The 54868-nt window shown below is 37.3% G+C and carries 75 protein-coding genes (1 of these 75 cut by a window edge); 56 read left to right on the forward strand and 19 right to left on the reverse strand.

Features of this window, described 5'->3' with window-relative positions; translation table 11 throughout:
• The first annotated feature begins 294 nt into the window (after window positions 1-294).
• Window positions 295-1278, forward strand: a complete 984-nt coding sequence (locus J7W16_RS03945) for an NAD(P)/FAD-dependent oxidoreductase (protein WP_210595925.1) — start codon at window positions 295-297, stop codon at window positions 1276-1278.
• A gap of 134 nt (window positions 1279-1412) precedes the next feature.
• Window positions 1413-1589 carry an SE1832 family protein gene (locus J7W16_RS03950; RefSeq protein ID WP_210595926.1) on the forward strand — a complete coding sequence of 59 codons (177 nt, stop codon included), beginning with the start codon at window positions 1413-1415 and terminating at the stop codon, window positions 1587-1589.
• Between the two features lie 94 nt (window positions 1590-1683).
• Here the strand turns inward: J7W16_RS03950 and J7W16_RS03955 are convergent, their stop codons facing one another.
• On the reverse strand, window positions 1684-2400 hold the full coding sequence (locus tag J7W16_RS03955; protein WP_210595927.1) for an MgtC/SapB family protein: 717 nt from the start codon (window positions 2398-2400) through the stop codon (window positions 1684-1686).
• Between the two features lie 25 nt (window positions 2401-2425).
• The gene (locus tag J7W16_RS03960; RefSeq protein ID WP_210595928.1) at window positions 2426-2689 is read right to left on the reverse strand and encodes a YrhK family protein; all 264 of its coding nucleotides are present in this window, start codon (window positions 2687-2689) and stop codon (window positions 2426-2428) included.
• A gap of 200 nt (window positions 2690-2889) precedes the next feature.
• Between J7W16_RS03960 and J7W16_RS03965 the strand changes: the two genes are divergently transcribed.
• Complete coding sequence (locus J7W16_RS03965; RefSeq protein ID WP_210595929.1) at window positions 2890-3762, forward strand: manganese catalase; 873 nt, start codon at window positions 2890-2892, stop codon at window positions 3760-3762.
• A gap of 382 nt (window positions 3763-4144) precedes the next feature.
• Here J7W16_RS03965 and J7W16_RS03970 read toward each other — a convergent pair whose 3' ends face one another.
• From J7W16_RS03970 to J7W16_RS03985, 4 genes are all read right to left on the reverse strand, one after another.
• Window positions 4145-4666, reverse strand: coding sequence for a hypothetical protein (locus tag J7W16_RS03970; RefSeq protein WP_210595930.1), 522 nt, complete (start codon window positions 4664-4666; stop codon window positions 4145-4147).
• A gap of 181 nt (window positions 4667-4847) precedes the next feature.
• Complete coding sequence (locus J7W16_RS03975) at window positions 4848-5093, reverse strand: stage VI sporulation protein F (RefSeq protein ID WP_246879849.1); 246 nt, start codon at window positions 5091-5093, stop codon at window positions 4848-4850.
• A gap of 481 nt (window positions 5094-5574) precedes the next feature.
• Window positions 5575-6519 (reverse strand): glycerophosphodiester phosphodiesterase, encoded by a 945-nt coding sequence (locus J7W16_RS03980; RefSeq protein WP_210595932.1) that lies wholly within the window; start codon window positions 6517-6519, stop codon window positions 5575-5577.
• Between the two features lie 118 nt (window positions 6520-6637).
• The gene (locus tag J7W16_RS03985; RefSeq protein ID WP_210595933.1) at window positions 6638-7408 is read right to left on the reverse strand and encodes an AraC family transcriptional regulator; all 771 of its coding nucleotides are present in this window, start codon (window positions 7406-7408) and stop codon (window positions 6638-6640) included.
• A 162-nt stretch (window positions 7409-7570) separates the two neighbouring features.
• Here J7W16_RS03985 and J7W16_RS03990 point away from each other — a divergent pair, with 162 nt between their 5' ends.
• Window positions 7571-8329 (forward strand): sugar phosphate isomerase/epimerase family protein, encoded by a 759-nt coding sequence (locus J7W16_RS03990; protein ID WP_210595934.1) that lies wholly within the window; start codon window positions 7571-7573, stop codon window positions 8327-8329.
• A gap of 80 nt (window positions 8330-8409) precedes the next feature.
• On the opposite strand, the gene J7W16_RS03995 is transcribed toward J7W16_RS03990, so the two are convergent.
• From J7W16_RS03995 to J7W16_RS04005, 3 genes are all read right to left on the reverse strand, one after another.
• Window positions 8410-8898: a GNAT family protein gene (locus J7W16_RS03995; protein ID WP_419095812.1), complete on the reverse strand. Its 489-nt coding sequence runs from the start codon at window positions 8896-8898 to the stop codon at window positions 8410-8412.
• A 156-nt stretch (window positions 8899-9054) separates the two neighbouring features.
• On the reverse strand, window positions 9055-9720 hold the full coding sequence (gene bshB2, locus J7W16_RS04000) for a bacillithiol biosynthesis deacetylase BshB2 (RefSeq protein ID WP_210595936.1): 666 nt from the start codon (window positions 9718-9720) through the stop codon (window positions 9055-9057).
• 16 nt (window positions 9721-9736) lie between these two features.
• Window positions 9737-10084 (reverse strand): YojF family protein, encoded by a 348-nt coding sequence (locus J7W16_RS04005; RefSeq protein ID WP_210595937.1) that lies wholly within the window; start codon window positions 10082-10084, stop codon window positions 9737-9739.
• 151 nt (window positions 10085-10235) lie between these two features.
• Between J7W16_RS04005 and J7W16_RS04010 the strand changes: the two genes are divergently transcribed.
• A complete protein-coding gene (locus J7W16_RS04010) occupies window positions 10236-11018 on the forward strand; it encodes a S1C family serine protease (protein ID WP_210595938.1) in 783 nt (260 codons plus the stop codon).
• A 159-nt stretch (window positions 11019-11177) separates the two neighbouring features.
• Here the strand turns inward: J7W16_RS04010 and J7W16_RS04015 are convergent, their stop codons facing one another.
• Entirely contained in the window at window positions 11178-11774 is a 597-nt protein-coding gene (locus J7W16_RS04015) for a hypothetical protein (protein WP_210595939.1), read from the reverse strand.
• A 233-nt stretch (window positions 11775-12007) separates the two neighbouring features.
• Between J7W16_RS04015 and J7W16_RS04020 the strand changes: the two genes are divergently transcribed.
• The 7 genes from J7W16_RS04020 to J7W16_RS04050 all read left to right on the forward strand — a co-directional run bounded on the left by J7W16_RS04020 (window position 12008) and on the right by J7W16_RS04050 (window position 17202).
• Window positions 12008-12313 carry a metal-sensing transcriptional repressor gene (locus J7W16_RS04020; RefSeq protein ID WP_210595940.1) on the forward strand — a complete coding sequence of 102 codons (306 nt, stop codon included), beginning with the start codon at window positions 12008-12010 and terminating at the stop codon, window positions 12311-12313.
• Between the two features lie 73 nt (window positions 12314-12386).
• On the forward strand, window positions 12387-12596 hold the full coding sequence (gene copZ, locus J7W16_RS04025) for a copper chaperone CopZ (RefSeq protein ID WP_210596629.1): 210 nt from the start codon (window positions 12387-12389) through the stop codon (window positions 12594-12596).
• Between the two features lie 72 nt (window positions 12597-12668).
• Window positions 12669-15074, forward strand: coding sequence for a heavy metal translocating P-type ATPase (locus J7W16_RS04030; protein ID WP_283246017.1), 2406 nt, complete (start codon window positions 12669-12671; stop codon window positions 15072-15074).
• Window positions 15075-15087: 13 nt separating this feature from the next.
• On the forward strand, window positions 15088-15921 hold the full coding sequence (locus tag J7W16_RS04035; protein WP_210595942.1) for a hypothetical protein: 834 nt from the start codon (window positions 15088-15090) through the stop codon (window positions 15919-15921).
• A 1-nt stretch (window position 15922) separates the two neighbouring features.
• Entirely contained in the window at window positions 15923-16117 is a 195-nt protein-coding gene (locus tag J7W16_RS04040; protein WP_210595943.1) for a YwbE family protein, read from the forward strand.
• A 103-nt stretch (window positions 16118-16220) separates the two neighbouring features.
• On the forward strand, window positions 16221-16721 hold the full coding sequence (locus J7W16_RS04045; RefSeq protein ID WP_210595944.1) for a CBO0543 family protein: 501 nt from the start codon (window positions 16221-16223) through the stop codon (window positions 16719-16721).
• Window positions 16708-17202, forward strand: a complete 495-nt coding sequence (locus J7W16_RS04050) for a CBO0543 family protein (RefSeq protein WP_210595945.1) — start codon at window positions 16708-16710, stop codon at window positions 17200-17202. Before J7W16_RS04045 ends, J7W16_RS04050 begins: the two co-directional genes overlap by 14 nt.
• A gap of 33 nt (window positions 17203-17235) precedes the next feature.
• Here the strand turns inward: J7W16_RS04050 and J7W16_RS04055 are convergent, their stop codons facing one another.
• From J7W16_RS04055 to J7W16_RS04090, 9 genes are all read right to left on the reverse strand, one after another.
• Window positions 17236-18192 (reverse strand): hypothetical protein, encoded by a 957-nt coding sequence (locus tag J7W16_RS04055; RefSeq protein ID WP_210595946.1) that lies wholly within the window; start codon window positions 18190-18192, stop codon window positions 17236-17238.
• Window positions 18193-18347: 155 nt separating this feature from the next.
• Window positions 18348-19796 (reverse strand): recombinase family protein, encoded by a 1449-nt coding sequence (locus tag J7W16_RS04060; protein WP_210595947.1) that lies wholly within the window; start codon window positions 19794-19796, stop codon window positions 18348-18350.
• Window positions 19797-19928: 132 nt separating this feature from the next.
• A complete protein-coding gene (locus J7W16_RS04065; protein WP_210595948.1) occupies window positions 19929-20132 on the reverse strand; it encodes a hypothetical protein in 204 nt (67 codons plus the stop codon).
• A gap of 130 nt (window positions 20133-20262) precedes the next feature.
• Window positions 20263-20877, reverse strand: a complete 615-nt coding sequence (locus J7W16_RS04070; RefSeq protein WP_210595949.1) for an ImmA/IrrE family metallo-endopeptidase — start codon at window positions 20875-20877, stop codon at window positions 20263-20265.
• A 132-nt stretch (window positions 20878-21009) separates the two neighbouring features.
• Window positions 21010-22662, reverse strand: a complete 1653-nt coding sequence (locus J7W16_RS04075; protein ID WP_210595950.1) for a hypothetical protein — start codon at window positions 22660-22662, stop codon at window positions 21010-21012.
• Window positions 22652-22939: an ABC-three component system middle component 6 gene (locus tag J7W16_RS22360; RefSeq protein ID WP_419095810.1), complete on the reverse strand. Its 288-nt coding sequence runs from the start codon at window positions 22937-22939 to the stop codon at window positions 22652-22654. The genes J7W16_RS04075 and J7W16_RS22360 overlap by 11 nt, the downstream gene beginning before the upstream one ends.
• Window positions 22902-23426 (reverse strand): ABC-three component system protein, encoded by a 525-nt coding sequence (locus tag J7W16_RS04080; RefSeq protein ID WP_210595951.1) that lies wholly within the window; start codon window positions 23424-23426, stop codon window positions 22902-22904. The genes J7W16_RS22360 and J7W16_RS04080 overlap by 38 nt, the downstream gene beginning before the upstream one ends.
• Window positions 23427-23447: 21 nt before the next feature.
• Complete coding sequence (locus J7W16_RS04085) at window positions 23448-23624, reverse strand: hypothetical protein (RefSeq protein ID WP_210595952.1); 177 nt, start codon at window positions 23622-23624, stop codon at window positions 23448-23450.
• Window positions 23625-23676: 52 nt separating this feature from the next.
• Complete coding sequence (locus J7W16_RS04090) at window positions 23677-24024, reverse strand: helix-turn-helix domain-containing protein (RefSeq protein ID WP_210595953.1); 348 nt, start codon at window positions 24022-24024, stop codon at window positions 23677-23679.
• Window positions 24025-24183: 159 nt separating this feature from the next.
• Between J7W16_RS04090 and J7W16_RS04095 the strand changes: the two genes are divergently transcribed.
• The 44 genes from J7W16_RS04095 to J7W16_RS04305 form a co-directional block, all read left to right on the forward strand.
• Window positions 24184-24408 (forward strand): helix-turn-helix transcriptional regulator, encoded by a 225-nt coding sequence (locus J7W16_RS04095; RefSeq protein WP_246879850.1) that lies wholly within the window; start codon window positions 24184-24186, stop codon window positions 24406-24408.
• 35 nt (window positions 24409-24443) lie between these two features.
• A complete protein-coding gene (locus tag J7W16_RS04100) occupies window positions 24444-24587 on the forward strand; it encodes a hypothetical protein (RefSeq protein ID WP_210595955.1) in 144 nt (47 codons plus the stop codon).
• A gap of 48 nt (window positions 24588-24635) precedes the next feature.
• Complete coding sequence (locus J7W16_RS22105; protein ID WP_283246018.1) at window positions 24636-24758, forward strand: hypothetical protein; 123 nt, start codon at window positions 24636-24638, stop codon at window positions 24756-24758.
• A gap of 67 nt (window positions 24759-24825) precedes the next feature.
• Window positions 24826-25350 carry a helix-turn-helix domain-containing protein gene (locus J7W16_RS04105; RefSeq protein ID WP_210595956.1) on the forward strand — a complete coding sequence of 175 codons (525 nt, stop codon included), beginning with the start codon at window positions 24826-24828 and terminating at the stop codon, window positions 25348-25350.
• Between the two features lie 151 nt (window positions 25351-25501).
• On the forward strand, window positions 25502-25837 hold the full coding sequence (locus J7W16_RS04110) for a hypothetical protein (RefSeq protein WP_210595957.1): 336 nt from the start codon (window positions 25502-25504) through the stop codon (window positions 25835-25837).
• On the forward strand, window positions 25827-26192 hold the full coding sequence (locus J7W16_RS04115; protein WP_210595958.1) for a hypothetical protein: 366 nt from the start codon (window positions 25827-25829) through the stop codon (window positions 26190-26192). Before J7W16_RS04110 ends, J7W16_RS04115 begins: the two co-directional genes overlap by 11 nt.
• A 172-nt stretch (window positions 26193-26364) precedes the next feature.
• Window positions 26365-26682, forward strand: coding sequence for a hypothetical protein (locus J7W16_RS04120; protein WP_210595959.1), 318 nt, complete (start codon window positions 26365-26367; stop codon window positions 26680-26682).
• Window positions 26683-26685: 3 nt separating this feature from the next.
• Window positions 26686-26862, forward strand: a complete 177-nt coding sequence (locus J7W16_RS04125; RefSeq protein ID WP_210595960.1) for a hypothetical protein — start codon at window positions 26686-26688, stop codon at window positions 26860-26862.
• Between the two features lie 89 nt (window positions 26863-26951).
• Window positions 26952-27821, forward strand: coding sequence for a hypothetical protein (locus tag J7W16_RS04130; protein WP_210595961.1), 870 nt, complete (start codon window positions 26952-26954; stop codon window positions 27819-27821).
• 175 nt (window positions 27822-27996) lie between these two features.
• A complete protein-coding gene (locus J7W16_RS04135) occupies window positions 27997-28149 on the forward strand; it encodes a DUF6906 family protein (protein ID WP_210595962.1) in 153 nt (50 codons plus the stop codon).
• Between the two features lie 32 nt (window positions 28150-28181).
• Window positions 28182-29510 carry a hypothetical protein gene (locus J7W16_RS04140; protein WP_210595963.1) on the forward strand — a complete coding sequence of 443 codons (1329 nt, stop codon included), beginning with the start codon at window positions 28182-28184 and terminating at the stop codon, window positions 29508-29510.
• A 17-nt stretch (window positions 29511-29527) separates the two neighbouring features.
• Entirely contained in the window at window positions 29528-29686 is a 159-nt protein-coding gene (locus J7W16_RS04145; protein ID WP_210595964.1) for a hypothetical protein, read from the forward strand.
• Entirely contained in the window at window positions 29686-30291 is a 606-nt protein-coding gene (locus tag J7W16_RS04150) for a DUF6011 domain-containing protein (RefSeq protein ID WP_210595965.1), read from the forward strand. Before J7W16_RS04145 ends, J7W16_RS04150 begins: the two co-directional genes overlap by 1 nt.
• The gene (locus tag J7W16_RS04155) at window positions 30288-30821 is read left to right on the forward strand and encodes a Holliday junction resolvase RecU (RefSeq protein WP_210595966.1); all 534 of its coding nucleotides are present in this window, start codon (window positions 30288-30290) and stop codon (window positions 30819-30821) included. Before J7W16_RS04150 ends, J7W16_RS04155 begins: the two co-directional genes overlap by 4 nt.
• A 447-nt stretch (window positions 30822-31268) precedes the next feature.
• The gene (locus tag J7W16_RS04160) at window positions 31269-31469 is read left to right on the forward strand and encodes an XtrA/YqaO family protein (RefSeq protein WP_210595967.1); all 201 of its coding nucleotides are present in this window, start codon (window positions 31269-31271) and stop codon (window positions 31467-31469) included.
• Window positions 31466-32674, forward strand: a complete 1209-nt coding sequence (locus tag J7W16_RS04165; protein ID WP_210595968.1) for a putative phage abortive infection protein — start codon at window positions 31466-31468, stop codon at window positions 32672-32674. The genes J7W16_RS04160 and J7W16_RS04165 overlap by 4 nt, the downstream gene beginning before the upstream one ends.
• 382 nt (window positions 32675-33056) lie before the next feature.
• Window positions 33057-33986 carry a S8 family serine peptidase gene (locus tag J7W16_RS04170; protein WP_210595969.1) on the forward strand — a complete coding sequence of 310 codons (930 nt, stop codon included), beginning with the start codon at window positions 33057-33059 and terminating at the stop codon, window positions 33984-33986.
• Between the two features lie 8 nt (window positions 33987-33994).
• Complete coding sequence (locus J7W16_RS04175) at window positions 33995-34816, forward strand: SAR2788 family putative toxin (protein WP_210595970.1); 822 nt, start codon at window positions 33995-33997, stop codon at window positions 34814-34816.
• A gap of 11 nt (window positions 34817-34827) precedes the next feature.
• Entirely contained in the window at window positions 34828-35070 is a 243-nt protein-coding gene (locus tag J7W16_RS04180) for a hypothetical protein (protein ID WP_210595971.1), read from the forward strand.
• 257 nt (window positions 35071-35327) lie between these two features.
• Window positions 35328-36182 (forward strand): hypothetical protein, encoded by an 855-nt coding sequence (locus J7W16_RS04185; RefSeq protein ID WP_210595972.1) that lies wholly within the window; start codon window positions 35328-35330, stop codon window positions 36180-36182.
• A gap of 93 nt (window positions 36183-36275) precedes the next feature.
• Complete coding sequence (locus tag J7W16_RS04190) at window positions 36276-36401, forward strand: XtrA/YqaO family protein (RefSeq protein WP_210596630.1); 126 nt, start codon at window positions 36276-36278, stop codon at window positions 36399-36401.
• Window positions 36402-36403: 2 nt separating this feature from the next.
• On the forward strand, window positions 36404-37156 hold the full coding sequence (locus J7W16_RS04195; protein ID WP_210595973.1) for a hypothetical protein: 753 nt from the start codon (window positions 36404-36406) through the stop codon (window positions 37154-37156).
• 180 nt (window positions 37157-37336) lie between these two features.
• Window positions 37337-38032: a hypothetical protein gene (locus J7W16_RS04200; RefSeq protein ID WP_210595974.1), complete on the forward strand. Its 696-nt coding sequence runs from the start codon at window positions 37337-37339 to the stop codon at window positions 38030-38032.
• Between the two features lie 109 nt (window positions 38033-38141).
• Window positions 38142-38642, forward strand: a complete 501-nt coding sequence (locus J7W16_RS04205; RefSeq protein WP_210595975.1) for a sigma-70 family RNA polymerase sigma factor — start codon at window positions 38142-38144, stop codon at window positions 38640-38642.
• Between the two features lie 59 nt (window positions 38643-38701).
• Window positions 38702-38980: a hypothetical protein gene (locus J7W16_RS04210; protein WP_210595976.1), complete on the forward strand. Its 279-nt coding sequence runs from the start codon at window positions 38702-38704 to the stop codon at window positions 38978-38980.
• Window positions 38981-39087: 107 nt separating this feature from the next.
• Window positions 39088-39372 carry a hypothetical protein gene (locus J7W16_RS04215; RefSeq protein ID WP_210595977.1) on the forward strand — a complete coding sequence of 95 codons (285 nt, stop codon included), beginning with the start codon at window positions 39088-39090 and terminating at the stop codon, window positions 39370-39372.
• Between the two features lie 98 nt (window positions 39373-39470).
• The gene (gene terS / locus J7W16_RS04220; RefSeq protein WP_210595978.1) at window positions 39471-40295 is read left to right on the forward strand and encodes a phage terminase small subunit; all 825 of its coding nucleotides are present in this window, start codon (window positions 39471-39473) and stop codon (window positions 40293-40295) included.
• Window positions 40276-41559, forward strand: a complete 1284-nt coding sequence (locus tag J7W16_RS04225) for a PBSX family phage terminase large subunit (protein WP_210595979.1) — start codon at window positions 40276-40278, stop codon at window positions 41557-41559. The genes terS and J7W16_RS04225 overlap by 20 nt, the downstream gene beginning before the upstream one ends.
• 16 nt (window positions 41560-41575) lie before the next feature.
• Window positions 41576-42061 (forward strand): hypothetical protein, encoded by a 486-nt coding sequence (locus J7W16_RS04230; protein WP_210595980.1) that lies wholly within the window; start codon window positions 41576-41578, stop codon window positions 42059-42061.
• On the forward strand, window positions 42021-43628 hold the full coding sequence (locus J7W16_RS04235; protein WP_210595981.1) for a hypothetical protein: 1608 nt from the start codon (window positions 42021-42023) through the stop codon (window positions 43626-43628). Before J7W16_RS04230 ends, J7W16_RS04235 begins: the two co-directional genes overlap by 41 nt.
• The gene (locus J7W16_RS04240) at window positions 43621-44727 is read left to right on the forward strand and encodes a phage minor capsid protein (RefSeq protein WP_210595982.1); all 1107 of its coding nucleotides are present in this window, start codon (window positions 43621-43623) and stop codon (window positions 44725-44727) included. Before J7W16_RS04235 ends, J7W16_RS04240 begins: the two co-directional genes overlap by 8 nt.
• A gap of 89 nt (window positions 44728-44816) precedes the next feature.
• Window positions 44817-45587 (forward strand): hypothetical protein, encoded by a 771-nt coding sequence (locus J7W16_RS04245; protein WP_210595983.1) that lies wholly within the window; start codon window positions 44817-44819, stop codon window positions 45585-45587.
• Window positions 45587-45964 carry a hypothetical protein gene (locus tag J7W16_RS04250; protein ID WP_210595984.1) on the forward strand — a complete coding sequence of 126 codons (378 nt, stop codon included), beginning with the start codon at window positions 45587-45589 and terminating at the stop codon, window positions 45962-45964. The genes J7W16_RS04245 and J7W16_RS04250 overlap by 1 nt, the downstream gene beginning before the upstream one ends.
• A gap of 27 nt (window positions 45965-45991) precedes the next feature.
• Window positions 45992-46981 (forward strand): major capsid protein, encoded by a 990-nt coding sequence (locus J7W16_RS04255; protein WP_210595985.1) that lies wholly within the window; start codon window positions 45992-45994, stop codon window positions 46979-46981.
• Between the two features lie 59 nt (window positions 46982-47040).
• Entirely contained in the window at window positions 47041-47340 is a 300-nt protein-coding gene (locus tag J7W16_RS04260; RefSeq protein WP_210595986.1) for a DUF7210 family protein, read from the forward strand.
• A 16-nt stretch (window positions 47341-47356) separates the two neighbouring features.
• On the forward strand, window positions 47357-47692 hold the full coding sequence (locus J7W16_RS04265) for a hypothetical protein (protein WP_210595987.1): 336 nt from the start codon (window positions 47357-47359) through the stop codon (window positions 47690-47692).
• Complete coding sequence (locus tag J7W16_RS04270; protein ID WP_210595988.1) at window positions 47689-48024, forward strand: hypothetical protein; 336 nt, start codon at window positions 47689-47691, stop codon at window positions 48022-48024. Before J7W16_RS04265 ends, J7W16_RS04270 begins: the two co-directional genes overlap by 4 nt.
• Window positions 48017-48505, forward strand: a complete 489-nt coding sequence (locus tag J7W16_RS04275) for an HK97 gp10 family phage protein (RefSeq protein ID WP_210595989.1) — start codon at window positions 48017-48019, stop codon at window positions 48503-48505. Before J7W16_RS04270 ends, J7W16_RS04275 begins: the two co-directional genes overlap by 8 nt.
• Window positions 48502-48915, forward strand: coding sequence for a hypothetical protein (locus tag J7W16_RS04280; RefSeq protein ID WP_210595990.1), 414 nt, complete (start codon window positions 48502-48504; stop codon window positions 48913-48915). The genes J7W16_RS04275 and J7W16_RS04280 overlap by 4 nt, the downstream gene beginning before the upstream one ends.
• 3 nt (window positions 48916-48918) lie before the next feature.
• Window positions 48919-49470, forward strand: coding sequence for a hypothetical protein (locus J7W16_RS04285; protein WP_210595991.1), 552 nt, complete (start codon window positions 48919-48921; stop codon window positions 49468-49470).
• A gap of 58 nt (window positions 49471-49528) precedes the next feature.
• Window positions 49529-50068: a hypothetical protein gene (locus J7W16_RS04290; RefSeq protein ID WP_210595992.1), complete on the forward strand. Its 540-nt coding sequence runs from the start codon at window positions 49529-49531 to the stop codon at window positions 50066-50068.
• Window positions 50069-50145: 77 nt separating this feature from the next.
• A complete protein-coding gene (locus J7W16_RS04295) occupies window positions 50146-50400 on the forward strand; it encodes a hypothetical protein (RefSeq protein WP_210595993.1) in 255 nt (84 codons plus the stop codon).
• Between the two features lie 3 nt (window positions 50401-50403).
• A complete protein-coding gene (locus J7W16_RS04300) occupies window positions 50404-53811 on the forward strand; it encodes a phage tail tape measure protein (protein WP_210595994.1) in 3408 nt (1135 codons plus the stop codon).
• 2 nt (window positions 53812-53813) lie between these two features.
• Window positions 53814-54868 carry the 5' portion of a distal tail protein Dit gene (locus J7W16_RS04305; RefSeq protein ID WP_210595995.1) on the forward strand. 367 nt of this gene lie beyond the right edge of the window, so only the first 1055 of its 1422 coding nucleotides appear in the window; it begins with the start codon at window positions 53814-53816; its stop codon lies off the right edge, out of view.

Below are 54868 nucleotides of genomic sequence, written 5' to 3' on the forward strand. Positions count from 1 at the left end.
TGCAAATAAGCTTGAATGGAAGTGTTTTACACACTGCCAACGCAACGCGTCAAAGCTTTATCCATATTCTGTTTTAAATTACAGTATGTGTATATTAATCTTGGAGGACTGTACTAAAAGTTTTTTTTAAGAGGACAAAAAAAGACGAAGACCCCCGTCAGATCAACTTTCTCTGAGGGAGTCTACGTATATTTCATTTGCTATGTGATTGCATTATTCGGTATTTAAGTTAACCACTTTAGTTATGTCCCAGCCTCTTTCAAATGAAAAAATAGGATTAAAGGAGTATAAGGAATGAACGAACTCGAAGTTTTCGATATTACTATTATTGGTGGAGGTCCAGCAGGTTTATTTGCTACTTTTTATGCAGGTATGCGTGACATGAAGGTGAAGATCATTGATAGTTTAGGGCAATTAGGTGGGCAAGTCGGTGAATTGTATCCTGATAAGTATATTTATGATATTGGTGGTTTCCCAAAAGTTAAGGGAAAGGATTTTGTTCGCCAATTGGTCGAGCAAGCTCAGTTTGCATCACCAGAAATTTGTCTTAATGAAACGGTTCTACATGTGGAAAAGAAAGAAGGGGTGTTCACTCTCGAAACAAATCGTCAAACTCACCTCACAAAAGCTATTCTTATCACAGGAGGAATTGGTGCTTTTGAACCTCGAAAGTTAAACGTTGAACGTGCGGATTTCTATGAAGGGAAAAATCTTCACTACTCAGTAAAAGATATTAATGATTTTAAAGATTCTAAAGTTCTTATTTGCGGTGGGGGAGATTCTGCTATTGATTGGTCGTTGATGCTTAATGATGTTGCTGAAGTGACCCTTTGTCACCGTCGAGCAGAATTTAAAGCACATGAAAGTAGCGTAAATCAATTAGCTGAAACAAGTGTAGAAATGAAAATTCCTTATGTTGTGAAATCATTAATCGGTGATGAGGACGGAATTCAGCAAGTTGTTATTGTCAGCAAAGACGGAGATGAAGAAGTATTAGATGTTGATCATGTCATTGTCAATTATGGGAATATTTCTTCTTTAGGGCCTATTAAGAGCTGGGGACTTGAGATGGATAGGAATTCTATCTTTGTTAACACAAAAATGGAAACAAATATCGAAGGAATCTATGCTGCAGGAGATATTGTTAATTATGAGGGCAAAGTAAAGCTAATAGCCGTTGGCCTTGGAGAAGCACCTATTGCAATCAACAATGCAAAACAGTATATTGATCCTGCTTCAAGGGTACAGCCACTGCACAGCACAAGTGTTTTTAAATAGCAGAAATAGGTACAAATTCACATGTTTTTTGCAATGTTATTTTTTGGGTGAGAAAGTGTAAGCAACAAGTGTCTTAATCATTTATAATAAGGTTGAAAGAACCTACACCTGTCTTATTAGGAGTGAATTAGAAAATGACTAGAAAAGAAATAGAGGACCAAATAGCAGAGCTGAAGGACGAGTACTTACAACTACAACATAATCTAGAAAAATTAGAGTACGTTAAAGGAGACCTCTCGCCACTTGAAAAACGCCTGAATGTTATTGAAGAGGAATTAAAAGTCCTTAATGTTGCATTGAGCCAGGCATAGACTAAGTGCTCCGTCTGAATATTACTTTAGTATAATGAAGATGGCCCATTTACTTTATGAAGATTGATCTAACCGAAAATGAAAAAATCCCACATTACTGTGGGGTTTCTTCGTTTAATTGAGTGGTAACCTTTTTAATATTGTCCAATTGTAAAAGCGAATCCACAATCGCTTTTTTCTTTTGATCATTTGTATGTTGGATGAAAAATTGAAAGGTCATGTTGGAGTTTTCACCAGCTTCTGACGTCGTTTTTACAATAGACCCTCCATTGTTTTCAATCGTATTCGATAGTGTAGTAAAGGAAAATGGCTGTTTCACGTTTAAAGTTAGAATAAAATTACTCTTATTTTTATGGAAAAATGTAGCCTCCAGCTTGTTTAAAAAAAATAACACAAATAGAACGAGAAGTGTTGTAACAATTGCCTCAAAATACATTCCGTTCCCAACAACTAAACCAATTCCTGCGACAATCCAAATAGAGGCTGCAGTTGTCAGACCGCGAATTTGGGTTCCGCCACCTTGTACAATTATTGTCCCCGCACCTAGAAATCCAATACCAGTAATGACATAAGAAGGTATCCGAGAAGGGTCAATTGTTGTTACGTTCGGATATGTAGTAATGAAGTTGGAAAAACCATCTAGAGATAAAAGCATTAAGAGGCATGCACCTAAACCAACCAGTATATGCGTACGTAGACCAGCAGCTTGTTTTTTTATCTCACGCTCAAGTCCAATCATTCCACATAGAATAATCACAAGAAAGATCCGTAAAAGTGGTGTCACTATTTCTGTATTATTGAATAAGTCCATCGAAAATCCTCCCGAAAATCAAATTTTACTTTGATTGTGAGTTCCTTCTTTTTAGGTGAAACATTTTTAAAAATTGAATAAATGGTCTTATTACAAATAGTGCACTACCGATAATAAATAGCCAGATGCCTTGCTCTTTTGTCTCTGATGATAAGAAAAAAATACTTCCTACTAAAAATAAAAGTGCGATGATAACATCGTTTAAATGATAGAAAAATTCGTAACGTTTCTTAATAACAATTGTTTCGTTCTTACCGAGTGGTATGTCTATTTCATTATTATATCTCATGTAATCACCTCAATTGTCGAATTCCCTTGCTACAAAAATTTTAAACAGAATAGCTGAAAATATATCTTAGAACGATTTAACCAAAGCGAAAATTTAGTTACGGAACATATTGAAAACGGCAGAAAAATGTTTCCAGATATAATTCGCTTTTATTGATCCACACTATAAATGAACAAATACTTAGTAAAGGACGTGTTTGTATGTTTTACCATGTGAAAGAGCTTCAATACAATGCAAAGCCGACACAGCCAGACCCGGTTTATGCAAAAAAATTACAGGAAATCCTAGGTGGACAATACGGTGAAATGTCGGTTATGATGCAATATCTATTTCAAGGTTGGAATTGCCGTGGAGATGAAAAATATCGTGATATGATTTTAGATATAGGGACAGAAGAGATTGCACACGTTGAGATGATTGCAACAATGATTGCACAGCTTTTGGACGGAGCTCCTGCTGGTGATCAAGACCACGCGGCAGCTGATCCTGCAGTTCAAGCTGTTTTAGGTGGGATGAATCCCCAACATGCAATCGTTAGTGGGTTAGGAGCTAAGCCAGAGGATAGTGTAGGGTACCCGTGGACTTCTCGCTACACAATCGCTAGTGGGAATTTACTAGCAGATTTTAGAGCGAATTTAAATGCTGAGTCTCAAGGTCGTCTTCAAGTAGTTAGACTTTATGAAATGACGACAGACCCTGGTGTACGTGATATGCTTCAGTTCTTAATTGCTCGTGACACAATGCACCAAAATCAGTGGATGGCAGCAATTGAGGAATTAGAGCGTACTCAAGGTGCAGTTGTACCTAGTACATTTAATCAGGAATTTGAAAAACAGGAAGTTTCTTATACGTTTATGAACTTTTCACAGGGTGAAGAGAGTAAAGAAGGAAGCTGGGCACATGGTCCTTCTTATGACGGACAAGCCAACTTTGAGTATAATGCAGACCCGAAACCAATGGGACAAATCCCGCATCTACAACCTGCACCACCTTATATCCATGGAACATTACCAACAGACATGCAAATCATGGCAGGGGCTGGCAAGATGGAGCCCAATCAGTTACAACAATAAGTTATTTCAGATAAGAGGCTGGGATAAAAGTGATTTAACTAAGAAAATCCGAGCAATATAGTTGGCGGAAGGAAACCGCTCCTGAAATATACTTCGCTTTCCGCGGGAAGCCGGTGAGCCTCCTCGTCTACGACTGTGGGGTCTCACCTTTGGCTTTTTGATCCCGCAGGAGTCTACGTATATTTCATCCGCTACGTGCTTGCTTTGTTCGGTATTTCAGTCAGACACTTTAGTTATGTCCCGGACTCTTGTTAGTAAAAGTATGATAAGGGTAGTCTGTAACATAAAGTTAGTGTGCTTTTACATAGAAAAAACAGACACTAAATCTGATTAAGTGTCTTTTATTATACAAGATTTTATGTTTACAGTCATAATAGCTAGATCATTTAGAAGCTAAATACAGTTTTGGTCGACTAGTTTTATTATTAACTTTTTGAGGAGAGGGCCTTGTTGAATTCATTTTATCTATTTCATTTTGGTTTTTCGTTTGTTCCTTGCTGCTGTTGTCTTTCTTTAGTTCCTTAATTAGTTGGGGCAAGACTAGACTATATTTTTCAATCATTGGTAATGACTCTTCTACCACTTTAACAATGCTCTGAACATTTCCGAGTGTTCCAAGTATTTTTGAGGAAGTAGTTGTAGACGGTAAGGGGAGAGCTGATCTTGTTTGTTGTAGTTGGTTTGAATTCTGCATTCTATTGACTTGTTTTCCTTTTGTGAATGGGGTTGACCTACCTATTTGGCCACTTAGATTTGGCATCATTCTTTGACTTGTATTCCTAGATTGACTATTCGCTATATATCTTTGATGATCTGGATTGAGTGAACCTCTCATATTCGATTGATTTCCAGGTGGATTATTTGGTAGCTTTTTTTTAAGTAATGATTGTAATAGTTGAAGCATAACTGTACCTCCTGCTGATTATTCAATTGCTCTTATATACTATTCATGTTGCGATGTTGTGTATAGACGAAGAAAGACTAAGTAGAACTGAGGTGAACGAAACGTTAACAAGTGCCAACTTTAATGAAAAAAACTGAAAAGGCAGTTATTCCCTTTCAGTTTGAGAGTTTAGTGATTTTGATTATTTCTTATTGTTTAACAATTGGGAAATCGTCTTCTCATCAATCTTTTGTTTTTTGTTAACTAACATGTCAACAATTGAGTTCGACATTTCAGGTGAAACTGGCTTGTTAGCTAATTTAGCAACTTTATCTATTAATTGTCTTACAGATTGTTCGTCCTGGAAATTTACACCCTTAACTGAATCTGTTAGTTTTAAAATATCTTCAAATTTGACACCAGTCTTTTTTTCAATTCCATTAAACATATCCATCCCTCCTTTTTGTTATCCTATGAAAAAGTCGTAGATGGGACAGAGATATTAGCACAATTATATGAAAATTAGTCTAATGAACTAGGTTTTCAATTTTGATGTGTGCTCCCTGAAAGCCTTTCAGTTTCAAACTACATTTATGAGTTTTTAATCCTTTTGGAGAATATTAAACTCTGTATGCCAGCCCCTTTTTTGATTGATAGACTAGTGTCTGATTCGTTTCAATTTTTGCTTGCATAAGGTACTAGTAGGTAGTATATAGCATAAACACTGAAGTAGAGACAACGTAGGATGGTTATTTCTCTTTTTAGTAGAACGGCAAGAGAGTCTCAGCTTTACTACTGAGACTCTCTTTTTCTTTTGTATAGTGAAAAACGTTGTGATTATGAATGGGGTGTAGACTCTTTTATTCTAAAGGGAATAAAGTCTAAGGGAGTATAACCTACATCACATATCAAGATCGATATGCCATTGACTAAATAGAATCTTCATTACTTAGTGTCTCGGTTACCACTTTCAAAATCCCAAGTGTCTTTTCGAAGTCAATTTGACTGAGTAAGGATAATGTCGCCTTGAATTTTGACTTAACTTCTTCGGTTTCAATTAGGCTTGGATCTGAAGATATTGTCGCTAATAGATTAGGTTTATTTGTAATAATTCCATCAATTTGATAGTCATTTAAATATAGAGCTATCTCTTTATTATTTACTACCCATGGCATTATTTTGAGTTTTGCATTGTGAATGAGGTTAACGATGTCTTGGTTAACCGTTAGATAGTGTGGATTAATATAATTCACTACGGTTGACCACTCGCTTAGTCGCTTTTTTGTTAGCTGGGTCTGTAAGTTGACTAACAGCCCAGTGGTAAGTGATGGAATGGCTTTTTTTAGTTGTTGTAAAATAGTGTAATCAAAGGATTGTACGATAAAAGAATCGATGGAATAACCATTGCTTAATAATGTGTTAAAAAAATGAATTAATCTTTTTTCAATCCCAACATTTAAGGAAGGATCTTTAATTTCAATAAGAAATTTAACCTTTTTCCCATATTGCTTTATAACCTCTTTTAATGTAAGGATTTTTTCGTTACCGAATCTTGAATTGAACCAACTCCCGGCATCCAACTTCTTAAGTTGAGCTAGAGTCATATCCTGAATTCGACCTTGCCCGTCGGTTGTGCGATCAACTGTAGAATCGTGAATGACTATCAGCTGTCCGTCCTTACTCATTTGAATATCAAATTCAATAATATCAGCACCCATTTCTACTGCCAAATCAAAAGCCGCAGCTGTATGTTCTGGTGCATAATAGGATGCTCCTCGATGTGCTACTATAGGGATTTTTTTCTTCTGATCATAAGAGTCATAGATAATCATGATGAGTATAAATAACATTGAATAATAGACATTACCAAACATAGTAGCCTCCAACTTGCGACTTAATTGTGACTATTTACACTGTTATCCAGGCTATTCTTGATTATCTTATTGTATATGCTATTTAAATTACATTTGATTGGACCCCTCAATCAAGTTTCTACTCGATTCTCCTATAGACACCAGGGGACATCTGATATGTTCTTTTAAATATTTTATGGAAATAAGGATAGCTTCCGAATCCACAATTGTCTGCAATTTGTCCAAGGGATAACGATGTATATTTCATTTGATCAATGGCTGATGATAATTGAATATCCAATGAATATTCGATCATTGTTTTCCCAACACTGCTTTTAAATAGGTGAACAGCTCTAGATACACTTAGGTTAACGTGACGGGCGACGTCTTCAATTTTAAAAGCTGTTAGGGCGTTTTCTTCAATAAACCTCATCATTTGTGTAACGACTGGTGGGCGGTTGAAAACAGGACGCGTTTCCGTAACAGCTCGTTCTAAAGAGACACATAGTGCTTGCAATAGATAACTGATTAGCTCCTGACTCTTCTCCGCTATAGGACGGCGTTCTTCAATAATAATTTGACGCCATAACAGCAGTACTTTTTCATCAATATGTATTCGCGAAATGGTCGGTTTGTTCGATCGATTCCACCATTCCTCGATCCATTCTCCACTGCAAAACAAGAAATAGTCACCACTGTTTTGATCATCTTCAATTCGTAAATTATATTGCTCTCCCGGTTTTAAAAGGAGAAGGTCGCCCTTTTCAATTGCTGTTCTTGTTCCATTGACGTCAATTTCGCATGAGCCTTCCGTCTGTAATCTAAAAAGATAGTTCGTTACTCCATTTTTATTTAAGGAATAAAATTTCTTTGAATGAAACGAAAAACTACATAGTCCAATCGAAAGCATGAGTGACCTCCTAAAGATATAAATAGCAAAATAGTGTATGATTTAATTATATCATTTATTTGAAAACACCAATGTATCGACTATTATGGAAGTAAATAAGTTATATGAATATCTATTATTTTGAGAAGGCTTACATTTTTAATCAGAAAAGAGGTCATTTAGATGTCAAGTACTCCAATTGCCGTTCAAATGTATACACTACGTGAGGAAAGTAAGGTAGATTTTGTCGGTACATTAAAGAAGGTTGCTGAATTAGGATTTGATGGTGTTGAATTTGCTGGTTTTGAAGGCAGAACAGCAGAGGAAGTCAAAGCTCTCTTAGATGAGTTTGGCTTAAAAGCTGCATCAAGTCATATTTCATTAGAGCGATTAAAAGATAATTTGGATGAAGTTATTGCAGATCAGAAAACAATTGGTAGCAAGTTCATTGTTTGTCCATTTCTTGCACCTGATCAACGGAGTGAAGAGGATTACTATTCTCATATAGACTTTCTTGAAAAGGCAGGGAAAAGAATAAAGGAAGAGGGACTTACTCTATGCTATCATAATCATGAATTTGAGCTAGAGTTACTTAGTGATGGGCGGAAGGCACTCGAAGCAATTTTTGATGACACTAGTGCGGAGCTTGTACAAACAGAGCTTGATATTTACTGGTTAACAAAAGCTGGAGAAAATCCATTTGAATGGATCAAGCGTTATAAGGGCCGTACCCCATTGATTCATTTAAAAGACATGACGACGGATGAAGAACAATTTTTTGCGGAACTAGGAACAGGCGGTATTGACATCGAGGGCATTCTCCAGTTAGGGGAGGAAGCCGGAGTAGAATGGTGGATTGTCGAACAAGATGTAAGTCGCCTCAGCCCACTAGAAAGCATTGAAATAAGTATGAATTATTTAAAAAATTTAAAAAAACGATGAATAACCGCAAGTACACAAAGGAAATGGAAAAAAAGGGCACTGAAAAGGTAGAGTCATACCTTATTAGTGCCCTCCTTATCCTAATAGGGGGGATTCCAATAGATTTCACCTGATTGCTCGGCTTCATTGACAACTATATCAAAATCATGCTTCTCATAAAAATGGATGAGTCTATCAAGATGATCCCAATCTCGTTTGGCGAGGTCGCCTTTAATGCAACGAATATTTTGATCAAGGGCATGTTCCTTTAGATAATCCATGCAAATCGAACCGAATCCTTTGTTTTCTTCACCTTTAATGTCACCAATAAAGATCGTCGAAGGGTCGTCATATTTTGCTTGAATCATAAAGTCCCAGTTGCCACGATAGGCGGATTCACACTCGTTCAGTAGAATCTTGCATGAATACCCATCATCAACCAATGACACAATCACCCATTTTTCATCTTTTGTTTGTTCGATGCCGAGGACTTGCTGTTGCTTAGCAATTTCCTTCATGTTTTGTTGCATGCGAAACAATTGAAACTCTAAATCTTCGTACTCTTCTTTGATTTGTTCGGGCTCTTTCATCTCCTCTTCCGCCCGTAGCTTCGTTAAAAGCACCCAACCACTCCTTTTCATAGCCATTTACAAAATATATAGTATACAAGAGATTAGAAAAGCGTGCAACTAAAAAAAGTGTGTTTCACAATGATATGTGAAACACACGATTAATTTAAACAAGAATTAGAATTGATAGGTCCAGAAGCGTTCTGTTTGAAGCCAAGCCATTGCTTCTGGATCACCATTTGCCCATTTTGGCTCCATATCCTTTAACATCCATGCTGTTTGGGAGATATGTGCTCTCATTGCAGCAATTTTTTGATTTGCGTATGGTTGGATGTTAATGATCACATCAGCTTCTCCAATTTCGTCTTGATGATTGTTTGAAAATGCGAGGCAATGAACAGTTGGTCGTTGTGAAACTTCAAGTTGTTCCACCGCTTTTATGACAGCACGACCTGTTGCGTCGTGATCAGGGTGTACTGCATGACCTGGATAAAAGGTAATAATCAGAGAAGGATTTAGCTCATTAATCAAGTCTAAAACAAGCGCAATCATTTTATCCTCTTTCTCAAATTCAATCGTTTTATCACGAAAGCCAAGCATACGCAAATCTTGAATTCCCATAACCTCAGCCGCTTTTAATAGTTCTTGCTTTCGTATTTGGGGGAGAGATTCCCTAGTGGCGAATGGCGGATTCCCCAAATTTCTTCCCATTTCTCCAAGAGTTAGACACGCATAAGTAACGGGTGTTCCTTGACTTGTATGCATTGAGATGGTTCCTGAGACACCAAATGCTTCATCATCTGGATGTGGGAATATGACAAGAACCTGTCTTTCTTTCTTCATGATGATCTCTCCTCTCTTATTCAAAAGGTGTTGGACTTATTTCAAGAGCAACTGCTAGTTTTCCATCTGTTCCGTGACCTGCAAGTAACAAGCGCCCATGTTGATCCATTTCAAAATGCGTGAGTCCCTCTGCATAAATCCAACCGATTTCCAGTTTGAGCCCAACACGATATGGCCCGTCACCAGCGATTTTTCCATGTTCATATACAACAAGTGCATTGCGAATATAAGCACCGGCAGAATGAAATGCCTGATCATTATGAGATGCATATGCTCCATTAGTCGTTTCTAAATGTACATAGACCTTTCGATTGCTAAAAAAATCAATATGCTTCTGGACTTCCTTAATATGTATTAATTCCAAAGTATAGCCTCCCAACCTAGCGAATTGAACTGGTATGTATTATTATAAAGCATCTGAGTCAAAACGAACAATTAAACGAATTTGTGATTTCTCTGCAATGAAGATTTTTGTTAAAATAGAGTAGAATGTAGTGGAAAGAATAGGTGATTAAATGAAAGAAACAGATGAAGAAGAAGTAGAATTTGAAGAGCCTGCACCGGAGGATTTTCTTTTTGATGAAGAAGAAACGGTAGATGAAAAAGATAAAAAACGACGGAAAACGGTGCTGTTCCGAGTGATCGGCTTGATCGTTGCTGTCGTATTAATTTTACAAGTCGGAAACATTTGGTTCAATATTTTGTCGGAGGAATCGAGAGAGCTCACGGAAACGTCTGAGGAGCTAAGTCAGCAGGAGGATGTATCAATTTATAAAGAGGCAGTTGTAGCCATACAAGGAAATGGTGGACGAGGAACTGGTTTTTCAATTAGTGATAATGGCTACATCCTAACAAATCATCATGTAGTATCTCAAAGACAGCCATTAACTGTATCCTTTCCAAATGGCGATTATTTTACGGCTGAAATTGTAGAATCAATGGAGGAACCCGATTTAGCTTTGTTAAAGGTCGATGGAGAGGATCTGCCTTTTTTGACTCTACGTTCGTCGGATGCTAAGGAAAATGAAGACATTTATGTGATTGGAAACCCGCGACTCCAAACACAAATTGTCAATGAAGGGCAAATATTAAATAATGAAAATCCTTTTCAACGAATGAGGATATCTAATAAAATCTTACCTGGACATAGTGGAAGTCCTGTAATTGCTCAAAATGGAGAAGTTGTTGGTGTCGTTTATGCTCGTTCACTAGGCACTGAAGAGGGGTATGGTTTAGCGATCCCCGTTGGACAGGTGTATGACTATTTTCCAAGTCTTCAAGAGCTATTAGATGAATAAGACAAGAAGCACTGGGCATACCAAAGTTTCTATCTGAATTCCGAACAGAGAGCAATCATGTGGCTAAGTATAAGTTAAGAGCGGTTAACGTCCGCTCTCTACCACTTGTTCGAGTTTTCTGTTAGTTGTCCCAGGCTCTCTTCCTATTGGCCATAGAGTTTAGACGTCTATAATTTTGTCGTTTTGTTTGATATCAATTAAGTAATAATGGTGTTCGTCGTGATGAATCTCATTTTTGCCTACAATACTGTAATCATTGATGAAAAACAGAAACACACAGATTAAAAGGAAATACGTAAGGGGATGAACCCAAAAATTCTTAGTGGTTTTCAGTTTTTCGATCTCTTTAATTAATAATAAGTATACAAAAAAGAAAATCCCAACAGTCCATACACTTAGTATATTTAAGAGTTGGATGTGATGATCAGGTGATATCATCATCCCAAGCATTGTCCCCATCATGCCACCCATTGCTCCCGATAATAACCCATCCAAAACTGCAGCAAGTGAAGAAGGTAAGCCAGCGATCACCCCGATTATACCCCCGACGAGCATTGAAACGATGGTCACTTCAAAAAAGAAATCTGGATACAGAATGTAAGAGATTGTTCCGACATACAAACCAATAACCATTCCGAGTGCCATTGATACAACCATTGCGACCATACTATTCATTTCTTCTTTTAGATAATAGGTAAAATAAAGCAACCAACCTAGTAGAAATAGAAAATTAATAATAAGTAATGTTAACTGCATGAATGTTGTCTCCTTCCTGATGTGCTTCTTTCATTTTATTTAAGAGGAGCAGAAATTATGTACAAGTCGTAATGAACATGGCACAAAGGGTTAATTCAACTAGAATAGAAACTCTGGAGTATCAAATAATAACTTCAATGAAGCGGAAAAAATGCACACTAGTTCTTTGACATTATATATTTAGACTATGTTATGATATACCCATACAAGGTATTGTGGGAGGGGATCGATACATGGCTCATTCACATGAAGATGAACAAGTGACGCATCGACAAGATCGTGAGAAAGATCAGCTTATTAATCGACTAAAACGAATTGAAGGACAAGTAAGAGGGATACAAAATATGGTTACAAATGATCGATACTGTGTTGATATCTTGATTCAAATTTCTGCAGTCAATGCGGCAATGAAAAAGGTTAGTTTGCAATTAATGGAGGATCACACCAAACATTGTGTTGCCGACGCGATCAAACAAGGAAATGGTGATGAAGCAATATCGGAGTTAATGGATGTTGTAGAACGATTAACAAAAACATAATACTTATATCTTGAATACCGTGGGGGAGTATGGTAATCTTGAAATGAAATCAAAATTAGGATGGTGTACTTTTATGGAATCAGTATCAATCAATGTACAAGGAATGTCTTGCGGACACTGTGTTTCAGCAGTTGAAGGAAGCGTCAGCAAATTATCTGGAGTTTCTTCAGTTAAAGTGGATTTAGGTGCTAATTTAGTTGAAGTAACATTTGATAAAGAAGCAGTATCATTAGAAAAGATCAAAGCTGAAATAGAAGAGCAAGGATATGATGTTGTAGCTTAAACGTACCTACTAGGTGCGTTTTATTATTAAAACTAATATACCCTGTGGGGGTAATGAAGAGGAGGGATTTTGATGACTCAGAAAACGATATCCTTTCAAATATCTGGAATGACATGTGCGGCATGTTCAACAAGAGTAGAAAAGGGCTTAAATAGAGTTGTAGGTGTTGAACAAGCTAATGTTAATTTAACGACTGAAAAGGCAACGATCAGTTATGAATCAGACAAAGTTGATCTCGAGCAATTAACTGAAAAAGTCGAAAAGCTAGGCTATGGTGTTCAATTAAAAAAAGCCGAGTTCGATGTTATAGGAATGACATGTGCTGCTTGTTCAAGTCGCATAGAGAAAAAGCTATCAAAACTTGATGGAGTGCAGCAGGTTAATGTGAATCTAGCCATGGAGAAAGCCACGATAAGTTATGTTGAAGGTTCGACTCAGCCATCAACTATGAAGGAAGCCGTAAAGAAAATAGGATTTGAATTAAAAGAGAACAGGGAAGTAGAAGAGCAGGCCTCTGAAAAACAACTAGAGCTGAATCAACAACTAGGTAAATTTTTATTTTCTGCTATTTTAACATTGCCACTTCTGTGGTCAATGGTTACTCATTTTGAATTTACCTCATTCATTTGGATGCCGGAAATGTTCATGAATCCTTGGGTCCAATTAGCTCTTGCAACACCCGTGCAATTTATTGTTGGTGCTCAATTTTACAGGGGGGCATACAAAGCACTAACTAATAAAAGTGCAAATATGGATGTCCTCGTAGCAATGGGAACCTCCGCTGCATATTTCTATAGTCTTTATTTAGCTATTATTGCCAATCAGCAAGGTTATCTCGGAATGCCTGAACTGTATTTTGAGGCTTCTGCAGTTATCATCACACTAATTGTGCTTGGGAAGCTTTTCGAAGTTCGAGCGAAAAGCCGAACAAGTCAGGCGATTCAAAAGCTACTTGGATTACAGGTTAAGACAGCATTTGTCATTAGAGATGGTGAAACAACAGAGATTCCGATTGAAGAGGTTGTAGTAGGGGATTACCTTCTTGTAAAACCAGGATCAAAAATACCTGTAGATGGGACGATTATTGAAGGGACTACGGCGATTGATGAATCGATGATTACTGGGGAGAGTATTCCCGTTGATAAGCAATCTGATGACACAGTTATAGGATCAACTATTAATAAAAATGGTTCAATAAAAATGGTTGCTACAAAGGTTGGTAAAGATACAGCGCTTGCACAGATTGTTAAGATCGTTGAAGAGGCTCAGGGGTCTAAGGCCAATATTCAACGATTAACTGATAAGGTTTCGGGAATATTTGTACCTATTGTCATTGCGATCGCAGCGATCACATTTTTGTTATGGTACTTTGTTATAACAACTGGAGATCTTTCGGCAGCGTTAATTCCGACGATTTCAATTTTAGTTATTGCTTGTCCATGTGCGTTAGGTTTAGCGACCCCAACATCGATTATGGCAGGATCGGGTCGGGCCGCAGAACTTGGATTGCTATTTAAAGGTGGCGAATACCTTGAAAGTACGCAATCGATTCAAACCGTTGTACTAGATAAGACGGGAACAGTCACAAAAGGAGAACCGGTATTAACCAATTTCATTACAGATGACGAAAAGGTCCTTCAACTAGTCGCAACTATTGAAAATCAATCTGAACATCCTTTAGCAAAGGCAATTGTTGATGGAGCCAAGGAAAGGGGTGTTTCGCTTCTTACTGCAACTGAATTTACAGCAATTCCTGGATACGGAGTGGAGGGTGTTGTCGAGGGACAGCATGTAGTGATCGGCACGAGAAAGCTACTACATGAGCGAGAGGTTGATTTCAAATTAGCGGTAAATGAATTGGAAACACTCGAATTAGAAGGGAAAACGGCAATGCTGATTGCAGTTAATGGGCGCTATAAAGGGACATTAGCAGTTGCTGATACTGTAAAGGAAACATCAAAAGAAGCAATTACTGCCTTGCAACAGTTAGGATTAGAGGTCATAATGCTAACTGGAGACAATAAGAGAACCGCCAATTCAATTGCGAAACAGGTTGGAATTACAAATGTGATATCAGAAGTAGTACCACAGGAAAAAAGTTCCGTTATTGAGCGATTGAAGTCAGAAGGAAAAAAGGTGGCTATGGTTGGTGATGGATTAAACGATGCTCCGGCCTTAGCTGTAGCTGATATAGGGATGGCAATTGGCACTGGAGCTGACGTAGCTATAGAAGCAGCAGATGTTACGCTAATGCGTGGGGATTTAATGAGTGTTGTTGATGCGATTATCATTAGCCGTAAGACAATGACGAATATTAAGCAAAATTTATTTTTCGCATTTGTTTATAATACAATTGGGATTCCTATTGCTGCAATTGGTCTATTAGCCCCGTGGGTAGCTGGAGCTGCAATGGCGTTTAGTTCTGTTTCCGTCGTCTTAAACGCATTACGATTACAAAAAGCAAAAGTACGTCCATAAGGAGAGTTCAAAGATGAAAACAGTTCAAGGATGGGTACTCGCAGCACTAGGTATTCTCATCGCAGTGATTGTGAGCTACGACGTTTTTTCAACTCAGTCAAGTGAAGATAATCATGGACACGAACAAGGTCAAGCTGAGGAACATCAAGAGAATGGTGAACATGATCATCAGCATGTTGTTGAGGATGAGGTCAATTCTACCATTGAAGTTGATGTCAAGTATCACAACAACCTCCTTACTGTTAACCTAGTAGACGAAAATGGCGAAGTACCGAGTCTCGAGATGAATCATGAAAAGAAAATGCACCTGATTTTAGTGAGTGAAGATCTTGAATCGTTTGTTCATCTTCATCCGGAGCAAATGTCTGATGGGAGCTTTACGGTTGAATCAGAGCATGAAAGTCGCTCCTATCAAGTATTTGTTGATATCGTTCCGACAAATGGAGCATACCAAGTTCAACCAATATCACTACATGGTGTTGGCCACGATCATGAGGAGCATCAACATCAACCTCTTGTAGAATCCGAAAAAACCGTTCGCATTGAAGATATTGAGGTCACACTTGGACATGAACCGATCATTGCAGGTGAACAAGCGAACTTGCATTTTTCTGTCAATGCTGATGTTGAACCATATCTAGGTGCATTAGGACATGTTGTCATTGTTAATGAAATGGTTGACTCATATATTCATGTGCATCCTAAATCAATTGAAGAGCCAATATTTGCAGCCCATTTTGAAAAAGCAGGTATGTATAAATTATGGGCAGAATTTAAGATAGATGGAGAGGTCTATGCTTTTCCATACGTCCTAGAAGTATTGGAAAGTGAAGAGGGGGACAGCTAAGATGAACGGCAAAGATCGAAATCAAATAAAGCCAGGTATTGAAGTTGATATTGTTCTAAAACAAGATCAACGCACAGGTAAGTTAACAAGAGGATTTGTTAAAGATATTCTCACAAAATCGCCAAATCATCCACACGGAATTAAGGTCAGGTTAGTAGATGGTCAAGTAGGTCGAGTGCAACATATTATTCAATGAATCATTAAGGAACCGTTAGGCATCAGGCTGTCGGTTCCTTTTTTGAATATATTATATTAAATGGTTGAACACTAGTAAGAAGGGAACAAGGAGGTATTGAAAGATGACCATTGATCAAATAACACTCTTATTATTGTGGATTTTGTTTCCGCTTCTTCTTCTCATTTTTGTGCCTAAAGATCGAATAAGAGAATTGGTTGCTGTCTTTCTCTATTTTCACGCATTAACATGGGCATTTAGCATTGTTTTAACGCACTATGGTTTGCTTCAGGCAGGTACTTTAGAATTTCCACATGCGACGAAAATTAATTTTAGTTTAGAATATATTGTTTATCCTTCTATTGCGGTTTTCTTTCAGTTGTGGTTTCCGGAACACAGATGCAGGCGATTAAAGGCATTGTATTATTTATTTTTTGTCCTTTTGATTCTAACCATTATCATCCTAGTTAGTATTTTTACAAATTTGATTTTTTTAACTGTTAGTGGAGTGATTAGCAGTTTCTTCAATTTCCTCATTGAGTTTGTCTTATGTAGAAAGTTCATTCAATGGTTTTTAAGAGGAGATTTAATTCTAGAAAGCAGGAGTGGCTATGAATACGAGTGAAACGATTCTATATATTGTTTGGGCACTGGCTATACTATTCTTACTGTTCATACCAGTACAGCGAAGACGTGAAGCAAGCATTTGTTTCTTATTTCAACAGTTTGTGACATGGTTTTTGGGAATTCTCGTTGTTGAAATGAATTTAATTGCTTATCCTGTTCGATTATTTGCTGATGTGAACCAGACGAGCTTTACGTTTGAATTTATTATTTACCCTACTATGGGTGTTTTCTATATTTTATTATATCCCGTATGTAAACAAATGTATTATCGTATATTCTATACAATTAGTTTTGTTACAGCTATAACAATATCAGAAATAATTCTAGAAAAGTACACAGATACAATTGAATACATTCAATGGAATTGGTTGTATTCTTGGATAAGCTTATGTTTAACACTTCTTCTATTAAAAGTTTTTTATAACTGGTACTTTCAAGTTAAGGTAAAGGAAAGGAAAAAAACTACGTACTCTCTCTAGACAAATTCAAAGAGAATACGTAGTTCTTAGTTTCTAGAAAAGTATCAAAGCTGCTAATGTAGAAATAATTAATCCTAGAATAACAGGGAAAAAACTTTTTCGGACTAAGTCCATTACAGGAACCTTGGCAAAGCCTGCAACAGCAACGAGAGAGGACCAAGCAATTAATGTACCTCCACCAACCCAGATCGACCCCATTTGCCCAATTGCAGCAAGTGTCGCTGCATCAATTCCAACACTCTGACTTAGAGCTCCAGATAATGATCCAACAAGAGGCAAGCCTGAAAACCCAGAGCCATCGAGTCCTGTAATCATGCCGATCAATAGAATGCCAAATGCGGCAAGAAAAGCACTTTCAGGAATCAGTTGTTGACCTGCTTGAACGAGATCAAATAAAAATGCTGGAGCCTCAACGCCTTCAGCAACACCTAAAATCCGACCAGCATAATCACCACTTCCGATAAAGAAGAATCCGGCTATTGGAATGACCGGTCCCATTGCTTTAAATGCAAAGACAAAGCCTTTGACTAAATGGTCACTGACGTTTGTTAAAGAATCACGCACTTTATAGACTGTGGATGCCGCAATCAATAATAGCACTGCCGTTCCGCCAATTAATGCAGCCCCAGCTCCACCTTCCATATCTGGAATTGTCTCAGAGAATTTGGAGGCGATCATGTAGATAATGATCAGTAAGAACGATATCGGGACGGCAAAGGCAAATAGAATGCTAGCTTTCTTCGTTTCTCTTTGGGGCAACGCATCCTCTTTTAAATTTGAGGAATCAGCCATTTGCCAGCTGCTTAAGTGATTACGCGATGGCTCTTTGATCGATTTCCTTAAAAAGAAGTAAGCCGTTGATAAAGCTACGCCACCTGTAATAAGAGACAAGATCAATGCTCGATCAGCAACTGGTGCAACAGCAATTCCAGCAGAGGTGGCATTTAGCATCGGTGCTATTTGAATCATATAATCTGCAGAAAGAGCCATGCCTTGACCGGCTAGTGAAATAGCAATCGCTGCACCAATTGGTGGTAAACCGGCTCTTATTGCAACTGGGATTAGGATCGCACCAATTAAAGGAACCTCATTGGTTACAGAAGTGACAATAATGTATTAAAAATAGGGAGGGGTTTAAACCCTCCCTACTTAAAGACGATGTTATCTAAATGTATATTCCTCTTATGGTGAGGAGTCTTTTTACCTGGCTCTAGGTCAGGAGAATCAAGAGTAAACGAATCGACAAGCATCATTAAGCTGTACTTTTTTTCTTTATTATCAAGTTCCTTCCAGTTATCGATAAAGTCTTTTAACACTTCAGCAATTTCGTCTTGGTCAAAAGTGGGTTGATCTGATTCTAACGAGTGAAGCTCGTGTTCTAATTCGTCATGAAGTTTAGCGTCGTTTTTCGTATGCATGCGAAGCTCTTCCATCGAGATGATGTCATTTGCAAAAGCGAGTTGCCATTTTTTCCTTCTGTTACGGATTGATTCTAATTGCTTTTTGAGATTTGTTATTTGTTTCAACGTATCAACCACTTCGATCTCGACATCTGGAACTACTGTTTGGTAATCGCTGATTAGTTCCGAGAAATGCTCGAGTAATTTCGTTTCGACGATGGTTTCTTTTATAATCGGAAGATCGCAAAGACCATCCCGTGCTTTTGAACAGCTTAAGTAATGGGCAATTTCCTTAGTCTTCTTTGAATGCAATCTACCTTTCAGACGTGCTCCGCATCTTCCACAGCGGGCAATACCTGTGAAAATGTAATTGGATGAGGCAGAACGAGGAGAGATGTTTCTCTTTGAATCCCTTAAGTTAGAGCACTGATCAAAAAGTGACTTTGAAATAATAGGTGGAGCGATATCCAGATAAACTTCACCATCGTATCGAAGTTCACCGTAGTAGATTGGATTTTTAATCATACCTGCAACGACTTTTCCCCATAAGGTGTTACCAAGTCTTGTCTTGTAACCATGCTCATTCAAGTATGAAGAGATAGCATGGTCTCCATGACCTTTAGCATACATTTGGAACATTAATTTAACCATACGGGCCTCTTCTTCATGTATAATAAGCTTCTTGGTTTCCTCATCATATCGATAGCCGGTTGGCACTAAACCACCTTTGTATTTCCCTTCTTGAAGCATGCGTTGAATACCCATTTTGGAACGTTCTCCAAGATTTTCACGTTCCCATTGAGCAATGGCTGATACAAGTGTAATAAACAGTCGACCAGTTGCAGTTGTTGTATCAAACACTTCAGTTGCTGATTTAAACATGCAATTGTTCTTATCGAATAGATCCAGTAGTTTATATAAGTCCAGTACAGAACGAGTAAGTCGATCTAATCTATAAACCAGCACTACATCGATTTGATCATCAGCAATATCATCTAGCATAGACTGAAGCTGCTCACGCTCTGTATCTTTAGCTGATCTACCTTCGTCTATGTAGTAACCGATTATGGTCCAATCTTGCGATTGAGCAAACATTTCTAATCTTGCCACTTGAGCCCTAATTGAGTAACCTTCCTTTGCTTGTTCTTCAGTTGAAACACGAGCATATATAGCACAGCGTAAGTTTTTATTCAAAGCCATACCTCCTTACACTTATTTTCGATTGTACAGTGTTTCAAAATAAGAATAGAAATGCGTCAATTATATTAATAGTACAAGATAAGAGTAAAAATGACAGAATGTACGTTCGTTATCTCGGCAAAAAAATTAGTCGACATATAATCGACGGATATTCATTTGCATAACTTCTTCTAAGTCATCCATCCTAACCAAGAAATATTCAGCTTGGTGTAAATGTTCCAGGTTACCCCCGTTTGCCGTTAGGTCAGCGATTACACGTGGGATATAGATACTGAACTCATTGTCGTTAAAAGGATCACGCATCAACGCACCTTGAGTGATAGTTATCACAATAAGTGACTCATGGAAATCTTCTGGCCAGAAACGCTGAAAGGGGGATTCAACATTATAAGACGCATAGTCCACGGCGGTGTTTGTAGGTAGTAAAAGATATTGTGGGTGCAGCTGTCCATCAATTTCATTATAATAAACGCTTAACTTCATAACTTAATCGTTCCTCTCCGACTTGGTTCTTTAGTTGATTTAAGATTGACAGGGTAGAGTCATAGACTTGTCCAGGTTGTAAAGACTTAGGTCTACGTTTGCTTTCTGAACGTGCCATCTTATACTGGAATTCTTGCCGTTTGCGTTCCCGTTTAATAGATTCAAAACGGGCAATGATCATGTCTTCAGGCAGATCAAAGATTTGCTGTAGTTTTTGTATCGATTGATACTTGATTGCAGCTGGTTCAAAAAGATAACGGGGCATGGATGTATAAAGAGATATCCAATATGCTTGAGTTTCCTGTAGATCTTTGAATGGCTCATTAAGTCTTTTCTGGTCCCCGACATGAGCAATAATATGGCTTAGTTCATGAAAAAATTTTCCTCGCTGTTGTAAGCGGGGGAGACGGCTATCTAAAATAACAACAGCGAAATCATCTTCGAATATACATCTGCTTCTTCTAGGCTCGAAATGGAGATCGATATCAAAAGCAATGCAGATGTTTTCTGTTGTAAGGTCGGAAACAGTACGAATTCCTTTCATTCTCATAATCTCAGTAATTTGTTTTTCCCGTAGGGGAGCGTAACGCATCAGAGCCACCACCGTAAATGAACTTATAATTCTAAAATTAATTATACAAACGTACGTTCCTTTTTACAAGAAAAAGAAAAGCCCAGATAATGGTCTGGGCTTTTTTAGGTATTATTAGTTTGTTTATCTGAGCTAAATTTTAAACAGCTTATTATTTTTAGAGAGCTTTAAAATTTTATCCTGTTCTTTTATAAAAGAATAATCATCAATTTTCTCACTTAGAATACTAAAAATGAATTGAGTTTTATTAATCGTTATAAAATCAGCAATTTTTTTGAAATTATGTTCATCGATAGTTTCTAAGACATCATGAACAATAAACTTTGGGTAATCTAATTCAAGTTCTTCAATGAAGGAAACATAAGCTATATCTAACAGCAAAGTAATTGTTTTTCGATAACCAGTCCCAATACCTTCATCAACGTTTGATAAATTTATTGGAAAATCATCATTTTTATATACATACAAACGTTGTCCGAAAACTTCTTGGGTAAATTTTGTAAAGTACTTGTTAAAAACTTCGAGATTATTAACAGTAGACAGGGGATTTCCAATCTTTTCTAACTGCTCTTTTTCAGATTCTAGTTGATCTATAAGAGTATCATATATTTGTTTTACTTTATTTAGCTCACCAAGTATTTCGCTTTGCTTAATTAGTTCACGATGAATTTTGTCATATTCTTCATAATTATTCTCGTTTATAAGATTAATTATGTCTTTATTTTCAGAAATTAATATTTCTCTTTCTTGCTCAATTTGTGAGATATCATAGTTTATTTCAGTTACTCGTTTCTTATAATAACTAATTTTATTATCTTTAATCTTGTCATTGAATTCAATTAATTGATTAAAATCTTTTGAAATTTGACTAAAATCTTTTTTTAACTCCAAATAGAATTCTTTGAGTATTTCATTATCAATCTCACTTGAGTCGTCAAGCTCTTTAGACAAGATTTTTTCAGTTTTGTTACGCTTGAATAAAGCTGCATTAATCGCATCATTTAGAACTGCTAACCGGCTTCTGAAAAGGGATACCTCCTCAAGAGAACGCCTATATTTACTTGTATTTATGAAAGTTTCGATTTTTTCTTGTAGATCATTTACGGAATGCTGAACAATTCTTCTTCTCTCAGCTAAATCAGCCAGATTGTTAATTTGATGTAATCTAAATAAATCCTTTAAATCTTGTTCATATTTTTGTATATTTTCACTAATATCTAATTTGATAGCACTATTTTCATGTGAATCCAATTTAAATAAAAAATCATAAATATTTCGATACTCTCTTGTTGTAGTATTTTGATTCAAAAACTTTAAGGTTGTATGATTGTCCATTTTTTGTTTAATTCTTACAAACTTATTGATTAGTTGTCTAAAAGAAGGTGGCTTCTCGATATTAAATATTATTTCATTAAGGGCTTCATGATAGTCTTTTAGATTATACTTTTTTCCATTTATGAACCGTTTACCTTTATCAAATAATTCTACCTTCAATGTATATATTTGCTTCTTTTTTTCAAAAGTCAATTCAGTAAAAACTTTTTGGGAATTTATATATTCCTTAAGTTGATTAGTTTGACTATTGGTATCGTTATCTGTCCATATATACTTTTTGTCCTTAGAACCCAAACAAATATCGATTATTTTCAAAAAGGTTGTTTTCCCTACATTGTTTCCTCTTTCATCATTACTTTCATCAACAATAATGTTTAATCCAGTTTTAAAGGGTACATTACGTATTTCTTTACCGTTTCCTTCTACAATTCTTAATGATTTAAGATACATATAATAATTCTCCTTCTTCAATCCTTACTTTATCCATGAGATAAAGGAAGTTTAAGGATAAATAAAACTTATAAGGAGGTTGGGTTGAGTCTATATCATAAAAAAGATCATCAATAGATGCGATATTTACTTTATTTAACCTCTTGATTTCTAGGAGAAGACGAGCTGATAAATATAATATTGTATCACTAGGTTTAGAATCCATATCTATCAACATAATAATCACCTTTCTATTAATCCTAGATGGGATCAAGAAGTTTACATTTAATAAAAGCATAGTACATTATTGCATGAATAGCCTCTGTTGCATCTTCTTCCATTATATCCGAACCAAGATTGTTTACAAGAATTTGATATAAGGACTGATATACAAGATCACACAGATGATCTTTATTTTCCCACTTCTCAAAATTTTTCTTCTTAATATAGGTTCTATTTATATTAGTGATGATTCTTTGCCTTTTAGGGATTTCTAATAATATTGAATCGACATCAGAATAATAATGATCACATTCTTGAAATATTGTCCTGTATACATCAATTTCGTTATGTGTCATTTTTTTAGTAATATCTGATGTAAGTTGAGTGTTATAATCATTTTCAATAGCAGGATCTACTTGTGAAAAAGCTTCACAAAATTCGTATAGATAAGATCTATTTAACGTTTTTAGACCTTGAGAATAGTAATTGTTAGTCGTTGAACTAAAATCATTATCTGATCCTGTATTATTTAAGTTATGATGACCATTATTTTTTATACTCATTAATAAGTCACCTCGAAGGGATTATTTGAACTTGTTACTATCTCCAGTGTTATTGGTGTTAGAGTTACCATTATTGGTGATATTTTTGTCTCCTGAATTAATGGTTTTTATTTTGTTATTCAAATTCACTGTCCAAATCACAGAAATAATAGATAGTACTGAAGCAATAATACTTAACCATAATTGTAGATTTTCCATTTTTCTTCCTCCAATTTAATTAATCAATCAAACTCCGTCATCTAGGTGTTTTTCACTCCCCTTGGTCCTTCCTCTTCTCCTTCATAAACCGCTCTTTGAGCCTACGGTATTCCGCCTGCTGTTGTAGAAGATATTCAGCTTCTTCATCATCTTCTACATCTATGTAACCACCATCATAAGCGATGCTGACCTCTGACCGAGGCTTGTCCGTTCTTCCAAGGAGGTAGTCTGTGTCGACGTCGAAGAAATCGGCAAGTTTTTTTAGTGTATCGTAATCTGGTTCGCGATTACCTTGTTCGTACATTGCATATGTAGTTCTGGCAATACCTAGTACTTTTGCTTGATCTGCTTGAGTCAAATTTCTATTTTTCCTTAAGGCTGATAATCTTGAACTTAACATATAATCAAGTCCTTTCGTATTACTCATACAGCTATTATAACTACGCAGTAAGCGTATTTTAATTATTGTCACAAAAAGTGTAATTAATTGTTGACTATACACAATATGCGTAGTAATATAATAAACAAGAAGTACGCAAAACGTGTAAAGTGAGGTGAGATGATGAGAAACTGGTTATTACAAAGAAGGTTAGATCTAAAATTAACGCAAGAAGATGTAGCAACAAACGCAGATATTGCAAGAACAACTTATGCGTCCATTGAACAAGGTTTAAGAAATCCTAGTGTTCCTGTGGCAAAGCGAATTGGAGCAGTGCTTGAGTTTAATTGGACTATTTTTTTTGAAGATAAATGTCACGAATCGTGTAATGTTAATTCTGCATAGGAGGCGATCATCTGAACAAAACTGATCTTTCCACATTGGCTGATATCCAAGCAAAGGTTCTAAAGGTGGCATTCCGGTTAAAGGAAGACAGCACAACAACTACTGAGGAGAAATCAATGGAGCTTGTATCTATATCAGTTCAAATCAATGAATTAATGAATTTCGATGTCGATGGTTAGTACTACTGTCCAACTTGCATAAAGTTGAACATGAAAGGAGCTGGTTACATGGAACAAAACAAACCTTCAAAAGAAGCACTTCGAAATGTTGCTCAGTATTTCCTTAAAACATCAGTCCCTCGGATTCTTAAGAGAAAGAGGGCAGAGGAGCAGACCAAGAAATCTTCTTAACTAGTATTCTAATAATCTCAATGACGCAAGTTAACTCTACAAATGAAACAGAAGGAGTCGTAGTCAAATGGCAATAGGAAACCTAATACAGGAAGCGAGGGAGCGGAAACAACTAACTCAAGAAGAACTAGCAGAGCGTATTCCGTTTACTAGAGGTAGTGTTAGTCACTTTGAAAGAGGTTCACGTGAATTAAATCGTGATGATTATGCAATTTTTTGTGAGGGCCTAGATGATGCAAGATTCACCTTAGAATTGCACCGCGCTTCCACAGGCGGTGTATACATACCTTATTTAGATGGACCAAAAGTAGACCATCATCCTGCTTCACTGACGTACTTAGCTAGGAAAGAACTAAAGGAAGCGAAGGAACATATCACTAAGATTAACTTTTCAAAGCCAATAAGCGTTATGGAAGAATTTGAACTCAATCATATAGAGAGAACCGTTCAAGAGTTATTGGATGCACAAGCCGCAGCTCAAACATTAGTCATAAATCTTTGCTCTCACTTGGAAATTAGTTTTAACGATCAAGTAAAGAGATGGATCGGGAGCAGAACAGCTACAGGACATATTTCTAGGAGGAACTTATGAAGACATCGACTAGCAAGTATTGCGGTGAATGTTTAACTGATTTTCAACCTAATGAAATTGTCTGGTACACACCATTGGAAAATCGATCATTTTGTAGCAAGTGTAAACCAATTTTAAACATCAAATCATGGGAAAAACGGAAGGTGTAATAATGAAAAATCGTTTTAGAGTCTTAGCTGAAGACGAATCACTCGCTTTAAAATTACATGAATTTATTGTTGGTCAATCGAAAGTAATTACAGCTTTATCTAAGCAAGCTACAAGTTTTGTGATAGAGAGCGATCATGACGCGGTACAAGAGGTTTACAAACAAATTGATCTTACAAGAGAGGATATTCGAAAGGCTTATAAAGATTTAGCACAGCTTAGGAAAAAGTACATTTACCTTTGCATACAGACGGAAAAACGTAAATCTATAAATGGACAAGTTACTCCAGATATTCAAATTAATCTTTCGATTATACAAGGAGGATCAAATGAAAACTAAACCACTTTTTGATTTTAATAGGGCAGAAATACAATTGGTTGTTGACGCAATGAGACTTCAAATAAAAGGTCTGAGTGGGTTTGATAAAAAGTTGATGGAAACAGATTACTTCAAGGTGATTAATCAAGGAACTATGGCAGAGCTTGATGGCATGGGGATGGAACATATTACAAGATCACTTAGGAGAAAAGCCTTAATGTTTACAGCTTTATATGGGTCAACTAAACATATTGAAACAAAGAAGATTATGTATGATCTTGCCGCTGTGGTTGCTAGTCGCCGAATCAAGTTTCAACAGCAGCATAACCCTTTAAACAAAAAAGAAGCATCAGCCGGCACAGCTAACGCTTCCTAAATCTAAAAACTCTCAAACTTATTCTAGCACAACCTCGCAAAAAGGCAAAGCACTGGCTTTGCCGAGAGAGACAGGACTAACTTATTGCCTCCCTAAGTAAAAGTTCTGTTTTATCGTCCTGTCTCTCTCGGTGCAGCTGGCATCAATTTTATACAGAAGGGAGTAACATTGCATGAATTTAACTCGTGACACGAAATTGGAGTTAATTAAACCGCTCTTGTATCAGGAAGAAGTCGATGGACTGGTTTACAAAGAGATTCTTCCGGTTGGTCGCAACGCTGTTTACCTAGAAAAAAGACGGCCTAGAAGAATTAATGTGTACGAGGATATACATCCTGAACACATTAATGGTTATCTTATGCATTTTGAAACTGTTGACGTGTCTGTTGGACATCTTGTTGCGGTTAAGGACCGAAACGGTTGGAATTGTTATATTACATTCACTTCTGATAATGAATTGTTTGAGTTTTTTAAGGTGAGGGAGGGATAGAAAGTGCTCAAAGACTTTACTTCAGATCAAAAGTTTTACATTTATCATCATCTTAATGTGTTAGGACTAGAACGCGGTCTTAGTCAAATTGGACATCGTATTAATCGTTCTGAAAAGGCCATTAAAGAATTGTATTTTCAGCTTCATAAAAAACAAAAATCTCACCAGACGGCAATCTGATGAGACGAGGATTTTGCATATACTTGTAAAGTCACAATTTAAGTATATGCAATCCTCCAAAAAAAATCAACCAAACGGAGGCTCATAGAATGAATCAGAATCAATTGCAAGTAGTTGACCAACAATCGTATATAGCAAAAGTACAGGTTACACCGCAACAAGCACTGGAAGCATACAGGTCTCTAAAAGATATCACAAGAGAGGTTCTTGTTAAAGATACTGATTATGGAGTTATACCAGGTACTCCAAAGCCTTCCCTATTTAAACCGGGTGCTGAAAATCTACTGCGATTTTATGGATTAGGTCATAAGACACAATTAACTGAACAGGTGAAGGATTGGGATAATGGATTCTTTTACTTCTCATATAAGGTCACTGTACACCGGACATCTGAAACAGGGATTGAATTCATCCTTTCTGAAAGCGAAGGATCAGCGAACAGTAAAGAGAAGCGGTATAAAAATCAAGATCCGTTTATGTTAGTGAATACTCTCCAAAAGATGGCTATAAAAAGAGCTCTTGTTGGGGCGACTTTACAAGCAACGGGTGCATCAGGTCTCTTCACACAAGATATCGAGGATATGGATATTGTCACACCACAAAGTCAGGGCAGTAACAATAACCGAAACTCTAATCGAAGTACCGATTCAAAGAGTAATAACATGAATGGGCAAGCTACAGAAAATCAAGTGAAAGCAATTTATGGAGGAGGAAAACGTAAGGGATTGGAAAATGATGATGTGAAAGCCTTGGTTAAAAAACTACATCAGGTGGATTCTCTTAATAGCCTCACAAAACAACAAGCTAGCGATATGATCACTCTCATGAATCAAAGTACGGGAGAAGAATTGATTGGAATGATCGGAAACCAATCTGAAGAGAAGGAAATGAAGGATCCTTTTGCAGATGTTGGACAATTTGAAGACTTCAATCCCGATGATCTTCCCTTTGATAAATGATCTATAGAGTTCCCATACCATATTGCTATGTCTGGATGACAGCTAACAGTGATAACCGTGGACAGCTCTTCAAAGGGTATGTTCTTGGATACATTCGTAAATCTCATCCAGATATGGCTTTAATGAAAATAGAAGGCATGATAGCCGTGTGTACCAAGAAAGGAGAGAAAACAGAATGAAGCAGGGGAAGAAGCCTAACAGGGGGCAAATGAAAGCTATTCAGAATAGTGGTTTAGATTCTAATGATTGGCTTGTAGTGAAGTTTGTTTACGGAGAACTGCATCTTATCCATCGTTTAACGAACAGAACTAATACTATTCCGGCATAAAATGACACCAAGAGATCTAGGAGGTGAAGAGGATGAAACTTTCAACAGGATTAGAAACGGTTGATCAAATGCAAGAAGTTCATTTTGAGGGTAATGTGACGCCTCATACTTGGTATCAGAATCTACTTCTAAAGAATAAAAAGCCTGACTTAATTGGTATCACGATACTTGCCGATATCGCTTACTGGTACAGACCTACTTACGTTTACGACGATACTACTGGTCAACTAAAAGGGATAAAAAAGAAATTTCGTGCAGATTTGTTGCAACGAGACTATGAATCTTTTGAAAATCGTTTTGGTTTTTCTAAGAAACAGATACGTGAGGCATTTGATCGGCTAGAAGACAGCAAGATTGTTCAGCGCCACTGGAGAACGATTACAACCAATCAAGGGATGAAAGCTAATAACGTTCTCTTTATAGAACTACATGTAGATAATCTAAAAGCACTTACGTATTCATTACCCTATTGCTCTGCAGGGGAACACCCTATTGACCTAGAGGGCAATAGCCTATTGACCCAGGGGGAAACACCCTATTGCCCTACAGGACAAGACCCTATTGCCCCAGAGGGCAATACAAATACAAAGAGTTCTTTAGAGATTTCTACAGATAGTATTACTACTACTAAAACAGGCGATGAATCATCACCTGATGATGTGGACAAGCTTGTTGAACGATTCACCCAATTGCGAAACTCTGGCTTTCCAAAAGCTGATGACTATCATTCCATCAAACGCACTCTAGCAGTTGTTCCTGTAAATAATGCTTTGGAACTACTTGAATCTTGTTTTGAGACCGCACAGAAAAGAGGAAAGAAAATTACCGTATTCTCTTACTGTGAGCCTTTTATTATCGAAAGATACGAAGCCTTACTTGCTCGACACCAACTGGTAGACGATGTGGAGGAGCCTGCAACTCCAATTCATTCGACAGATAGCATTCAATATCAATTAGCAGAACGTTTACTGGAAAGGATCCGTAGTAACAACCAAGATTTTAAACAACCGGATTTGCAGTTATGGTCCAAAGATATGCTTCTCATGATAAGGAAAGACCAAAGGGATCAAGATCAAATGTTTAAAGTGATTGATTGGTGTCAGGATCATTCATTTTGGAAGATTCATATTCTATCGGCTTCTAAGCTTCGTGAAAAATATGATCAGCTCCTTGTTGCGGCAGCTGAGGAAAAACGAAGACGTAACAAACCTCAAAACACCCGAAAAGATAATATGCCTAAGTGGTGCCGGAAAGAGCAAGAAGATAAAGAAAATAAGCCTATACCGTCCAAATCAACAGATAGTGGAAAGAGTTTTCAGCAATTACTAGAGGAATCGCGGAGACGGAAAAAAGCGAATTAAGGAGATGAGGATGAACAATGATTGACCAAGCGGGACTATTAAGAACTGCGGTTGCAGAAAAACGAAAAGAGTTAATAGGGTTAATTGCTTCCACGAAATACTCAACAGAGAGAGAGTTAGAACAGTTATCGTTGAAGGAACTTCAAGATCTTTTTAGAAAGTTGGCAAAATACTAATGAGTCCAGAAAATCGATTAATTGATGCACTCATCGCTACGAAAGTTATGGGGATGAGCAATGTAACGAGAACCGGTCGCGTCTCTGCTGTATCCTGGTACGATCACTCAGGTAACTACGTATGCAAAATTCGAGATTACAAACCAACTGAGAAATTAGAACAAGCTTTTAAACTGTTGAGGAGTTATGAGAGTTATACCCTAACAAATTCATCTGATAATGGCCATGTATGTGAACTTTGGAAAGGTCCAGATAATCCTGCAGCTGATACGGAAGCGGATACTCCTAGCCTTGCAATAAGTTTAGCGATAATTGATGCAAATAAGATCGACCATAGTCAGTATCGCTCAGCTGATGATCTCTTAAAAAAAGATGTCATTCCATTTTCTGAAGGGGGGTTCTTGGGAGGCGGGTCAGTGTCTATGACATGCGGTCGATGTAACCGACCCTTAAGATCTACAGAAAGCCAAGTTAGAGGATACGGTCCCGAGTGTTGGAAAAAAGAAGTGGAGCAGTCGAATCTTATTACTTTGTTATCGCAACCGCATGAGGATAAAGAGAATTTCATGGATGAGTTGAATGAACAGAAGGTGATGGTTGGATGAAAGTAAATTACGGGAACCGGGGAATGGCGTTTGAACAGCTGATAAATATTGTAAATGAGCAGTATCTTGTCCAAGATATTGCTCTTATAAACAAACGACCTACACCAGTTAAAGTGCTGAAATCCAGAGGAACACGTGTATTAAAGGGTTATTACGAAGATAGAAGTACGGTTGATTATGACGGTACTTATACAGCTAGATCAGTAGCGTTTGAAGCTAAGACAGTCGGAGAAAAGCGTTTCGACTTAAAAAATTTGAAAACTCATCAAATGCAGTCCCTTTTTAATACAAATATGCACGGTGGAATTTCGTTTCTGCTTATTGAGATCAGACCCGTTTACAAAGTTTTTTATGTCCCTTTCGATCTGATCAGGCGTTATTGGAAAGATGCAGCTCTAGGAGGACGTAAAAGTATACCGTTAGAAGATTTAGAGAGATATGCCTATGAAGTAAAACAAGGGCGTGGGGTTCTTCTCGATTACCTTGCGGTCCTTGACAGAATTGAGCATGAGAAGGTGATGAGTGGATGAATCAGCCGTACACTTCAGAAAAGACAACAGAAGAGCTAATTAAGAAGTAAATAGGATCCTATTGAGAGAAAAATCGTCCCAAAATGGGACGGTTCATATAAGTATATATTTTAAGGCACCATAGCAACTGATACTAACGCTGAACCGCACAGTGCGGTTAGATGATTTGTAATCTCGGTAAAACAATTCAATGTATAATCCTGTGTCATAGTAACCACCGCCTGATTGTTTTTGGCTTTCAATAATAGGTGTAAAACTATTAGTAAGATGTATACAGTTGCTAGTGGCCCCAGGCTCAATGACCCCTTAAAACATATATGTAATATTATACCATAATTTCAATAGGATTTCAAATCGCTATAGTAACATCAAAATAAAAACCGTCCCTCTCGGAACGGCATAAGTGTTTGGTCGCTCTTATTATAACACGTTTCGGGGGGAACATATATGCGTCTTAAAAATGTAGATATTAATCCTAAATCTGGTAAAATAGAATTAGATATTTTGAAACAAGACAAGCCTATTGTTTTAGTTGTTTCTGATGGTCGAGTGAGGTTTACTGAATTACCGGTGCATGGTGAGACGATTGTTGTCACACACCAGGGAAAGGTGAAAAGAGTTAAGTTTGATGAGGGGGAGGATTTTTGAATAAGAAGAATAATAAATCTAATAGGTGGTATAAGAAAAAGGAAAATTGGGTTATTGGAATAGGGGTTTTAATTGCTATATTTGGAATAGCGGTACCTTTCTTGTTACTTCATTTTAAAAAATGGGACCTAAGTAAAAGTACCTTCGATAGTTTAGCTCCTATTGGCGACTTTTTAGGCGGAAGTACTGTTGGTCTTTTATCATTTGCTAGTACAATCTTAGTTATTGCAGCAATAATTATGCAAAAAGAGGAATTAAGACTACAGAGAGAAGAACTCGAAAAGACAAGACAAGAGCATCATTTAACAAATGACACCATGAAGCGACAGCAATTCGAAACTACTTTTTTTAATATGATTAATTTACACCAAAGCATATTAAGAGAAATAAAAATTGATAACGATTCTGGAAGAGTTGCAATTCGGAATTTGCATCCAGTACTTAAGGAGCTATATCTAGATAAAGTCTATAAAGATTTTAAAGATGAAATTATCAATATTATTATTAATAACCAAGATAAAGAAGAATTTAATACTGTATTAAAGGAAATATATTTTGACTTAGAGTTAAATTATTTTCTTGAAGTGGCTAGAAATAATATTCCGCCAATGTTTGATGAGGATATGAACTTTGATGATTCAGAATATGATAAATACGTTTCGAAGGTATTAATGGGTGAAAACCGCACTTGGGAAAGTGAGAAAGAAAGATTAAATACTTCCTTTGTTAATACATACAAAGATAATCGTTCTAAATCTTTAGAACTCCTTCAAGGGTTTAACTTCATCAAAAACAGACTTCCGGATGCACACATATACAATTTTAGATTAAACTTTAACCATGAACCTCTTTTAAGGTTGAAAAAGCAAGCATATCAAGCGTTATATTCAGATTACGAACCGGAAATCGGGCACTATTACCGAAATTTGTATAGGTTAGTTAAACTAATTCAATCTCAAGTTTTTGATAGTGAATCCGAAGAGGTAAATGAGCGGGAACGTGGGGTTTATAGAGGCATTTTAAGAGCTCAGTTATCCTCTTACGAATTACTAATGTTATACTACAATGTAAACTACTCTAATAAAGGTGAGAAGTTTAAAGAACTCTTGAAAGAAACTAATTTCTTTGATGATCATCTGGTAGAAGAAGATTTTATCTGGGCGAATGACAAAGATGAACTCGATTACTTTGAAAAAAGTAAATAGTCCAACTAGTCAACTGTTTGGCACCGATTGTTTACATAACTCTTGTAATCTCTCGGTGTCCTTTTTTTGGAAAGTAGACTTGTACGCACATTGAAGAAGGGAAATCTCTTGTTCTTTGGTGGTAAAGTAAGGTTTAGTGAATAGGCTAGTCCGCGGGGGGAACTAGGACAGTAAAAAGAATGAAATTTGATCAGAAGAGGTTTTGATTGAATAAATCAGTAAACGTAGCAGAAGGTGAGGATATAGGAAATTACATTATGTAAAAAAATGTAAAAGGTAAAATGTTGCTTAATTTTATCATTAAACATGACTAGTTAGATTAAGGGTAAGATGGAAGTTGGAAAAGGTAAGAAATGGATATAAGAAAGGTTGGCAAAACTAAATGAAAAGAGTTATTTTTGCTTTACTTGTTATTGGAATTAGTATCTTCTTTTTTTTATATTTTCACTTTAAAAATATAGAAACACATTATCAGAATGATCTTGAAAAATTAGCTTCATTACAGGGTGAAATTGTGACGTGGGGTCTAGAGGTAACAGGTATAGATAAAGAAATTGGAAAAAATGTAAAAGTTGCAATACTTGATAGCGGAATAAATAAAATGCATGAAGACTTGGAGGGTAAAATTGTAGGAGAATATAATGCTATTGAACCAAATACTCCAATAGTTGATGAATTTGGTCATGGTACTGCTATAGCTGGAATTATCACAGCGAATTCAAATGATAAAGGTATTGTTGGAGTAACTCAAAATGTAGAGTTATATGATGTGAAAGTGCTAGATGAGTTAGGAAAAGGATCAGTAGATAACTTTATAGACGGCATAGAGTGGTGTATAGAGAACAATATTGAAGTAATTAATGTAAGTTTCGGTTTGCAATCTCACAATATGGAATTAAAGAAAGTAATTGACAAGGCGATTTCTTCGGGTATTATAATTATTGGTGCTGCTGGAAATAATTACGGTTTAACTGTAGATTACCCTGCTAGATATACAGATGTAATTTCAATTAACTCCTTAAACGAAGAATTGAAAAGGTCAAGTACTGCAGCAAGAGGCAAAATTGATTTCATAAGCCCAGGGGTTGATATATTATCCACTGATAAGAATGGTGATTATTCTTTATTTACTGGTACTTCGTTTGCAACTGCATATGCAACAGGGGTTATTTCTACAATAATAGGAAGATGGGAGGAGGATAGTGAGATTAATAGTTATGAATTAATGGAGTATTTAGCGAGTAAATCTCTTAAACCTAAGACTTTTACAAATGAAAATGAGTATGGAAAAGGTATCTTAATAATTCCGTGAGGTGAAATATGAAGTATTCTAAAATAATTACTGTTTTTCTTGTATTTACAATGTTATCTATGATTCTACCAAACCCTAATCATATTAAAGCGGCACAATTAGAATTAGTAGAAGAAAATGTCGAAATCGACGAAACAGAAGTTGAATTGCTAGAAAGTTTAGGGATTGTGGTGTCTGATGAGCTTGAGTATAGTGTTCAAGAGACAGCCGATGAAAATATTTCTGTTGATATCAATTTAAACACAGAAGATTTACAAGTGAATTCAGAAGTTCAGATGGATATTGACTCAGAAGACTTATTTTTTTCAACAGAAATAGTTGATGATAACGGTGACGTTACGTATAATGAGTACCAAGTTACTGTCCATGAAGCAATTGACGATGTATTTATTGCTACAGTAACTGACTCTACTACTGGGGAAATACATGAAATCAATACGACTGAACTAAGTGCATCAGCACTTCCTTTAATCATTATGGTTATAATAAATGTAGGTGCTAGATTTGCATTGAAGCAATTTGCAAAAAAAGCTATAACGGATGCTGTTAGGAAGTTAGCATTTGGTTCAAAATCATTATTAGATAGTCACTATAAAAAACACGTTGTTACTCAAAAAGAATTTGGTAATATAACTAAGGCTCAGTATTTAAGAAAGGCTCAAGATTTAATTGGATCTGAAAGTAAGAACGTCCTATCCAAAAAACGTTCAAATGGTGATCGTGTCTTTTATGATAAGTCTAAAAATGAATTTGCAGTTTTAAGTAAAGATGGTATTATCCGTACCTTCTTTAAACCAAAAGATGGAATTAAGTATTATAATAGACAATAGAGGTGTAGTTAATGAAAAACGTATGTCCTGTTTGTGGTTTTGATCAACTAGCAGAGGCTCCATATGATAAGGATAATAATCCTTCATATGAAATTTGTGATTGTTGTGGTTTTGAATTTGGCTATGATGATGATAGTGAAGGGAAAACCTTTGAAGAATATCGCAAGGAATGGATTAGTAATGGATGCCAATGGTTTAATGAAGACAAAAAACCACAAGAATGGGATGTAGAAAGACAATTGTCTAATTTATAGTCGTAATCTAAGTTAAAAGATAATACTTTCTACCAGCCCACTGAAGGACACTGATTGATTACGGTACACCCGTAGTCTGTTGGTGTCCTCTTTTTTGGGTTAGTAACTTAGCCACTTTTGAGTTCTGAAAAAGTAGATTTTAATACTACTTCTGATAAAATAGAGGTAAATGTATCGAACAATTCTAGGGTGTTATCATTTCAGATAGTCGTGCTTGATTGACTAAGCTTTCCCTTTGTGGGGAGCCGATTGTTGCGATGCCGCCAGGTAAGTTAAAGAGGGTTAGGTTTGGTGAGGGGGAGAATTTTTTGAAGCTTAGCTATGTAGTAGTAATTACTGTTTCGTCTTTTTTATTCTCATTATTATTATTTCCAGTAATATTTAATTATCTATTTTTATGGGATAGTGGAAATGCTAGAGGTGATATAAGTGACTGGTTTACCCTTTTTGGAGGAATAATTAGTGGTTTAATTTCTGGGTTATTCACTTATCTAGCACTGTGGATCACTATTCAGACTCAAAGAAAGAAAGAAATAGAGAAACAAGCAGAAGAAGATAAAAGGAAAATTGTAAACTTTATATTGTATTCTAAATATTATCTAGATAGATTAGATGAAACTTTTTATATTATTAGAAATCAGTTTGGATTGGATTTTGTAAAAATGTTAAATGAGGTAAGTAAAAATATTAATTTTCGAGAATCATCATTTAAAGAACATGGTTATTCAGAATTACCTTCACATATCGATATTAATAAATTTGAATCAAGTCTTACTCAAGTTATTCAAATAACAGAACAGTATCGAGAAATTTTAAGAAAATCGCTAAATGAACTTAAGAAAGATAGAGATATGTATAAAATGAGTTACAACACCTTTCTTGCAATTGAAAATCTTTATAGCTTTTGTTATTTAGCCCAAAATAACAATTATTATGATGATTATGATTTTATTTTAAATTTTATTAGTGACAAAGAGAAATTCGGTTTTACTGGTTTAATAAAAGTTTTAAAAGAAGATTTTGACGAACTTTGGAAAAGTTATGTTGCAGATGACGAGAATATGTTGGGGGACTATATTATAGAAATTGAATTCCCACATATAAAAGGATAATATGTGTTCACCCTAACCTTTGGAGTAAGTTGACTAAGGAATACTTGTAGTATATCGGAAAAGAAATTTTGGTTACCAAAATAGGGCAAACCTATTGTTCTAGTTGTTTCTGATGGCAGAGTGAGATTTACTGAATTATCAGTCCATGGTGAGACGATTGTTGTTACTCACCAAGGTAAGGTGAAGAGAGTGAAGTTTGATGAGGGGGAGGAATTTTAATTGTGAATGAAATAAACAGTCTATCTAATACTGTCTTAATAACTGCGAGCTCCACTTTTTTGGCGGCAGCCTTAGCTCAGATAATTTCGCACCAATTAACAAAAAGGAGAGAATATCAAAACAACATTAGAGAGATTTATCAAAGCCTTTATTCAGAAATCCTTCTAGATATATATTTTTATTTTGAAATTAAAACTCATTTTAGAAGGTATCACGATGTAAGAGAAGGAGTAAATGAAGAAGAAATTTTTGATAAAATTCAAAAGCACGTAAGGGGAAATTTAAAATATGCTGGTCCTGATGTCATTTTTCAGCTTGAAGCTTATGCAAGCCATGAATATTTCGAGGATGGAAAAGGCAATGAAAATGAAAGTAAATATTTGCTTATTCATGCTTTACTTAATGAATTAATTACACATCAAAAAAATACGAAAATGCTAAACAGGGCAAGTCTTAAAAAACTGAAGCTTTATAGGCTATATTATTTAATGTTAAGTTTTATTAACTCCACATTGGTTGATGAACAGATGACAATAATGCGCAGTAGGTTTATGTTCAGAAATCAAAAAGTATTGATGTTGATTTACCCTCTAATAAAAGTAGTTAACAATAGATTGAAAAGAGGGATAAGACTAAGATTTTTGAAATTTTTACTTTTATTAATTTTTTCTAAAAAAGATAGAGAGTTGCAAGGTATTGATCAGATTTTTAAAGAGATTAATCATTTATTATATCGATTCCATAAGTTATTTTAGGTATTCTATCACCCAGTTTGAACAGACTGAAAATTATGGATGACTCGTTGTTAGTATTTGTTGCACTTTGGTATCTTAATAATGTAGATATTAATATTGTTTCTGATAAAATAGAATTAGATATTTTAAAGAAGGACGAGTCTACTGTAATAGTTGTTTTAATGGTGAGGAGTAATTAATTTGAAAAGAAATTGGAAAATATTTAAAAGGTTATTAAAGAAGAATACACCTAAGTTATCGGTTATTTTAGTAGTGTTGTCTTTTTTTACTACCGTACCATTTTTAGCTCAACTAGTTAGAAACTTTACTGATTTATATAATATTATTATACTAATTTACTTATTATTCTTGTTGTATAGTCTGTATTACCTTTTTTCGTATTTTCTTAAAAAAGGTGTATCTGTGAAGAATGAAAAGGGGCATAGGTATTTGAAATATTGGATTGAAGGGATTGGTTATAATGATCCAATAAGTGAAACTATAGTAACTGATGAAGAGAAAAATTCAGTTTTTGAGAATTTGATACATCTAAAACTTAAAATCCTTGAATATTGCGAGGATAATGAAGAGAAACTAAGATTGTTACGCAGTTATTACTCAACCATAATAGATAACGACAAAAAATTTGTTTGGCAGACAATTATTGGATTTATAATCATTGTAGCCGGTTACTTTATAAGAGTAATCATTTTAGATGAATCAGTATTGGAACTATTTGGAGCTGTTTTTTCCACTTTTGATTTAATTTTATTAGTACTCGCATTAATTATCTTTATTAGTAAAGATATTTTAACCGAGAGAAATAAATTACTACTAATTTATAAAATCATTAATGAATTAATAGAGTTGAAAGAAAATGAGAAGAAATATAAGTAGTTCTACCAGCCCACTGGAGGACACTGATTGATTACGGATTGCCCGTAGTTTGTCGGTGTCCTCTTTTAATTTGCAATAAACTATTAAATGGTAATAGATGGAGGTTTTTATGCAGGACTTACTTAAACAATACGGTAGCACATTATATAAGTTAGAAAAATTTAAAAGCTCTGTCTGTAAAGATGAGCAGGAGATTGTTAGTGGAATGATAAGTGATTTGAGGTTTACGATTGAATGGCTGCGCACAGGGAAACGTCCAGGAGCTAGAAGGGGAATTGAACGACGTGCAGCCTATCAGCGGGAGCGATCTGAAGATCCATTAGTAATTCAACGCTATGTCAGATCAACTGCAGATGACCACAACTGGACAGATATACAGCAGGAATCGTGTGTGACCGAATGGGATCGTACTCGAATTGAGGATGCTTTATCAGTTCTTACTGAGCGTGAAAAGGAAATGTATTTAATGTCACGTGGCGGTATGATGTCATTTGAGCAGATAGCAAGGATGTTAGTTGTCTCAAAAAGTACGGTTCAGACTACAATTGAACGTGCTGAAAAGAAAATATCACTACAAATTTCTCAGAGCCTCTTCTCGTTCGCGGGATGAGGTTTTTATTTTTGAAACTTTTGAAAGGAAATAAGCGTATAGAGAACAGGAGGGAAAACATGAAAAGAAAAATAAAGGGCATATACAAAAGAGTTTACTTGGCAATTCTAGGATTATTTTTAATAGGTCTTATGTTAGTTTGTATTGTATCTTTAACATTCGAACAGTTGTTATTGGATCCGAAAATTATTAATGGGATCACCTTACTAATGGTAGTTCTTTCACTCCCGAATTTATCAGACCAGCTATTAAGTGAATTCTCAGAGAGAAAAAAGAAAATCACCTGCAAATGTCCTAATTGCAAACATTTAATTAAGATGGAGTTTACGGAAGAGTAATTTTGTCGTACGAATGCCACTTATTAATAGTTAAGTAAGAAAATGAACTAATATTATTTATCTATCATTTAATTAAGTTATAATTTAATAAGAGGGGGGGGGAGAATTTGTTTAATACAAAATTTGAGGGATCTATTTGCTATGAGGTTAAAACATATCGTTATGTTACTGCTGGTAGAACTATGGCTGAATTTGAGATCTTACTATTCGAAGATGGTAAAATCGGTAGTCAAGGTAATTTAAATGGTAGTAATGAAGGGTTTTCACCTGCTAAAGTTTATTTAACAGTAGATGATGCTGTGCAAGAAATGATTAATGAAATTGAAAAAAGAATAGCCAACGATCCTTGGGTTCAGCAAACCGAAAAGCTCTCTAAAAGAGATAATTACTAGAGGGTTAATACTAAGACTATCAATTATTGGTAGTCTTTTTTTATTTTCTCCAAAACAAACACAACTATAGGAACGCTGGAGGTGGGTGATGATGTAGCATGGCTAGAGCGAGAAGTCCTAACCGTGATAGAGCTTTTAAAATATGGGAAGAGAGTAAGGGTACCGCTAAGTTGAAGGATATAGCAGCTGAGCTTGGTTGCTCTCCTTCCCAAGTTCGAAAGTGGAAGAATCAAGATGAATGGGATGCTCAATTAAAAGGTAACGTTACTATTGATAATGGTAACGTTACTAATCAACATAAGAAGAAAGGAGCCCCAAAACATAATAAAAATGCCGTAGGTAATAACGGAGGATCAGCCCCAAAAGGGAATTCCAATGCTGTGACCCATGGATTTTTTCGTACCATTTTCCCTGAAGATGAAGAGACCATGCAAATTGTCGAGGCAATTCAGCAGAAGTCACCAGTTGATATGATTTGGGAAAACATCGTCATTAAATATACTGCAATAGCCAGAGCTCAGAAATTGATGTTCGTTAAAAACCAAGATGATACTACTCGTGAAATTAAGAAGATGAAGGGTCTTGCATATGATCCGGAGACTGAGCAGAGAGAACCAGAAGAAATTGAGTACGAACTCCAATTTGCATGGGACAAACATGCTACATTTTTAAATGCTCAGTCAAGGGCGATGGGGGAACTTCGGTCTTTGATTAAAGATTTTCTTGTCTTTAGCGGTCAGGATGACATGCGTCGTGCTCAATTAGAAAAGATGCAGCATGATATGAAAATTCAATCAGAGCAATTGGCAATCGTTAAAGCCAAACATGGTGGAGACGAGGAAGAGTACGAAGACGATGGTTTTCTAGAAGCGTTAGATGGCAAGACAAAAGAGGTGTGGGCTGATGAAAAAGAAGAAACGTAAGCCAGCTCCCTTTAAGTTTAAACCGTTTTCTAAGAAACAGATTAAAGTCCTTACATGGTGGAACAAACAATCTCCCCATAAGGATAAGGATGGCATCATCTGTGATGGTTCCGTTCGGGCAGGTAAAACGGTAGTCATGTCACTATCGTTCGTAATGTGGGCGATGGAGACGTTTGATCAAGAGAATCTAGGTATGGCCGGAAAAACGATTGGTTCATTTCGTCGTAATGTGCTTACTCCATTAAAGAGGATGCTCAAAGCTCGTGGTTATCGAGTGAAGGACCACCGTGCTGATAATATGGTGTCGATCACAAAGAATGGTATCACCAATTATTTTTATATTTTTGGTGGTAAGGATGAATCGTCCCAGGATTTGATCCAAGGGATCACACTTGCCGGCATGTTTTTCGATGAAGCTGCTCTGATGCCTGAATCATTTGTAAACCAGGCTACAGCTCGATGTTCTGTTGATGGTTCAAAACTCTGGTATAACTGTAATCCCGCTGGACCATTCCACTGGTTTAAGCTTGAGTACATCGATAAATTAAAAGAAAAAAACTACGTTCATCTCCATTTCACGATGGATGACAACTTGTCACTTTCTGAACGGATTAAGGCACGTTATAAGCGTATGTACTCAGGTGTTTTCTACCAGAGGTATATTCTTGGTCTATGGGTACTTGCTGAAGGCATTATTTACGACATGTTTGATAAGGATGTTCATATAAAGCCAACCATAGAGCGACCTTACACGGAGTATTATGTAGCTATTGACCATGGAACACAGAACCCTACGGCATTTGGATTATGGGGAAAACACAAACATACCTGGTACAAAACGAAAGAATATCACTATGATGGTCGTAAACAAGGGAAACAAAAGACTGACGTCGAGTACAGTAACGATCTCCAAGCTTTTGTAGGTCATATTCGAGTCAAAGGCGTTATCGTGGATCCCTCTGCTGGCAGTTTAAAGGCACAGCTAAAACAAGATCGCTTTAATGTAATTGATGCCAAGAATGATGTGTCGGATGGGATTAGCAATGTTGCCAACGCACTTAATCGGATGATAATTTTGTATAACGATTGTTGTAAAGAGACTTTTCGTGAATTTTCTTCTTACGTTTGGGATAAAAAAGCAGCTGACAAAGGCGAGGATAAACCAGTAAAACAAAATGATCACCAACTAGATTCGGATAGATATTTTGTTAACACAATTATTTTCGCACCAAGAGGAGGAATAAGCGGAACTTCTGGCTGGTAGAGAAAGGAGCTAGTCGATGGATCTCGTACCCAAAAGAAAGGGGCAATATCGATTTCGTGAGTTACTTCCAAACGGACAATATATGCATCTCTATTTTACTAGGTATCGTAGTAACAACGAAAATGTTTCTTTCGAGTGGCAAGTAACGTTAGTTATTTTGGATAATCCCCAAAGACGAAGTGCGAATTTGTGGTTCAAAAAAAACAAAAGGGCTCGATCAACCGGTGATGGCAGTTTAACCGGTATGATTCGAGCCCTTTATCATATCCTCGAATTTAGAAGTGCATTGAATATGAACGAAGAGATATTTGTAGCCTTTGAGGATCAGAAAAGATGCAGGGCGTATAGGTGGTTGCTGAGGCATGAATTCCAGGAATGCATACAACATGACACAGATAGGATGATCGGCTATGTATCAAGAAACCCAGCAATTTGGGAGTATGTGAAGGAGGTGAACGAACATGACAATCAAGTGGACGAAATGGAACCGAGAGGAAATTAAAAAGATTCATGGCCAAGTCTATTTCTATCGTGATTTGTATGAAGGAGATCATTCTAACCTCTTTGAAAGAGCAAAATCGTTAATAGATAAAGGTGAAATCATTGATTCCATTATTCAAGGAAACCAAAGGGCTCAAAACGTACGGACTCCATATCTCATAGCGAACATTTCAAAGTTGATTCCAGAGATACCAGCTATGCTCGTAGCCCGTTCTATAGGTTCTGTAACATCATCAATCAACTCAACGCCAGAACAGAATAAAGAGGCTAACAAAGAAACAGATGAGATTATAGAAGGTACTGATGACGAAACGACAAACGGGGTTATCCTAAATCTCCAAAAAGAATTGGTTGAACAGATCGAGAAGAACTCGAAACTGAAATTGGAGCACTGGACGAACATCGTTCAACAGCAAGTTGACGGTGGTCTTGTCGGAGTTCCGTGGAATGATGAATTAGGACTAAGGATTGAGTTTAAGCAGCGAGATGTATATTTTCCTCACGAGGATGACTTAGGTGCTGACCTTGCTTTTGAACGCACTTTCGACGATAAAAAGTATCTTCATGTTTATCGGGAGCGGGTGGATAGCGGAGATCTTAAAGTTAAACACTTTCTGTATGAGATAAAGGAAAATGATGACTTATTGATAGTGGAAGAAGAGGAATCAGCGGAGTTACTGGGAATCGATGAAACTGAAACGCTATACGAAGGGCGTTCAAGACCTTTTATCGTCTACTGGCCAAACGAAAAGACATTCGCAAAACCGCTAGGCAAGTCGTGTTTAAGTAACCAGGAGGCTTTACAAGATGAAATCAACTGGACCTTAACTCGAAATGCAATCACATTTGAGCGTAACGGGAAGCCACGTATTGCCGTTTCCAAAGAGATTTTTGCTGCTTTACAAGACCGAGCGGAAGAACGGTACGGAGATTCTAGTAAGATTGACCACCGTGACCTTGAGATCACTACGTATGATGATAACGGTAAGGCAATGGAAGTCATTCAGATTGATATTACCAAAATTGGAGATATCCAATGGGTCCGAGATCTCATGAAAATGATGTTTATGCTTACGAAAACCTCTGAAAAGGCAGTCGATTTCTATCTGGATGGAACAGGGAGTTCTAATGCTCAATCAGGTGTGGCGAAGTTCTATGATCTCTTTATATCCATTGTTAAAGCAGAACAGATCCAAGGGGAGTATATCTACTTCCTTAAACAACTGTTCGAAAACTGTCTGTGGCTTGCTAATAAGGATGACGATTCAGTCATTATCGAAGAACCAGACGTTTCACTAAGGTCGATGATACCTATTTCACGTAAGGAAATGATCGAGGAAAATGTAATTGCTCATGGTGGAGAGGTTCAATCGTTAGAAACAACAGTAAGGAGAAATAATCCTAGTGCATCTGAAGAGTGGATTAATGAAGAGTTGGAACGCCTAGAGGAAGAGCGTGCGGAAAGAGCTAATAATAACTCGTTACCATTTAGCGGAGGTAACCTCTCCAATTTCACCGACAATAGGGATCCTTCGGGCAATCCAATAGAGGATGAGGTAGATGAATAGTAATCAGTTGATCACTTATTTCTCTACTGTTTTACAAAATATCGCTAATCAAATAGGCATCCATAACAACTGGTTGGATGATAAAGAGACTGAGAAGTTAATTGAGAGCATCTTATTTTCGCTGGATCAGTTGGGTGTTGCGGTGGAGGAAGTCTTTCCTGAAGAGTTGTTAAAAGCATATTTCGGAGGAGTTGATAAAGGGACTTCACTGCTGAGAGATGCCGGATTATCAATACCTGCAACATTAGCTTTGAATGCTAATGGCCAAATTGCCCAAGGTTTTAGTTCGAGCTATCACATGGATGCGGTGCAAGAATTGATTCGTGACTCTCTTCTTGATTTAAGAGCTGCTATCAACAGGACCAAACGGAGTTCAAAAGAAACCATTGAAGAAACAATTCAAGAGTTTAGAACAGAAGTTGCTAAAGGATTATTTGTTGGCGACAACAACAAAGGGGTAACGAAAAGAGTAATTAAAAATTTTTTTCAAAGAGGATTTACAGCTTTTAGGACGACCGATGGTAAAAATTTACCCTTGGATTTTTATGCGAGCACCCTTACTAGAACAAAAATGAAACAAGCGAATGTTAACGGAGCCGTGAATCGCTATAAAGAAAATGACGTCTACCTGGTTCAAATCAATGAGCATCAGCCAACTTGCCACGTTTGTGCCCAATTACAAGGTATGGTCATTAGTCTTACGGGAGAACATGAGGGTTTTTTATCCGTTAATGATTCTGGAGTATCATTACCCCCGTGGCATCCAAACTGTGAGCATTCAGTACGCCCGTTTATTATTCGTTATAAGCAAGAAGGAGAAGTCGAGAAAGCAAAAGGGCGTTGGAAAGGTTTCAACCCAGCTAAAGACGTGCGTTCAAAGGCACAACGAAAGGCATATGACAAAGAGCAAGCCATTCGTAGAAAAGCCAATGCAGAAAAGAAGATGTATGCACGCTATCAAATGGCTCTAGGTGATGAGGCCCCTAAGACAGTTGGAGCTTTTAGGAGAATGAAACGACAGAATACCATTCGTTTTCAAGAGCTTCAATCACAATATCGAAGGACGATGCGAGACGTCCGCAACAACGGCACCCAATAGGGTGTTTTTATTTTGCCCATAACCATGCCGGTGGCGTTAAACTGCATGAGCAAGGTACCTGCACCTAAGCAGAGGAAAGGAGAATTTAAATGTATAGACTTGACTTATGGTTAACGGTTTTGGTTGTAAGTTTCATTCAGAGGTTTAAAAAAAAGAACCCGCTCAAGGAAAAGGATTCGCATCGACTCAAAATGAATCTACAATATTTTGCGGAACCGGATGACGAAGACGATCTGGACGATGATGACGATGATCCAGAAGGTGGCGATCCGACCGAACCGGATTTGGATGAATTGCTGAAAGATCGGAAGTTCAAAAAGCAATATAACGCTAAATTAAAGGAACACATGGGACAGCGACTTAAAAAGTTTGAAGGCGTTGATCCAGTGGAGTATCGCCGACTCAAAGAACAGGCAGAGAAAAAGCCCGGTAACAAAGATGAGGATCAAGATGACGATCTTGAAAAACTTAAATCTAAGCTAACCGAAAAAGAAAAACGCCTCCTTCGTGCGGAACGAAGAGAAAAGACTGCAATGGTCAAAGAGTTTGCAGTCGAAAACGGTCATAATCCAAGGTTGTTAGCTCGTTTAATTAATGTCGATGACATTGAAATGTCTGAGGATGGTGAACCAGAAAACTTAGAAGACTTGTTCGAAGAAATCGAAGAAGATTTTCCTGAGTACTTTGGCCAAACAGACGATGATGACGAAGATGAAGACGAGGAACCGAAGCGTAAGAAGAAAGCGGGCACCTACAAGCCGGGTTCGCGTCAGAAGAACAACGATAAAACAAAGAAAGCAGATCGTCGTTCATTAGGTGCAGAACGTGCAGCTAAGCGACATAAGAAGGAGGATAAATAATGAACTTGCAACCACGTAAAGAAACGATAGTTGGTCAGAAAGAGTTTATGCGTAACGCACAGGGCATGCAAGTAAAAACCGGGGGTGCGACATTGTTGGCAACCGATTTTACTACAGGTGAATATGTAAAAGCCGGTACTGCAGTGTATAAGGACGATGCTACGGGTCTGTATCGTCGCTGGTTGGTAGATGGAGCAACACCAACTCCTGATACTGCAAAAGGAGCGGGTTTGACGATGAATGATGTGAAGATCGTTGAAGGACAAAATCCAGTTGTGGGTGTGTTAGCAGCTGGGCATCCTGTTGAATCAAAGTGCACAGGTGTGAACACAGCGTTCAAAACGGCAACAAAAGGCCGTATTGTTTTCGATATTTAATTACGATTATTAGGAGGATGACTATATATGTTGCATTTAGATGAATTTCAAGGCGAAGAATTTCAGGGGTATGTAGAGAACGTACCTCTTTCAAAAGAGTACGTATTACGTGCTTTCTTACCAAATCAACCAACGAAGGATATCAACTTTGCTTACAATGTTGTTAACGGTAAGTATGCACAAGCAGCGTCAATCACAGGCTTTAATGCTTCAGCTCCTTTACGTGATACAAAGAGCCTTGAAAAGCATTTCGGATCAGTTGCAAAGGTTCAACATGGCTTCCGTTTAGATGAAGAGCAACTTCTTCGTTTCAACCGTCCGCGTGACGACGAAGAAAAGGATATGGCTGTCGATTACGTATACCAGGAAACAGATGACCTTATTGCTGGGGTTTACGACATTGAAGAATACCTACGAGCTCAAGCCTTATACAGCGGTGTTCTTCAATACGAGGATACAGAAAACGATATTCAAATTAATGTTGATTTCGGCATTCCGGCAGAGAACAAACTGACTGTAACTGTTCCTTGGTCTGATTCGACTTCGACACCTTTAACCGATATCCAAACGGCTGTAAAGCAATACCAAGAGCAAAATAAACGTAGAAAGCCGGTTGTCATGCATTTAACAAGCACGACTGAAGCTCACCTTCTACAAAACGAGCAGATTAAGGGACAAGTATACGGTAATCCGACTGATAAGCGTTTGCTTACAAAGGCTGACCTTGCAAATGTATTTGTTGCATTAGGATTACCACCGTACGCAATCAATAACGATGTTGTAGATGTGTATGGACAAGGCGAAGTTCAGCTGCTTGAAGATAACAAGGTAGTCTTTTTAGGTGCTGATCTTGGTAATACGTACCTTGGACCTACAGTGGAGAAAAACTATGAGTCTGGTATCTATGTTGTTCCAGAGATCAAAGAATCCAATCCACCAGGTCAATCTGTCTTTGTAGGTGAAACTGTATTTCCTGCACTTAAGCGACCAAAATCTATTGTTATCTTGAGTGTTTGATAGGTAGAACCTTTACGGTTCTGCCTTTTTACTTTAAAAATTAAGAGGAGGGCACACACATGCCAAAGTTTATTGCAAAATCTTATTTAACTCATAAAGGAAACATTGTTCAACCTGGAAACGAAATTGAGCTGACAGAAGCTCAAGCTAAACGGCTTGGAGAAAAAGTTGAGCCTGTTGGAGCTGAAGGCACACAACAACCTAGTAATGCTGAAAAGAAGGGATTGGACAAGGAAGCTGAATTTAAAAAGCTAACAGCTGACGAGCAAAAGCAAATCATCTCTGACCTCGGTGGAGATCTAAACGAACTTTCAAACGAGGATAAGCGTGTCGCCTTCTATCTTGAAAACCAACAATAAGGTTGGGTGATGTAGCATGGATTTCATATCCGTAAATAGTTACCTCGATAAATTACATGGCAATGAGCTTTACACGGCACTTAGTCAGGAGAACAAGGAGAAGATCATCTTTAGTGCCACAGAGTTACTATTAGACAACTTCAAAATGTCTCGGTTAAGTGATCGAGCTATTGCGATACAGGTTCTGTTTATGCTTGAGGGTGATGATGAAGAATTCTCTAAGTATAAACGCCAAGGAGTTAAATCCTTCTCGACCAAAGGGGTATCGGTTTCCTTTGAAGGAGGCATGATTTCACCTGAAGTCTTTAAAATCGTGCGATCAAGCACGAGTCCATTAGGGAGGCTTATATGAAACCCCCTATGAAGCAAAACGTTACTCTTAAGAGTCCTGTGATACAGGGTGGAACTATTGTAAAGAATGAGTTTTCTCGCCCTATATTGAAAGACTCTAATCAGCGTGCTCGAGTTCAACGCTCTACCAAACTTGTACAGGGCAAAGATGGACAACGCTACGAGTCAAAGCTTGAAGTCGACCTTCCGCCAGATGTTCAAGTTGGTTATGACTCATTCATCTCGTATACGGATTCATTCGGGATAGAAACAGAGGGAAAGGTCATCTCTGTAAGCGAATCAACCAATCTTTCGGGATCGAAAGTGTACTTTAGGACGGTCCACGTTGGGTAAGGACTTGTTTTTTAATATTGAGTGGGAAGGGCTCGAAGAATTAGACGAAGAGTTCGCCAAAATGGAGAGTCGTTTTCGGGAGATTCTTGTTGAAGAATATACCCAATACGGATTACTGGTGGAAGAAGGTGCTAAGTCTCTAGTTCATCATGATCAAGGTGATTTAGAAGATTCCATTCACTTTAATAAAGCCGAGGTTACTGGGGATGAGGTCATTGTTCAGGGCGGATCTAATCTTAAGTACGCATTGAAGCGTCACGAAGCTCCCTATCGAATGGGTGTTCATGATAAATATGACAATGGTGCTAAGTTTCCAAACTACTATGTCGGTGGTAGGGGACGAGGGACCCACGCCAAACCTAGTTGGCGTGGATATAAACCAGGTCGTAAGTATTTAGAAAATGCTATAAAAGCAACTGAGAAGGACTTCGACAAGATGAATACACGAATTCTGAAAAGGACGTATGGTGATAAGAAATGATCCAACAGTACCTTAAAAACGAATTATCCGAGTTACTCCCGCAGCTGGAATGGTCAGAAGACTTTTACAGCTCGCAGGACAACACTGGAACGGTTTATTCAGAAGGTGGTACGCCACCATCTTACGAATCAGGGGTTTTAAGGCCTGATTATATGGTTTACATCAGATCGAGCGACTTCAAACGATCTAGAGATGCAGCGTTGCAAGTTTACAAGCATTTTCATCTGCGTTCTAACATGATTGTAATGGTGGAGGAAAAAGATGAACTTGGTACGGTTATTAGAGCAACCAAGTATCGTATTCTGCTGGTTACAGCCACAACATTGCCGTTACGAATAGGTGTCGAAAATGACATCATGGAGTATTCAATCAATTTCAATGTCCAATTACAGTATTGGGAAGGAGAATAAAATATGGATTTACAGATTCCGTTTGGATTAGCTGATATTACAGTCGGTGAAGGTGCAGACGCTATTAAGTTTGATGGTAAAACAGATTTTCAGGCAGACGGAGGAGAGCTAACACTCACCCCAATTTTTCAAGATATTAATATAGCCGATTTTGGTGAAACCGTTTATGACCGTCGTATTACAGGGCATGAGGGCACACTTACAATTGTTGCTGCTGAGGACAAGGTAAATATACTACAGCTTGCATTAAGTTCAGCTGAAGCGATTACGGATTCGGTTTCTGGTGATGTTACGGGGTTAATGGATGGTAAAATGGGGACGTCTATGCGGACAAGGGGGAAAAAAGTAACTATTCATCCCCGAGTTATGGGTACAGAGACGTCGGCTGATATCGTAATCTATAAAATGGCTTCTGATGGTGATTTTACCCGTTCGTTTGCAAACGAACAAGGCAATATAGAAATTACAATGTCTATGTATCCGAGAGATGGAATGGATGCTTCTAAACCAGGAAACTTCTACTACATTGGTGGAACCGATCCGAATGTAGCTTAATAAATACATTGATTGAGGAGGGCATACAGCTCTCCTTTTTTATTTGAGGAGGAAATGAATGGGCACAACAATTAATTTGAAAATAAAGGACGAAAAGGAAAGCATTATTAAAAGTATTTCACACGAAATTGAAGATATAGATCTTGGACAGTTCCAAGAAATGATGAAGGTTATTAACGAGATTTTAAAGGGATTACAAGAAGACCCAGCACTAAAAGATTTGTTCTCTAGCTTGTTTCAAGAAGACCAAGTTGATCCAGAAGACCCTACTAGCACAGAAGAAAAGAAAAAAGAAACTGAGGGATTGGACTTTGTTGATAAGAAATTTCTATCTAATTTAATCAACTCATTTGAACCTTTACTGGTTCATATGCCAGATAAGGCCATTAAGCTTTTATCCATTTTAAGCGGGATTTCTTTGCAGGTATTAAAAAAGCAAAAGTTATTCGTCGTTCTAGATATCTATGAAGCTGTAATTGAAGAGAATGATCTGGAACGGTTGGTAAATCGCATAAAAAAGTCTTTAGTCGCAACTCGTACAAAAATGGCGTTCATGAATTTCGGAAAGAGGAAGAGTTCAGCGATCGCACCAGCATAAAAGAGGCATTCATCTTTAAACTTTCTTCTATTCTTGGGGGGAGAAATGAGGTTATCCAGTTAAAAGCAGTAGAAGCTTTGAAATACATGGATATGGCTTTAACCAAGGAAGAGAACCAAGCTGAGAAAGAAAGATATTTGATATGGATGCAGTATCTAACACAAATATACTCGCAACGTCCACAGGAGAAAGAGCCACCTCAACTCAAACAAGCTCGAAAAGACTTCGTTCAAGCTATCAAACCAATGGATAAATCGAAGCCTAAAGAAAAGGTTTACCAATGGGATTTCGAGCGTTTGAAGAAGCTCCAACAGCAACAGAAGGGAGGTTGATGAATGTCTAATACAATTAGAGAGTTGCGAACGCAGTTCACCGCTACAGCTAAGGGGTTTACAACCACACTTAAGAACGTTCGAAAAGAATTGTCTAGGATTGGACCAGATACAGAGAAAGCTGTTGATGAAGCCCAAAAGAGCTATGAAGATCTACAAAAGTCTAGCAAAAAGCTTCAAAAAACAATTGAAGAAACGGGTAATCCGGCTGCTTTTGAAAAATTAAGTAAATCCATTAAAGATTCTGAAGATCAGTTCCGTCAAACGGGTAAGGTTAGTCAAAAGACCATGCACGATTTACAAGAGGCACTTTTAGATTCACGTAAGGACTTTAAAAAACTTTCAAACGACGGTACTGATTCCTTAAAAGACATCGAAAAAACTATTGATGGGGTAAGTGATAGTTTAAAAGATGTCAACAAAGATTTGGTTGGTACAAATGAGAGTGTTACAGATGTCGGAGACAAGAAAAACAAGGATGGAATCAGCTCAATAGGAGATGCTTTTAACTCAGTTAATGGAAAAGTCTTACTTGTTACTGGTGCTCTAGCTGGCGTAGCCTTAGGAATCGGTGCATTTATTAAACAAGGCGACGAACTAAACCAGGCAATGAATAACTTGCAGGTAGAAACGGGTGCTACCGATGAAGAGATGAAGGGGTTAGAGTCCTCCCTTATCAATATCTATCGTAACAACTATGGTGAATCGTTTGAGGATATTGCCTCATCAATGGCAGTCGTTAAGCAAGCAACGGGATTGACTGGTGAAGCATTGGAGTCTTTGACGACTAAAGCGATACTTCTCAAAGACTCATTCGGATATGAAGTTAATGAAAGTGTAAGAGTTGCGGATACCATGATGCGTAATTTCGGAATTACGGGGGATGAAGCTTTCACCCTTATCGCTCAGGGAAGACAAAAGGGTCTAGATAAGCACGGGGATATGTTGGATAGTTTCAACGAGTACTCGGTTTATTTCAAACAACTAGGTTTTGACGCCGAAGGGATGTGGGATATCTTCAAGGCTGGTGCTGATGGTGGTGCATTTAATATCGATAAAGTCGGTGATGCCATAAAGGAGTTTGGTATTCGCGTTAAAGATGGCTCAAAGGCATCTGGTGAAGCGTTTGAGCTTTTAGGTCTGGATGCAAGCAAAATGGAAAAGCGTTTTGCGAAGGGCGGAGAAACGGCTCAGTTAGCCTTACAAGAAGTGTTTCGGAAACTTGGTGAAATGGAAGATCCACTTGAACGCAATACAGCCGGTGTCGGTCTTTTTGGTACCATGTTCGAAGATCTTGAGCACGAAGCTGTTATTTCTTTAGGGAATGTGAATGAAATGGCCAACATGACCGGAGATACCCTTCAAAAAATGGATGAAGTAAAATACGATTCGTTTGGAGAAGCGATATCAGGTATAGGTAGAATGCTACAAGCAAATCTATTAATACCTCTAGAACAAAAAGCCATGCCGGCATTAAATAATTTTATTAATGGAGCTAAGGATGGACTTAGTGCTCTTTTTTCATTGTTTAGTGACAATGATGAAGATGGGTCTTCACTGCTTTCTTCATTGGGCCTCTCTCCAGGACAAGTGCAGCAGATCAGTTTGGCCATCAATAGTATACAAGTTTGGCTTAACCGCATTAAAGACTATGCAATCTCCGGATTTACCCAGATGAAAGAAGCTATCATTGAAATATGGGAGTGGCTATGGCCTTATCTTCAACCTTTTTTAATGGACTTCATTTCCTTCTATAAAGGCATAGTCAAACAGATATTGGACTTCTGGAATAATAATGGCCAACAGTTTGTCGATGCGGTTGTAAATGCATTTAATACGATATGGGCAATTGTGAAATTTACGATGCCAGCAGTAATGGCTATTATTGAAACGGTTTGGGGAGCCATCAAAAACATTATCCAGGGTGCTGTGAATGTCATTATGGGATTGGTTAAAGTCTTCATAGGTATATTCACTGGCGACTTTAAAAAAATGTGGGAAGGTCTTAAACAGACATTCTTAGGAGCCATTCAGCTGATTTGGGGTTGGATCAATCTGACCTTTTTTGGACGAATCTTTCAAGGTGCTAAAGCATTCATTCTCGGTTTTAAAAATGTGTTTATAGCTCTATGGAAAGCTCTTGTCTCTTTATTTAAAGGGAATATCAAGGCGATAGTCTCGAACTTAAAAAACGCTTGGACAACTGCGTCTACAACAACTAAAAACCTATTTAATGGGATTTGGAATTTCCTTAAAACAACTTGGGCTAATATCAAATCCATTGTGTCCGGTTCAGTCAAATTTGTTAAAAACACCATATCTACTGGATTTAATGCGGTTAAGAATACAGCGACATCTATTTTTAGAACGATCTACGACACGATTAAAGGACGATTTAATGACATCGTAAATCGTGCGAAAGAATTGCCGAAGAAGATTGGCGACGGTATCGGTAAAATGGCTGGTAAAGTAAAAAGCGGTCTTACGTCAGTCATAAATACAATGGCCAAAACCTTAGGTAAAGGGGTTAATGGAATTATTGGAGGCGTAAACTGGGTTCTTGGTAAAGTCGGCATTGGAGGAATACCTCAATGGAATGTACCACAATATGCAAAAGGTACCGACGATCACCCTGGGGGACCTGCTATTGTAGGTGAGAAAGGAAGAGAACTTGCCTATGTACCAGGTGTTGGATACGTCATGCTCGGGCAAGAAGGTGCCGAGTTTTTAAACCTTCCAGAAGGCACGTCGGTCATGCCAAACAAAATGACTGAGAAAGTACTTGACGGAATTTATCCAGCTTATTCTTCAGGTATTGGATTCTTGCGTGATGCTTGGGTCAATTCTAGGGGGATGGCCGGAAGAGCTCTTAAAGGAGCTAGTAAAGTTAAAGAAAATGTATCTGGTTTTGCTAAGAAGGCTATGGAAATTCTTTCAAATCCACTAGGGTCTTTCAAAGATGCCCTTTCGCGTTACGGAGCAAAAGCTCCTGTCTTTCCGGGGATGCTAAAAAGCTTTGGAGAGAGTATCTTTAGACGTGTAAACAACGGATTTCTAAGCCACTTCAAAGATAAGTTGAAGGACATTGCGGGTTATGCTGATGGTGGCATAGTCAATACACCTGAACTGGCTTGGATAGCAGAAGGTGGTTGGGCTGAGAGTATCATCTCACACGATCCATCTAAAAGAACTAGCCAAGAAGCAATTTGGAGGCAAACAGGAGATGCTTTAGGATTTGGAGAAAAAGACGTGTCAGTTGTTGATATATTGATGAGGATTTATGACGTCTTGGAATCTGGTTTTGACGGTATACCAAAGGAATTAACCCTCTTAATGAAAGATAGAGAGATTGGTAAATTACTAGAGCCTATCATATCAGAAATTCAGAATAGAAAAGGAAGGGGGCGTTAACGGTGAATAGTCTTACATTTAATTCTCATCGAAAATCATATGTTATCGTTCTTGAAAAAAGGCACCCCTTCAGCTCAGGAAAAAGAAGAGAACTAATTAGACTTAAAGGTAAATCGAGGGCACTGATGTCAAGATCCGAATCGGAGCCTTTAATCATTTCAGTTATTTTACTGATCGATGGTAATGACCCAGTAGATTTGAAGCGGAAAGCAGAAGACCTAGTGGATTGGCTTAGCGTTGATCACGATGTTCCTCTGATATTTGATGATGATCCAGAACGAACATATTTTGCAGTAGTTGAAGGAGAAATTGATCCAGAGGTGCATGTCACTTTCGCTAAAGTAACAATTAATTTTTTGTGTGCAGACCCATGTAAGTATGGTTCACGAAAGGAATTAGCTATTACTGATGCAAGTGCACCAGTAATATTGCAAAGCACAGGTACGGCCCCAACTCCTCCAACATTCAACGTCACATTGAAGGGGCCAACTGAGTTCCTAGACATCGTTGGTGATGAGGACTACATGAGAATTGGTAGCCCATCAAAAGTAGATGAAACGCCTTTTCAGAAAAAAGAGACCATAAAAAGTCTAAGGGGATCATTGGTTGGATGGACAAGTGCGCTTTTTACACCTGATGGTGGAGTGAAAACAGGCGAATTTGGTCTTGCTAGTCAAGATTATGTTGCGACATCATACGGAACAGGAAGTACTTGGCATGGTCCTGCTTTGGCTCAATCAGTTGGTAGTGTGGAAGATGATTATCTAGTACGTGCCTATTTTAACGTAGGAAGTAATAACGGATCTCGAACAAGGGCAGAGGTCTACTTGTTAGATGAAGCTGGATTAATCATAGGAAAGTTAGCTGCAGTAGTTCGACGTGCTTCGGGTGAAGTGGATATTGAAATTAATATTAGGAATGGTTCAGATAGTCACTTCTTTGTATCTGACAAGTGGAACTATAAAGAATTCTTTGGTTACATCGATATTCAAAAAGAGGGAAATGTTTTTATTGCTACAGCTGCCCAACAGGGATTTAATGAAAATGGTGAGCTTTA

The organism is Halalkalibacter suaedae, from assembly GCF_017939705.1.
Classification (GTDB): Bacteria; Bacillota; Bacilli; order Bacillales; family Bacillaceae_D; genus Halalkalibacter; species Halalkalibacter suaedae.

What these genes read in the sequence shown, in the direction of transcription:
- J7W16_RS03945 (WP_210595925.1), top strand. Translation starts at nt 295, where the DNA reads ATGAACGAACTCGAAGTTTTCGATATTACTATTATTGGTGGAGGTCCA.
- J7W16_RS03950 (WP_210595926.1), top strand. Translation starts at nt 1,413, where the DNA reads ATGACTAGAAAAGAAATAGAGGACCAAATAGCAGAGCTGAAGGACGAG.
- J7W16_RS03955 (WP_210595927.1), bottom strand. Translation starts at nt 2,400, where the DNA reads ATGGACTTATTCAATAATACAGAAATAGTGACACCACTTTTACGGATC.
- J7W16_RS03960 (WP_210595928.1), bottom strand. Translation starts at nt 2,689, where the DNA reads ATGAGATATAATAATGAAATAGACATACCACTCGGTAAGAACGAAACA.
- J7W16_RS03965 (WP_210595929.1), top strand. Translation starts at nt 2,890, where the DNA reads ATGTTTTACCATGTGAAAGAGCTTCAATACAATGCAAAGCCGACACAG.
- J7W16_RS03970 (WP_210595930.1), bottom strand. Translation starts at nt 4,666, where the DNA reads ATGCTTCAACTATTACAATCATTACTTAAAAAAAAGCTACCAAATAAT.
- J7W16_RS03975 (WP_246879849.1), bottom strand. Translation starts at nt 5,093, where the DNA reads ATGTTTAATGGAATTGAAAAAAAGACTGGTGTCAAATTTGAAGATATT.
- J7W16_RS03980 (WP_210595932.1), bottom strand. Translation starts at nt 6,519, where the DNA reads ATGTTTGGTAATGTCTATTATTCAATGTTATTTATACTCATCATGATT.
- J7W16_RS03985 (WP_210595933.1), bottom strand. Translation starts at nt 7,408, where the DNA reads ATGCTTTCGATTGGACTATGTAGTTTTTCGTTTCATTCAAAGAAATTT.
- J7W16_RS03990 (WP_210595934.1), top strand. Translation starts at nt 7,571, where the DNA reads ATGTCAAGTACTCCAATTGCCGTTCAAATGTATACACTACGTGAGGAA.
- J7W16_RS03995 (WP_419095812.1), bottom strand. Translation starts at nt 8,898, where the DNA reads ATGAAAGAGCCCGAACAAATCAAAGAAGAGTACGAAGATTTAGAGTTT.
- bshB2 (WP_210595936.1), bottom strand. Translation starts at nt 9,720, where the DNA reads ATGAAGAAAGAAAGACAGGTTCTTGTCATATTCCCACATCCAGATGAT.
- J7W16_RS04010 (WP_210595938.1), top strand. Translation starts at nt 10,236, where the DNA reads ATGAAAGAAACAGATGAAGAAGAAGTAGAATTTGAAGAGCCTGCACCG.
- J7W16_RS04015 (WP_210595939.1), bottom strand. Translation starts at nt 11,774, where the DNA reads ATGCAGTTAACATTACTTATTATTAATTTTCTATTTCTACTAGGTTGG.
- J7W16_RS04020 (WP_210595940.1), top strand. Translation starts at nt 12,008, where the DNA reads ATGGCTCATTCACATGAAGATGAACAAGTGACGCATCGACAAGATCGT.
- copZ (WP_210596629.1), top strand. Translation starts at nt 12,387, where the DNA reads ATGGAATCAGTATCAATCAATGTACAAGGAATGTCTTGCGGACACTGT.
- J7W16_RS04030 (WP_283246017.1), top strand. Translation starts at nt 12,669, where the DNA reads ATGACTCAGAAAACGATATCCTTTCAAATATCTGGAATGACATGTGCG.
- J7W16_RS04035 (WP_210595942.1), top strand. Translation starts at nt 15,088, where the DNA reads ATGAAAACAGTTCAAGGATGGGTACTCGCAGCACTAGGTATTCTCATC.
- J7W16_RS04040 (WP_210595943.1), top strand. Translation starts at nt 15,923, where the DNA reads ATGAACGGCAAAGATCGAAATCAAATAAAGCCAGGTATTGAAGTTGAT.
- J7W16_RS04045 (WP_210595944.1), top strand. Translation starts at nt 16,221, where the DNA reads ATGACCATTGATCAAATAACACTCTTATTATTGTGGATTTTGTTTCCG.
- J7W16_RS04050 (WP_210595945.1), top strand. Translation starts at nt 16,708, where the DNA reads ATGAATACGAGTGAAACGATTCTATATATTGTTTGGGCACTGGCTATA.
- J7W16_RS04055 (WP_210595946.1), bottom strand. Translation starts at nt 18,192, where the DNA reads ATGGCTCTTTCTGCAGATTATATGATTCAAATAGCACCGATGCTAAAT.
- J7W16_RS04070 (WP_210595949.1), bottom strand. Translation starts at nt 20,877, where the DNA reads ATGCGTTACGCTCCCCTACGGGAAAAACAAATTACTGAGATTATGAGA.
- J7W16_RS04075 (WP_210595950.1), bottom strand. Translation starts at nt 22,662, where the DNA reads ATGTATCTTAAATCATTAAGAATTGTAGAAGGAAACGGTAAAGAAATA.
- J7W16_RS22360 (WP_419095810.1), bottom strand. Translation starts at nt 22,939, where the DNA reads ATGCTTTTATTAAATGTAAACTTCTTGATCCCATCTAGGATTAATAGA.
- J7W16_RS04080 (WP_210595951.1), bottom strand. Translation starts at nt 23,426, where the DNA reads ATGAGTATAAAAAATAATGGTCATCATAACTTAAATAATACAGGATCA.
- J7W16_RS04085 (WP_210595952.1), bottom strand. Translation starts at nt 23,624, where the DNA reads ATGGAAAATCTACAATTATGGTTAAGTATTATTGCTTCAGTACTATCT.
- J7W16_RS04090 (WP_210595953.1), bottom strand. Translation starts at nt 24,024, where the DNA reads ATGTTAAGTTCAAGATTATCAGCCTTAAGGAAAAATAGAAATTTGACT.
- J7W16_RS04095 (WP_246879850.1), top strand. Translation starts at nt 24,184, where the DNA reads ATGATGAGAAACTGGTTATTACAAAGAAGGTTAGATCTAAAATTAACG.
- J7W16_RS22105 (WP_283246018.1), top strand. Translation starts at nt 24,636, where the DNA reads ATGGAACAAAACAAACCTTCAAAAGAAGCACTTCGAAATGTTGCTCAG.
- J7W16_RS04105 (WP_210595956.1), top strand. Translation starts at nt 24,826, where the DNA reads ATGGCAATAGGAAACCTAATACAGGAAGCGAGGGAGCGGAAACAACTA.
- J7W16_RS04110 (WP_210595957.1), top strand. Translation starts at nt 25,502, where the DNA reads ATGAAAAATCGTTTTAGAGTCTTAGCTGAAGACGAATCACTCGCTTTA.
- J7W16_RS04115 (WP_210595958.1), top strand. Translation starts at nt 25,827, where the DNA reads ATGAAAACTAAACCACTTTTTGATTTTAATAGGGCAGAAATACAATTG.
- J7W16_RS04120 (WP_210595959.1), top strand. Translation starts at nt 26,365, where the DNA reads ATGAATTTAACTCGTGACACGAAATTGGAGTTAATTAAACCGCTCTTG.
- J7W16_RS04130 (WP_210595961.1), top strand. Translation starts at nt 26,952, where the DNA reads ATGAATCAGAATCAATTGCAAGTAGTTGACCAACAATCGTATATAGCA.
- J7W16_RS04135 (WP_210595962.1), top strand. Translation starts at nt 27,997, where the DNA reads ATGAAGCAGGGGAAGAAGCCTAACAGGGGGCAAATGAAAGCTATTCAG.
- J7W16_RS04140 (WP_210595963.1), top strand. Translation starts at nt 28,182, where the DNA reads ATGAAACTTTCAACAGGATTAGAAACGGTTGATCAAATGCAAGAAGTT.
- J7W16_RS04145 (WP_210595964.1), top strand. Translation starts at nt 29,528, where the DNA reads ATGATTGACCAAGCGGGACTATTAAGAACTGCGGTTGCAGAAAAACGA.
- J7W16_RS04150 (WP_210595965.1), top strand. Translation starts at nt 29,686, where the DNA reads ATGAGTCCAGAAAATCGATTAATTGATGCACTCATCGCTACGAAAGTT.
- J7W16_RS04155 (WP_210595966.1), top strand. Translation starts at nt 30,288, where the DNA reads ATGAAAGTAAATTACGGGAACCGGGGAATGGCGTTTGAACAGCTGATA.
- J7W16_RS04160 (WP_210595967.1), top strand. Translation starts at nt 31,269, where the DNA reads ATGCGTCTTAAAAATGTAGATATTAATCCTAAATCTGGTAAAATAGAA.
- J7W16_RS04170 (WP_210595969.1), top strand. Translation starts at nt 33,057, where the DNA reads ATGAAAAGAGTTATTTTTGCTTTACTTGTTATTGGAATTAGTATCTTC.
- J7W16_RS04175 (WP_210595970.1), top strand. Translation starts at nt 33,995, where the DNA reads ATGAAGTATTCTAAAATAATTACTGTTTTTCTTGTATTTACAATGTTA.
- J7W16_RS04180 (WP_210595971.1), top strand. Translation starts at nt 34,828, where the DNA reads ATGAAAAACGTATGTCCTGTTTGTGGTTTTGATCAACTAGCAGAGGCT.
- J7W16_RS04185 (WP_210595972.1), top strand. Translation starts at nt 35,328, where the DNA reads ATGCCGCCAGGTAAGTTAAAGAGGGTTAGGTTTGGTGAGGGGGAGAAT.
- J7W16_RS04205 (WP_210595975.1), top strand. Translation starts at nt 38,142, where the DNA reads ATGCAGGACTTACTTAAACAATACGGTAGCACATTATATAAGTTAGAA.
- J7W16_RS04210 (WP_210595976.1), top strand. Translation starts at nt 38,702, where the DNA reads ATGAAAAGAAAAATAAAGGGCATATACAAAAGAGTTTACTTGGCAATT.
- terS (WP_210595978.1), top strand. Translation starts at nt 39,471, where the DNA reads ATGGCTAGAGCGAGAAGTCCTAACCGTGATAGAGCTTTTAAAATATGG.
- J7W16_RS04225 (WP_210595979.1), top strand. Translation starts at nt 40,276, where the DNA reads ATGAAAAAGAAGAAACGTAAGCCAGCTCCCTTTAAGTTTAAACCGTTT.
- J7W16_RS04230 (WP_210595980.1), top strand. Translation starts at nt 41,576, where the DNA reads ATGGATCTCGTACCCAAAAGAAAGGGGCAATATCGATTTCGTGAGTTA.
- J7W16_RS04235 (WP_210595981.1), top strand. Translation starts at nt 42,021, where the DNA reads ATGACAATCAAGTGGACGAAATGGAACCGAGAGGAAATTAAAAAGATT.
- J7W16_RS04240 (WP_210595982.1), top strand. Translation starts at nt 43,621, where the DNA reads ATGAATAGTAATCAGTTGATCACTTATTTCTCTACTGTTTTACAAAAT.
- J7W16_RS04245 (WP_210595983.1), top strand. Translation starts at nt 44,817, where the DNA reads ATGTATAGACTTGACTTATGGTTAACGGTTTTGGTTGTAAGTTTCATT.
- J7W16_RS04250 (WP_210595984.1), top strand. Translation starts at nt 45,587, where the DNA reads ATGAACTTGCAACCACGTAAAGAAACGATAGTTGGTCAGAAAGAGTTT.
- J7W16_RS04255 (WP_210595985.1), top strand. Translation starts at nt 45,992, where the DNA reads ATGTTGCATTTAGATGAATTTCAAGGCGAAGAATTTCAGGGGTATGTA.
- J7W16_RS04260 (WP_210595986.1), top strand. Translation starts at nt 47,041, where the DNA reads ATGCCAAAGTTTATTGCAAAATCTTATTTAACTCATAAAGGAAACATT.
- J7W16_RS04265 (WP_210595987.1), top strand. Translation starts at nt 47,357, where the DNA reads ATGGATTTCATATCCGTAAATAGTTACCTCGATAAATTACATGGCAAT.
- J7W16_RS04270 (WP_210595988.1), top strand. Translation starts at nt 47,689, where the DNA reads ATGAAACCCCCTATGAAGCAAAACGTTACTCTTAAGAGTCCTGTGATA.
- J7W16_RS04280 (WP_210595990.1), top strand. Translation starts at nt 48,502, where the DNA reads ATGATCCAACAGTACCTTAAAAACGAATTATCCGAGTTACTCCCGCAG.
- J7W16_RS04285 (WP_210595991.1), top strand. Translation starts at nt 48,919, where the DNA reads ATGGATTTACAGATTCCGTTTGGATTAGCTGATATTACAGTCGGTGAA.
- J7W16_RS04290 (WP_210595992.1), top strand. Translation starts at nt 49,529, where the DNA reads ATGGGCACAACAATTAATTTGAAAATAAAGGACGAAAAGGAAAGCATT.
- J7W16_RS04300 (WP_210595994.1), top strand. Translation starts at nt 50,404, where the DNA reads ATGTCTAATACAATTAGAGAGTTGCGAACGCAGTTCACCGCTACAGCT.